Below are 55746 nucleotides of genomic sequence, written 5' to 3'. Positions count from 1 at the left end.
GTCTGCAGCGAGGAGTCCATGATCTGCGAGACATGCGCGCCGGAGTCGGAGAAAGTCACCACCGAGCGGGGATGCTTCATCAACTCGAGCGCCGCCGACTGATCCTCGTTGGCGATCGGCTGGATCATGAAGAACTTCATGTCGCCTTCGAGCGCCTTGTCGATCATCAGCTCGACCGGATGTGTGTTGCGCTGGCGCGCCAGTTCGGCCATCGATTTGTGCGGCCCCTCGATGGTGTCCATGGCGTAGATGTAGTCCCACTCCGGCGGCCGCGCCTCGGTGCCGAACACCTGCGGCCCTTCGTAGGGACGCGAGGCGATCTCGACCAGGCGGCGGCGCTTCTCGGGATCCTGCAGCGCCTTCTTCTGCTCCGACAGCGGCAGCGCGCGGATCTCGCGCCAGTAGTCCCACTTGTCGAACGGCAGCTGCGTCTCGAACGACAGCAGCACGTTGAGCGCGCGGCTGTGCACCTGCGCGAACAGGCGGCCGCCCATCTGCGCCGCCTTCTCGATGATGTCGAAGGTGCCGCGCCAGGCGCCGGGCTTCTTGCGGCGGCTGAACAGGCCGAAGGTGATCGGCCGGCCGCTCGCGGCCGAGAGCCTGGCGAGGTCGTTGTAGTACTTGATCGCCTTCTCGCTGTCGGCGCCCGAGGGCTCGCCCGCGACCTCGACCAGGCCGGTGCCGAGCTCGCCCATGGCATGCACCAGCGCCTCGAATTCGGCCCAGGTGGCGAGACGGGACGCCACCGGCTTGTCGTCGGAGGTCTGGTGATTGACGCTGCGCGTGGTCGAGAAGCCGTAGGCGCCGGCGCGCACCGCTTCCTTGACGTGGTGCACCATCGCCTTGAGATCGTCCTCGCCCGCCTCGTCGGTGAAGGCGCGCTGGCCCATCACATAGGTGCGCAGCGCGCAGTGGCCGATATAGCCGGCGTAGTTGATGCCCTTGGGCAGCGACTCCAGCACGTCGAGGAACTCGGGAAAAGTCTCCCAGCGCCACTTGATGCCGGCGAGCATCGCGGCGCGGCTGATGTCCTCGGCGCGCTCCAGGTTGCGGAAGACGAGGTCGGCCTCGCTCTCACGGCAGGGCGCCAGGGTGAAGCCGCAATTGCCCATCACGACAGAGGTGACGCCCTGGTAGCAGGAGCTGGTGCCGATCGGATCCCAGAAGATCTGGGCGTCCATATGGGTGTGGCCGTCGATGAAGCCCGGCGAGACAACATGGCCCTCGGCGTCGATGGTTTCGCCCGCACCATTCCCTGATATGCGTCCGATGGTGACGATGCGCCCATCCTTGACGCCGACATCGGCGCGATAGCGCGGCAGGCCGGATCCATCGATCACCATGCCGTTGCGGATCACCAGATCGTACGCCATCGGCCGTTCCTCCCGTTATTCGTGTGGCCCGATGGTACACCGAGCCGCGCTGCGGTGCGGAGCGGCCGGCGAAGGCCTGCCCTGCGGCGACGGCATGCCGAAACGCTGCTAGTATCGGCCCCAGGGAACCAGGAGACGGGCGATGAAGTACAATCGGATTTCGGCCGACTGCCATCTCGACATGCCCTGGATGCCGCCGGAGCTGTTCGTCAGCGAAGCACCGCGCGAGCTCAAGGATCGCATGCCCTTCGTCACCGACACGCCGGATGGCGCGAAATGGGTGACCAGGTCGGGCTCGAGCTTCGGCTTCAAGAACGGCGTCGGCCCGGCCGGCTCGAAGTACCAGCCGGGCAAGCACCACCGCGTCGACATCATGGCCGAGACCGGCCTGTACGCCGACGGCGCCAAGGACATCCGCCGCGTCTCCGACCCGCATCTGCGCATCAAGGATCTCGATCGCGACCACGTCGATGCCGAGGTGATCTACGGCATCCTCGGCGCCGCCAGCCGCCTCAACGATTCCGAGGCCGCCAACGAGATGATGCGCATCTACAACAACTGGCTGAAGGGCTTCTGCAGCCACTATCCCGACCGCCACATCGGGCTGGCCTGCCTGCCCTACGGCAATGTCGATGAGGCGGTGAAGGAGATCTACCGCGCCGCGAAGCTCGGCCTGCGCGGGCTGGAGCTGTCGTGCTCCTGGGACATGGAGCCGATGTGGCATCCGATGTGGGATCCGCTGTGGACGGCGGTCAACGACGTCGACCTGCCGCTGCACTTCCACACCTTCCCGACGATTCCGCCCGACACCATCGAGAAGCATGGCGGCCAGGTCGGACGACGCGTGTTCTTCACCGTGGTCTCCGGCTTCCAGATGAACCTGGTGAACATCCTGGCGGCGATGATGTCGGCCAACGTCTTCGAGCGCTTTCCCAACCTGCGCGTCGCCTTCGGCGAGAGCGGCTGCGGCTGGGTGCCCTATGCGCTCGACCGCATGGACTACGAGTGGGAAGACCGCTTCATGGATCTGGGCCTGAAGATGAAGCCCAGCGACTACTGGCGCCGCCAGTGCAAGGCGACGTTCCAGTTCGACCGTGTCGGGCTGAAGATCATCGAGGACATGGGCGCCGAGACGCTGATGTGGGGATCCGACTACCCGCACGGCGACGGCGTGTGGCCGCAATCCGACAAGTACATCGCCGAGCAGTTCGCGCATCTGCCGGCAGCGATCACCAGGCAGATCACCTGCGACAACGCCGCGAAGTTCTACCGGCTGTCGAACTGAACTGAGCAGGCGCGGGCGGGCGCCGATGGCGGCATCGCGTCGGTCCCGCGCCGCCCGCCTCGTGCGCGCCGCCACCGCGCCGCGCGCGGTGCCGCGCCTGCCGGCCGCCGCCGAGCTCAAGCCGGCCACCCTGCTGTCGCTGCAGGCCTTCGACGCCGCCGTGCGCCTGGGCAGCTTCAAGGCCGCCGCCGCGGCGCTGCGCCTGACGCCCTCGGCGATCAGCCATCGCATCGGCAATCTCGAACGCAGCCTGGGCAAGGGCCTGTTCACCCGCTCGCACCGCGCCATCGAGGTCACTGCCGCCGGCAAGGCCCTGGCGATCGCCACCGGCCGCGCTTTCGCCGAGCTGTCGCGCTCGGCGACGCCGGCCGAAGGTAAGGACTCGCGCCGCCGCCTGCGCCTCTCGGTGCTGCCCTTCTTCGCCTCCGACTGGCTGATCCCGCGCATCGGCCGCTTCATGGCGGCGCATCGCGACATCGAGCTGGTGATCGAGACCTCGAGCCGGCACGCCGATCTCGACGTCGAGGCTTTCGATGCCGCCATCCGCGTCGGGGATGGCGGCTGGCCGGATCTCGTCGCGACACCGCTGATGGAGCTGCGCGCAGTGCCGGTGGCGACGGCGGCGCTGCGGCGCAAGGCGAGGCTGCGCACGCCCGAGGACCTCGCCAACGTGCCGCAGATCCACGTCACGACCTTCCCGCTCGCCTGGCCGATCTGGCTCGAGGGCGCGGGCATCCGCGGCCTGGAGGCCCGCCAGGTCGTGTGGGTCGACAGTTTCGGCGCCGCCATGCAGCTGGCCGAGCAAAACGCCGGCGTGGCGCTTGGCCTGGAGCCGCTGTTCAGCGCCCGCGAACGCGCCGGCAGCAACCTCAAGCGCCTGTTCGAACAGAGCCAGCCCACCGGCGGCTACTGGCTGGTGCATCGGCGCAGCGACAACAACAATCCGGCGCTGCGTCTCTTCAAGCGCTGGCTGCTGACGGAGACCGCGCGCGACAGGTGAATGACATTCACCTGTCGGTCATGTGCTTTCGTTTGCAGGCCTGACGCAGCGGCGCGATCATCCGCGCCATGAGCGACAAGGCGACCGTCAACTACGAAGCCCGCGGACCCGTCGCGATCGTCACCATCGACCGCTTCGCGGCGCGCAACGCCGTCGGCCACGGGACCCGAATCGAGCTGGCCGACGCCTTCCGCCGCTTCGACGGCGATGACTCCGCGAGCGTTGCCATCCTGACCGGCGCCGGCGGCATCTTCTGCGCCGGCTTCGACCTGAAGGACACGGCCGCGGGACGCCGCGCCCATCGCCGGCCCGACGGCGACGGACCGATGGGCCCCACGCGCATGAAGCTCTCCAAGCCGGTGATCGCGGCGATCGAGGGTTACGCTGTGGCCGGCGGGCTCGAGCTCGCGCTGTGGTGCGATATGCGCGTGGCGGCACGCGATGCGATCCTGGGCGTGTTCTGCCGGCGCTTCGGCGTGCCGCTGCTCGATCTCGGCACCGTCCGCCTGCCGCGCCTGATCGGACATAGCCGGGCGATGGACCTGATCCTCACGGGACGCGGCGTATCGGGCGAGGAGGCCGAGCGCATCGGCCTGGTCAATCGCGTGGTCGAGCCGGGGCAGGCGCTTGGTGCGGCGATGTCGCTGGCCGAGGAATTGGCGCGGCTGCCGCAGACAGCGCTGCGCATGGACCGGCTGTCGGCGATCGAGCAGTGGGATCTCGGCTGGGAGGCCGCGACGCTCAACGAGTTCCGGCTCGGCATCATGGCGATCGAGTCGGGCGAGGCGGAAGCTGGCGCGCGCCGCTTCGCCTCGGGTGTCGGCCGGCACGGCACGAAAGCGAACTGAAGGAGGACGCCATGGACGGATTGATGGACGACCGTGCCGTCGCGCGTCGCGTGCTGGAGCACATCGACAGGGGCACCACCGACCTCGGTGACGAGGTGTGGTGCGAGCCGGTCGAGAACTACCGCTCGGAGCAACGCATGGCCGACGAGATCGAGCGCGTGATGCGCCGCTTCCCGGTGCCGTTCTGCCCCTCGAAGGCCCTGCCCGAGACCGGCTCCTACATCGCGCGCGAGGCGGCCGGCACGCCGCTGATCGTGCTGCGCGACGAGCAGGGCCAGGTACGCGCCTTCCGCAACGCCTGCCGCCATCGCGGCATGCAGGTCGCCTCGGGCAGCGGCTGCTCACGCGCCTTCGTCTGCCGCTACCACGGCTGGGTCTACCGGCTCGACGGCCGGCTGAGCCATCTGCCGGGCGAGGACGGCTTCCCCGGCCTCGACAAGGGCACGCACGGCCTGGTGCCGGTACACGCGGTCGAGCGCGGCGGCATCGTCTTCGTCACCCAGGACGATGGGCCGGCCGGCCATCTGCCGGCGAATGACCTGCCCGACCTGATCCCGAGCGACTGGACGATCTTCAACGTCGTCGAGCGCGAGATGGAGGCCAATTGGAAGCTGGTGATGGAAGGCTTCATCGAGGGCTATCACATCCGCGCCACGCACAAGGACACCTTCTACCCCTATGGCTTCGACAACCTGAACGTGATCGAGCGCTTCGGGCGCAACAGCCGCGTCACCTACCCGTTCCGCCGCATCCGCAAGCTGGCCGAGGTGCCGGATGAGCAGCGCCGCGTCGAGGGGCTGCTGACCTATGTCTATCAGCTGTTCCCCAACGCCATCGTCGCGGCGCTGTCGCAGCACATCAAGCTGGTGGTGCTCGAGCCGCTGTCGGTGGGTCGCACGAAGCTGATCACCTGGACCTTGGGCGATCCGTCCGTCGCCGAGGCGGTGACGCGCGACGCCGCCTTCGTCGACCAGACCGGCGGCGCGGAGGATCGCGAGGTGGTGCAGGCGATCCAGCGCGCGCTGGGCAGCGGCGCCAACGAACACTTCACCTTCGGCAGGTTCGAAAGCGCCATCGTCCACTTCCACCGCACCCTGGGCGCGGCGCTGGCGGTCCCCACTCCGTCATCCTGAGCATAGCGAAGGATCTTGCGGCGCTGCGGTCACACGCTGGGGCAGTGGTGGTTCGCACCACCGCGAGGTCCTTCGCTGCGCTCAGGACGACAGCCGTCAGCGCAGATGGCAGGCGACGAGCGTCTCGGGCGAGGCCTTGGCCGGCACCAGCTTCGGCTCCTCGACCCTGCAGCGATCGATGGCGTAGGGACAGCGGGTGTGGAAGTGGCAGCCGCTGGGCCGGTTCACCGGGCTGGGCACGTCGCCCTCGACCAGCCGCTTCTCGCGCTTGATCGCCGGATCGGGCACCGGCACCGCCGAGAGCAGCGCCTCGGTATAGGGATGCTGCGGCGAGGTGAAGATCGTCTTCTTCTCGGCGACCTCGACGATGCGGCCGAGATACATCACCGCCACGCGGTGGCTGATGTGCTCGACCACCGCGAGATTGTGCGAGATGAACAGGTAGGCGAGGTTCGAGCCGCGCTGCAGATCCATCAGCAGATTGATGACCTGCGCCTGAATCGAGACGTCGAGCGCCGAGACCGGCTCGTCGCCGACGATCACCTTCGGCCCGAGCGCCAGCGCGCGGGCGATGCAGATGCGCTGGCGCTGGCCGCCGGAGAACTCGTGCGGGAAGTTCCTCATCTGCGCCGGGCGCAGCCCGACGCGCTCGAACAGCGCGGCGACGCGCTCGGCGCGTTCCTTGCCGCGTGAGATGCCGTGCACCATCAGTGGCTCGCCGACGATGTCGCCGGCCGACATGCGCGGATTGAGCGAGGAGAACGGGTCCTGGAAGATGATCTGCATCTGCCGGCGAAAGGGCCGCATCTCCGCCTTGCTCATGCGGCTGACATCGGCGCCGTCGACCATGATGCTGCCGGCGCTGGGCTCGATCAGGCGCAACAGCAGGCGGCCCACCGTCGACTTGCCGCAGCCGCTCTCGCCGACCAGCCCGAGCGTCTCGCCCTCGTAGATCGCGAAGCTCACGCCGTCCACGGCATGCACATGGCCCGCCGCGCGCTGCAGCAGGCCTTTCCTGATGGGAAAATGCTTCTTGAGGTCGACGACCTCGACCGCGGGAATCCGCTGCTTCGTCGCCGCCTCAGCCACGCGACTCTCCTTTCGTCTTGCCGGCATGCCAGCAGGCAGCCCAGTGGCCGGGGACGTGCTCGAGATAGTTCGGGTATTCGGCGCGGCAGCGATCGTCGGCCAATTCGCAGCGCGGCGCGAAGTGGCAACCCGGCGGCAGGTCGTTGAGCGCCGGCACGGTGCCGACGATCTCCTGCAGGCGTTCGCCGGTTTCGGTCTCCTCGCCGCGCATCAGGCCCAGGCGCGGAATCGAGCCCATCAGGCCGCGCGTGTAGGGATGCAGCGGCCGCGCGAAGAGCCCGCCGACCTCGGCCTCCTCGACCTTGCGGCCGGCATACATCACCACTACGCGCCGCGCTGTCTCGGCGACGACGCCGAGATCGTGCGTGATCAGGATCACCGCGGCGCCGAGGTCGCGCTGCAACTCGACGATGAGCTGCAGGATCTGCGCCTGGATGGTGACGTCGAGCGCCGTGGTCGGCTCGTCGGCGATCAGCACCTCGGGATTGCAGGCCAGCGCCATGGCGATCATCACGCGCTGGCGCATGCCGCCGGAGAGCTGGTGCGGATACTCCTTGGCGCGCTGCTCGGCCTCGGGGATCTTGACCTTCTTCAGCATATCGATGGCACGCGCCATCGCGTCCTGCTTGGACAGCTTCTGATGCAGGCGCAGTGCCTCCGACACCTGCCGGCCCACGGTCATGACCGGGTTCAGCGAGGTCATCGGCTCCTGGAAGATCATCGAGATCTGGTTGCCGCGCACATCGCGCATCTGCGCTTCGTCGAGCTGGACCAGATCGACACCGTTGAGCTTGACGCTGCCGGACACGATGCGGCCCGGCGGCGTCGGGATCAGGCGGATCACCGAAAGCGCGGTGATGCTCTTGCCGCAACCCGACTCACCCACGATCGCCAGCGTCTCTCCCTTGCGCACGTGGAAGGAGACGTTGTCGACCGCCTTGACGATGCCGCGGCGGGTATAGAACCAGGTGGTGAGACCGTCGACCTCGAGCGCTACGTCGCTGTTGGTCCTCAGAATGGCGTCGGCGCGGTGATCCGGCATCCTTCGCTAGCTCCGCTGCCGTGGGTCGAGGATATCGCGCAGGGCATCGCCCAGCAGGTTGGTGCCGAAGACGATCAGGCTGATCGCCAGGCCGGGGAAGATCACCAGCCACGGCGCGCGGCGCACGTACTCCGCCGCCGATTCCGAGAGCATGCGGCCCCAGGACGGATGCGGCTCGGGCACGCCCAAGCCGAGGAAGGAGAGCGACGCCTCGGTGAGGATCGCCGAACCGAGCTGCGCCGTGGCCAGCACGATCAGCGGCGCCAGCGTGTTGGGCAGCACGTGGCGGATGGCGATGCGCCATTCGCTCATGCCCACGGCGCGCGCCGCCTCGACGAACGGCATCTCGCGCAGCGACAGCGCGCTGGAGCGCACGATACGCGCCACGTTGGGCGCCAGCGCGATGGCGATGGCGATGATGGTGTTGCGCAGCGACGGCCCGAGCGAGGCGGCCATCACCAGCGCCATCACCAGCAGCGGCAGCGCCTGCACGATGTCGGAGATGCGCTGCACGATGAGGTCGAACCAGCCGCCGACATAGCCGGATGCCAGGCCGAGGGCCCCGCCGATGGCGCAGCCCAGCACCGTCGCGCCGATGCCGACGGCGAGCGAGATCTGCGCGCCGTGCACGATGCGGCTGAACATGTCGCGGCCCATGAAGTCGGCGCCCAGCCAGTGGGTGGCGTTGGGCTCCGACAGCGAGGCGCGCGCGTTGGTGGCGAACGGGTCCATCGGCGCGATCCACGCCGCGAAGAGCGCGCAGACGACGAAGATGCCGAAGATCACCGCGCCGGCGGCCCCCAGCGGATAGCGCCGCGCGAAGAAGCGGATGCTGCCCCAGGTGCTGGAGATGTTGGCGCCGGCCCGGACGAGCTCGGCTTGATGGTCGATAGCGGCCATGATCGCCTCCCCTCAGTCCGAGTACCGGATACGTGGATCGAGGACCACGTACGCCATGTCGACCATGAAGTTCACTACGACGGTGACCAGCGCCATGAACAGCACGAGATTCTGCACGATCGGATAGTCGCGCCAGCGGATCGCCTCGACGAGGAAGCGCGCCACGCCGGGGATGTTGAACACCGTCTCGGTGACGATCAGGCCGCCGATCAGGAATGCGGCCTCGATGCCGATGATAGTCACCACCGGCAGCACGGCGTTGCGCAGCGCGTGCCGGTAGTTCACCGACTGCTCGCTGGCCCCCTTGGAGCGCGCCGTTCGGATGTAGTCCTGTCTCAGCACCTCCAGCATCGACGATCGCGTCAACCGCATGATCAGTGCCGAGGCCCGGAAGCCCACGGCGGCGGCCGGCACCGAGTAGAGCGCCAGCTCGGCCCACAGCGTCTCGGGCGGCGTCGTGTAGATCGGGATGTCGCCGAACCAGCGGACGGCGGCCATCAGGATCAGCAGGCCGAGCCAGAACGACGGCAGCGACAGGCCGCTCAGGCTGACGACGCGCAGGACGTAGTCGAGCGACGTGTTCTGGCGAACGGCGCTGATCACGCCCAGCGGCACGCCGATCGCCGCCGAGAACACCAGCGCCAGCCCGGCGAGCTTGGCGGTGATCGGGATGCGCGGTCCAATCTCCTCGATGGTCGGCTTTTCGGAGACGTAGGAGTAGCCGAGGTCACCCTGGAACAGGCCGATGATCCATTTCGCGTACTGCGTCCAAAGGGGCAGGTCCAGCCCGAGCTCCCTGGTGATCTTGGCCTTCTCCTCCGGGTCGACCATGCCGGCCGACTCGAAGAGGATGTCGGCGATGTCGCCGGGCACGATGCGCAGCAGCACGAAGATGACGATCGACATCCCGAACAGCGTCAACGCCATCAGCAACACACGCCGAACGATGTAAGAGCCCATGTGGTTGGCCTACGCGCTTTGGTTCCGGGAACGCGACGACGACTACTTGTCGAGCCAGACGTGCTCGAAGCGCCAACGATCGTGGATCGTGGTGGCCGCGGTGATCACTCCCTTGACCTGGGGATGCCGGGAGGCAGCACCTCGGCCATGGTGGATCACCGAGGCGCCCGGCGGCGTGTCGCGAAGCGCAATGCGCCGCGCGCCACCGAATTTCTCGGCGATCGCTATCCGCCCCAACGGACTGGACATCGTCGCTTCCTCCACGCGCCGACCCGGCGCCGTGATCGTTGTCGCGACCCGGCTCTTGCGGCCGGGGCGGATGCCGGCGCGCTCCATCGACGCGCTCCATCCGTGGCGGCGCAGTAGATCACAGCCGCCGCGATTGATGAAACGGTGAATCGTCGTTTCCCGGCGGGAAACAGCCATGTGCGGCGGCCACCAGCATCGATGACCACCGATCACCCTCCCCTCGGATTGCGATACAGCGTCGCGGAATGTGGCCGCTCCGGCCTCTCTGCGGCGACCACACGCGATACCCAGAGAATCGGACCATCGCCGGGATGGAAATCGCCGTCCGGCGCCGTCCGTGCCATGCAGGCGCCGTCAGCCCGGCTTGCGGCCTGTGATCCGGCTCAGCACGCCGGGCACAAATTCGTTGACCGTGATGCCGGTGAAGCCGGCGCGCGCGAAGAAGCCTTTGACGTCGGCTTCCGAATGCGCCTGCCCTGTGCTGTTGAACACCGCCTCGTTCAGGCCCCAGAGCGTGGGGTTGAGCGGCCCGTCGCGACTGTCGCGCATCGTCTCGCCGATCAGGTGCATCTCGCCGCCCGGCTCGAGCGCGGCGAAGGCCTTGCCGATGACGAGCTGGATGAGCTCGGGGCTGTACTGCGGCAGGTTGCTGGCCATGATCACGACGTCGGCGCCGGTCGGGAAGTCGTTGCTGGTGAAGTCGCCGGCCATGGCGGTGACTCGATCCGACACGCCGTGCTGGGCGATGAACTCGCGCGCCACGATTGCGACCGGCGGCAGGTCGAAGACGATGGCGCGCAGCTGCGGCCAGGTCTGCGCGGCGACGATGCTGTAGGCGCCCGAGCCGCCGCCGAGATCGAGGATCAGCCTGCGGCCCGACAGGTCGACCTGGCGCGCGAAGCGCCGGCCGGCGCCCATGCCGATGGAGTTGGTGGCGGTGTGGTAGCGCCGCGCATCCTCGACGGTGAAGTTCTCGTAGTCACCCAGTACCCGCTCGGTCTTCTGCCGCAGCGCTTCGGAAAGCTTCCCCCAGCGCTCCCAGCGCGGCTTGGTGAAGGTGATCCACGGACCGGCATAGCGCGGCGATCCCTTGACCAGGAAGCGCTCGACGTCGGGCGCGTTGGCGTAGGTCTCGCCGCTCTTGCGCAAGAGTTCCATCGCCGTCAGCGCCGTCAGCATGCGTTCGGCGTTGCGCCGGGTGATGTCGAGACGGCCGGCCACGGCGTCGATGGTGTTGGCGCCCTGCGAGACGGCGGTGAACAGGTCGATCTCGACCGCCGCCATCAGCGCGGCGCTCTGCTGGTAGGCCAGAGCCATCGCCTGCAGGCGCGTGGTATCAAGCCGCTCGGATGCCATGGCGTTCTCCCTCTTGCCGGGGCATCGTAACGCGCACATTCGACAAGGCCACCCCGACATGCCCCTGCACATCGGAATTGCCGCCTGCTCCGCCGAGGGCGCGGCGCTGTGCTACCGCACCATCTGCACCGAAGGCCCCGCCCTGATGGGCGGCCACGGCCATCCCGAGGTGTCGATGCACACGCCCTCGCTCGAGGACTACATGCAGCGCATCTACAAGGGCGACTGGCCGGGCGTCGGCGAGCTGATGCTGGCCTCGGCCGGGAAGCTGAAGCGCATGGGCGCCGACTTCGTGATCTGCCCCGACAACACCATCCACCAGGCGCTGCCCTTCGTCGAGGACCGCTCGCCGCTGCCCTGGCTGCACATCGCCGAGAGCGTGGCGCTGGAGGCCAAGGCGCGCGGATTCAGGCGCATCGCCATCACCGGCACGCGCTGGCTGGTCGACAGCGAAGTCTATCCGCAGAAGCTCAAGGCGCACGGGCTTGACTATCGGCGTCCCACCGTCGCGGAGCGCGACGAGGTCAACCACATCATCATGGAGGAGCTCGTGCGCGGCGTCGCCACGCCGACGGGACTCGCCGCCCTGCAGCGCGTCGTTGGTCGCCTCAGGACTGAAGGCTGCGACGCCGTGGTGCTGGGCTGCACCGAGCTGCCGATCGTCATGGACGATTCGAACTCGCCGCTGCCGACGCTGGATTCAACGCGCCTGCTGGCACGCGCGGCGCTGCGACGGTCGTTGGCCTGATGGCGACGCCGGGTGAGGTGCGCAGGCTGGAGACGCTGAGCCGCGTACGGTTGTCGGCCAACTTCTTCATGCGCGACTTCCTCTACAGCGAGACGGCGCAGATCTACGGCATCCGCAACGTGCCCGACGATCCCGAGCTCGCGATCGAAGCCGGTTCGCGGCTGTGCGAGGAGTTGCTCGAGCCGCTGCAGGCGACGTTCGGCCGGCTGGCGATCCGCTCGGCCTATCGCTCGCCCGAGATGAACGCGACCTGCAACCGGCTGAAGCTGGGCTGCGCGCGCAACGAGTACAATTTCGCGCGCCACATCTGGGACCGCCGCGATGCCAGGGGCCATATCGGCGCCTCGGCCTCGATCATCGTGCCGTGGGTCGCCGACCGATACGCGCAGGGCGGCTCGTGGCAGGCGATCGCCTGGTGGATCCACGATCACCTGCCCTACAGCGAGCTGCAGTTCTTTCCCAAGCTCGCCGCCTTCAACATCGGCTGGCACGAGAAGCCGCGGCGCACGATCTACAGCTACATCCCGCCACGCGGCTACCTGACCCGACCCGGCATTCCCGGCCACGACGACAATCACGCTGACGAATACGCCGGCTATCCTGTACTGTCGGCGAGACAACAAGCACCCGGGAGGACATCGCCATGACGCCGCTCGATGCCGACACCGATGCACAAGGTGTGACGCAGATCGAGATCGACCAGCGCATCTTCGATCTCTACGACGAGTACTGCCACGGCGGCATGGACCGCCGCGACTTCCTGCTGCGCGCCGCCGCCATCACGGTGGGCGGCCTCGCCATGGCGCAGGCGTTGCTGCCGCGCTACGTGCAGGCGCAGACCATCTCCTTCACCGACCAGCGCATCAAGGCGCGCTACGTCAACTACGCCTCGCCCGGCGGCTCGTCGGGCCAGATGCGCGGCTACCTCGTGCAGCCCACGGGGACCGGCAAGTTCCCGGCCGTGCTGGTGATCCACGAGAATCGCGGGCTCAACCCCTATATCGAGGACGTCGCGCGCCGCCTGGCCGCCGAGGGCTTCCTGGCGCTGGCGCCGGACGGATTGTTCCCGGTCGGCGGCTATCCCGGCAACGACGACGACGGCCGCGCGCTGCAGGGCAAGCTCGACCAGGCCAAGCTGCGCACCGACATGCTCAACGGCGCGCGCTACGTGAAGGCGCACGAGCTGTCTTCCGGCAAGCTCGGCGTTACCGGCTTCTGCTGGGGCGGCGGCACGACGAACTATCTCGCCGCGACACTGGGTGCCGACATGCAGGCCGGCGTGCCGTTCTACGGCGCCGCCGCCGACACCGCGTCGGTGCCGAACATCAAGGCGTCGCTGCTGATCCAGTACGCCGAGAACGACGAGCGCATCAACGGGATGTGGCCGGCCTACGAGACGGCGCTGAAGGCGGCGAAGGTATCGTACGAGATGCACAAGTACCCGGGCACGCAGCACGGGTTCCACAACAACTCGACGCCACGCTACAACGAGGCGCAGGCGAAGCTCGCGTGGGAGCGCACCATCGCCCACTTCAAGAAGCACCTCGCCTGAGGCGACGCGGCCTTCTGTCATTCCGAGCGCAGCGAGGGATCCAAGGATGGCCTGGATCCCTCGCTACGCTCGGGATGACAGGGATTGCAGCTCTTCGCGCGGAGCCCTACTTGTTGCAGGCACCGATCGACTGGGGCGCGCAGACCTTTCCGTCGATCCAGGTCGCGCCGGACAGGTTGATGCCGGCCAGATTGACGCCGTCCAGCCTGGCGTCCTTCAGGTTGGCTCTGGCGAGCTTGGCGCCCCTCACGAACGCGGCCTTGAGATTGGCGCCCTGCAGGTTGGCGCCGATCAGCGAGGCATCCGCGAGCCTTGCGCCTTCCAGATCGGCGCGCGGCAGGCTGACTTCGTCGAGCAGGGCCCCCTCCAGATTGGCGCCTCGCAGGTCGGCGGCGTCGAGCCTGGCGTAGGTCAGATCGACCTCCTTGAGATTCGCCCCGGACAGCGTGGCCTCGCGAAAATCGACGGTGGGCGACAGATCGGCACCGAGCAGGCTTGCCTTGTTCAGGTTGGCGCCGCGCAGGTTCGCCCGCCCCATCCTGGCGCCGGCCAGCAGCGCGCCTTGCAGGTTCGCGCCCTGCAGATCCTTGTCGCGCAGATCGGCGTCCCGCTTGTTGCAGCCCTGCCAGTTCACCTTCGGCCCCGGCGGATCCTGGCATCCGGCGAGAGCGATCCCCGGCGGCGCGACGAGCAGCACCCCCAGGAGGCCGGCACCGGCGGCCCATCGCGTCATGGCGCGGCCGCCACCGTGATGAACTTGTCGACGTGCGCGGGATCGGTGTCGAAGGCCGTCACCAGGCGGTAGGCCTGCTCGCCCGGGCGGTCGCTGGGCCATGGATAATACTTGAAGCCCGCGGCCTCGAGCGCCTTGTTGGCCGAGGCGGGCAGCGCGATGAAGATCTCGTTGGCCTCGACCGGGTAGAGCAGCCGCGTGCTGTTGAGTCGGCCCAGCCCTTCGGCCAGCCGCTTCGCCATGACATTGGCGTGGCGCGCATTGGCGAGCCAGAGATCGTCCGCGAGATAGGCGTCGAGCTGGGCCGAGAGCATGCGCATCTTCGAGAACAGATGTCCGGCGCGCTTGCGGCGGAACTCGAACTCGCTGGCCAGCTCGGGCTTGAAGAACACCACCGCTTCGGCGGCCAGCGCGCCGTTCTTGGTGGCGCCGAAGCTCAGCACGTCGACGCCGGCCCTCCACGTCACGTCGGCGGGCTTGCAGCCGAGATGGATCAGCGCATTGCCCAGCCGCGCGCCGTCCATGTGCAGCGACAGCTGGTGATTCCTGGCCTGCGCCGAGATCGCGCGCACTTCGTCCGGCGTGTAGCTGGCGCCGCACTCGGTCGCCTGGGTGATCGAGATCACCGCCGGCTGGGCATGGTGCACCACGCCCTTGACGTCGACGGCCAGGGCGCGCTCGAGGGTCGGCATGTCGAGCTTGCCGGCGGGCCCGTCGACGCACTGAAGCTTGGCGCCGCTGCTGAAGAACTCCGGCGCGTTGGCCTCGTCGACGTTGACGTGCGCGGCGGGGTGGCAGAACACCACGCCCCAGGGCGGCGTGAGGCAGGCCAGCGACAGCGCGTTGGCCGCCGTGCCGGTGGCGACCGGAAAGGCGACCAGCGTGTCGTGCTCGAAAGCCTGGCGCAGCCGCCGGGTGACTCGCCCGGTGATCTCGTCGGCGCCGTAGGACGACATCGGTCCGGCCCTGTACGCCGCGGCGAGCGCCTCGATGATCGCGGGGTGGGCCCCGACGGCATTGTCGCTGCGGAAATCCATGCTTATTCCTCGGAGCGCCGCGTCAGTGCCTCGATGCGATTGCCATCGGGAAGGAGCACGAAAGCGGCGTAGTAGTCGCGGCTGTAGATCTCGCGGATGCCCGGCGGGCCGTCGTCGCGGCCGCCGTTGGCCAACGCCGCGGCGTGGAACGCGCGCACAGCGGCGCGGCCGGGCGCGCGGAAGCACCAGTGCCGGTTGTCGGTCACCAGCGAGCCGCTGCTGAGATAGATCGAGATGTAGCAGAGTGGGCCGCCGCGCTCTCCATAACCTATGGCATGCTCGCGCCGATTGACCCGCGGATAGCCGAGGGTGCCGAGCACGGCGTCGTAGAAGGGCTGCGCGCGGTCGAGGTCGCTCACCGTGATCGACAGGTGATCGAGCATCAGCGCTTGCTCTCGGGGAAGCGCACCACGCCCAGCAACGCGCCAGAGGCCGGGTCGATGACGTAGAGCGCGGCGGCGCCGTCGCGCAGCCGCACCAGGGCCACGGTGCGGCCGTCGGCCGAGGTGACGCTTTCGACCTTGGCCCCCTCGGGGATCGCCACCGTCGCCTCGCCGAAGCTGCGTGACCTGGCGACCGCCAAACCAGGCGCCGTCGGCGCGCCGGCCTGTGGCGGATCGCTCGCGGGCGGTCTAACAATGCGCCGGCCAAGCTCGACGAACACGACGATGAACCCGACGGCGATCACGACGCCCATGAAGATCACGAGCGCCTTCAGCCAGCCGATGTTGCGTCCGCTCTGCTGCGCCATGCTTTCCCCGCGACCGCTCCCGACGTGACCCAGCCCGACGGGCCAGCGCCCGGCATCCATCGCCATGCAGCCAGCGAGGCCGACGCCGGCGACCGCCTCGACCGCGCAATCGCGTCCTGGCTGCCGGGCCTGTCGCGCAGCCGCGCCAAGGCGCTGATCGAGGCCGGCCGGGTGTCGCTGCTCGCCGCCGGCGAAGGGCGCGCGACCTTGGCCGACGCCTCCCGCAAGGTCAAGGCAGGCGAGTCGTTCGAGATCGACGTGCCGGAAAGCGCACCCGCCGTGCCACAAGCGCAGGAGATCGCGCTTTGCATCCTGCACGAGGATGCCGACCTGATCGTGCTCGACAAGCCGGCCGGGCTGGTCGTCCACCCCGCTCCCGGCAATCCCGACCGGACCCTGGTCAACGCGCTGCTCGCCCATTGCGGCAACAGCCTCAGCGGCATCGGCGGGGTGCGCCGGCCGGGCATCGTGCACCGCCTCGACAAGGACACCTCGGGCGTGATGGTCGTGGCCAAGAATGACCGCGCCCACCATGCGCTCAGCGAACAGTTCCAGGCCCACAGCATCGAGCGCGCCTACCGCGCGGTGGTCCATGGCGCGCCGACCCCCCCGGCCGGCACGATCGAAGGCAATATCGGCCGCCACAGGACCGACCGGAAGCGCATGGCCGTGGTCGTCAGCGGCGGCAAGCCGGCTACCACCCGCTATCGCGTGCTCGAGCGCTTTGGCGAGCCGGCGCGGCCAGTCGCCAGCCTGGTCGAAGCCGAGCTGCTCACCGGCCGCACCCACCAGGTGCGCGTCCACCTCGCCCATCGCGGCCACCCGCTGATCGGCGACCCGGTCTATGGCCGCGGCCGCGCCGCGCGCGGGGCCGGTGCGCCGGCCTTCGGGCGGCAGGCCCTGCACGCCTTCCGGCTGGGCTTTGTGCACCCGCGAAGCGGCACCGCACAAAGATTTGAGAGCCCGCTGCCGGCAGACATGGATAGGCTGCTCAAAATTCTTCGCACTTGAGCTTTAGCAATTCTCGTGTGCTAACTTAACGACGTTAGGTTAGGCTTCCAGTTGTCCCCAGAGGCGTCCCCGACCGCCTTGCTATCGTCACAATTCCTGAGCGCTATGGTCGGGTATTCTTGACGGGGAGGGTATATCCAAGGATAATTGGCACTCTAACCGGTGGAGTGCCAAGGAACTGGGCTCAAACCGGATGCTTAGGAACTCTATCGGGCTGTCGATGCCGCTTCGCGGGTCGCCGGCCAGAAGGAGGGAGATTATGGCTACCGCCGCTGCTTTGCCGGCCCTCGCCGGCACCCTGTCGCCTGAAGGCAACCTCACCCGGTACCTCCAGGAAATCCGCAAGTTCCCGATGCTGGAGCATGACGAGGAGTTCATGCTCGCCAAGCGTTGGCGCGAGCATGAGGATTCCGACGCGGCCCATCGCCTGGTCACCTCGCACCTGCGCCTCGTCGCCAAGATCGCCATGGGCTATCGCGGCTACGGCCTGCCGCTGGGCGAGCTGATCTCCGAGGGCAACCTCGGCATGATGCAGGCGGTCAAGCGTTTCGACCCGGACAAGGGCTTCCGCCTGGCGACCTACGCCATGTGGTGGATCCGCGCCTCGATCCAGGAATACATCCTGCACAGCTGGTCGCTGGTGAAGATGGGCACCACCGCGGCGCAGAAGAAGCTGTTCTTCAACCTGCGCCGGCTGAAGGGCCAGATGCAGGCGATCGAGGACGGCGACCTCAGGCCGGACCAGGTCAAGCAGATCGCCACCAAGCTCGGCGTCGCCGAGGACGAGGTGGTGAACATGAACCGCCGCCTGGTGCCCGACCAGTCGCTCAACGCGCCGATGCGCGCCGACGGCGAGTCGGAGTGGCAGGACTGGCTGGTCGACGACAGCGACAACCAGGAGGTCCGCTTCGCCGAGTCGCAGGAGCTCGAGCAGCGCCGCGCGCTCCTGTCGGGCGCCATGAAGAGCCTGTCGGAGCGCGAGCGCCACATCCTCACCGAGCGTCGCCTGGTCGACGAGCCCAAGACGCTCGAGGAGCTCAGCGACAAGTACGGCATCAGCCGCGAGCGCGTGCGCCAGATCGAGGTGCGTGCCTTCGAGAAGCTGCAGCGGGCGATGAAGAGCGCGGTGGCCGCCGCGGCCAACGCGCCGGCGCGCAACCCCGTGCACGCCTGATCGCGCATATCGGCTAGTATCGAAGGCCCCGCTGCGGCGGGGCCTTCGTCGTTTCGGGGCCGATCATGAGCCTTCTGTCGCTGCGCGCCGGCCGCCTTCGGCTCGACCTCGCCCCCGATTGCGGCGGCTCGATCGCGCGCTTCGCCGTCGCGGGCAAGGGGGACATCCTGCGGCCCGCGACCGCCCAGGCGCTCGCCTCGGGCAAGGGCAACGACACCGCCTGCTATCCACTGGTCCCCTACTCCAACCGCATCGCCGGGGGCCGGCTGACGGTCGCCGGCCAGACCATCACACTGGCGCCCAACTGGCCCGGGCAGCGCCACCCCATGCATGGCGATGGCTGGTCACATCCCTGGGAGGTCGCGGCCAGTGATGAATGCTCCGCCCGGTTGGTCTACGAACACGACGGCACCCACGGATGGCCGTACCGCTATGTCGCACATCAGAAATTCACCCTTCACGACGACACTCTTTGCGTCGCGATGAATCTGGCGAACCTCGAGCGTCACGCCGTCCCCGCCGGTATCGGCCTGCACCCGTTCTTCACGCGCGACGCCGATAGCGACCTCACCTGTCGCACGACTGACGTGTGGCTCACCGATGCCGAAGTGATTCCCACCGAGCGCATACCGGTGCCGGCGTCATGGGATTTCAGCCAGCCCTGCCGTATCGACGATGTGGCGCTCGACAATTGCTTCGATGGCTGGGATGGCCGCGCGCGCCTGCGCTGGCCATCGCGCGGGCTGGCGGTCGATCTGTCGGCGACGGACATCTTCCGCCACCTCGTGATCTTCACGCCGCCCGCGCGTCCCTTCTTCTGCATCGAGCCGGTCAGTCACGCCAACGGGGCAATCGGTTCAACCCGACTGATCGTCGATGACGAACTGCTTGGCGACATCACCTTCGCCGTGCGCGACCTTTAGGCCGCGGCGACGGCGCCGGCGCCCTCGCGCGTGGCCTTCACCGCCGCCTTGGCCGCCTGCGACAGCAGGCCGGCGTCGTTGGCGATGGTGACCAGGCGGAAGCCCATGCCGATCATGCGCGCGGCATAGGCCGGGCTGCCGTTGTGCAGGCCGGCGAACTGGCCGCGCTTGGACGTCGCCGCCAGCATCTTCTCGTAGATGCCGAGGATCTGCGGCTCCTCGCGGTCCAGCCGCGGCGCGAGGCCGAGCGACAGGCCGAGATCGCTGGGCCCGATATAGATGCCGCTGATGCCGGGCACGTCGAGGATGGCGTCGATGTTGTCGATCGCCTCCTGCGTCTCGATCATCGGGATGACCAGCACCTCGTCGTTGGCGGTCGCCTGGTAGGGCGTCGCCTCGCCGTAGGCGCCGGCGCGGATCGGGCCGTTGCTGCGCTTGCCCTTGGGCGGATAGAGGCAATAGGAGACCAGCGCCCTGGCTTCGGCGGCGTTGTTGACCATCGGGCAGATCACGCCCCAGGCGCCGCCGTCGAGCACCTTGCCGCAGATGCCCGGCTCGTTCCACGGCACGCGCACCAGCGGCGTGATCGGATGCCGGTCCATCGCCTGGAAGCAGCGCACCATGCTGTGGTAATCCTGCACGCCGTGCTGCATGTCGACGGTGACGCTGTCCCAGCCGCACTGCGCCATGGTCTCGGCCGCGAAGCCGTCGGGAATCGCCAGCCAGCCGTTGACGCAGGCCTTGCCGGCAGCGAGCCGGCGCTTGAGCATGTTGGGCATCCGTTTCTCTCCCCTACTCCACAATGCTCCGTTCAGTCCTTGAACGGATCGGTCATCAGGATCGTGTCCTCGCGCTCCGGCGATGTCGACAGCAGCGCCACCGGGCAGCCGATCAGCTCCTCGACGCGGCGCACGTACTTCACGGCATTGGCCGGCAGCTGCACCCAGGAGCGCGCGCCCTTGGTGCTCTCGTTCCAGCCCTCGAAGATCTCGTAGACCGGCTTGATGCGTGCCTGCGCGCCCATGGTGAAGGGGAAGCGCTCGATGCGCTTGCCGTCGAGCTCGTAGCCGACGCAGACCTTGAGCTCGCTCATGCCGTCGAGCACGTCGAGCTTGGTCAGCGCGATGCCGTCAATGCCGTTGAGCTTCACCGCCTGGCGCACCATCACCGCGTCGAACCAGCCGCAACGCCGCTTGCGCCCGGTATTGACGCCGAACTCCATGCCGCGCTGCTGCAGGCCGTCGCCAATCGCATCGAACAGCTCGGTCGGGAACGGCCCGTCGCCGACGCGCGTGGTGTAGGCCTTGGCGATGCCCAGCACGTAGCCGACCGCGCCGTTGCCCAGGCCGCTGCCGATCATCGCCTGCGCCGCCACGGTGTTCGACGAGGTGACGAACGGATAGGTGCCGTGGTCGATATCGAGCATGGTCGCCTGCGCGCCCTCGAACAGGATGCGCTTGCCGGCGCCGCGCAAGGCGTCGAGGCGCTCCCAGACATCCTCGGCGTAGGGCAGGATCTGCGGTGCCAGCGCACGCAACTCGGCGAGCAGCGCGGCCGGCTCGACCAGCGGCTTGCCGAGCCCGGTGCGCAGCGCGTTGTGGTGGGTCAGCAGGGTGTTGACCTTGCGCTCCAGGATGTCGTCTTCGGCGAGGTCGCCGACGCGAATCGCGCGGCGGCCGACCTTGTCCTCGTAGGCCGGGCCGATGCCGCGGCGCGTGGTGCCGATCCGGATCGTGCCCGGCACGTCCTCGCGCCAGCCATCGAGGTCGCGATGCAGCGGCAGGATCAGCACGGCGTGGTTGGCGATCTTCAGCGTCTTGGGGCTGACCTCGACGCCCTGGCCGTTCACCCGCTTCACCTCCTCGAGGAAGTGCCAGGGGTCGACGACCACGCCATTGCCGATCACCGACAGCTTGCCCGGGCGCACCACGCCCGACGGCAGCAGCGCCAGCTTGTAGGTCTGGTTGCCGATGACGAGCGTATGGCCGGCGTTATGGCCGCCCTGGAAGCGCACCACCACTTCGGCGCGCTCGCTGAGCCAGTCCACGATCTTGCCCTTGCCCTCGTCGCCCCACTGGGCGCCGACGACCGCCACGTTCGCCATGTCGATCCCCGCACACGAAAAACGCCCCTCCGGGCCGTTGACCTGAAGGGGCGTGGCCGTACCTAGCACGCGAGGGCGGGCGTGGGGAGTGGGATAACGCCGCAGATCAGAAATACGCGATCAGCCGGCCGCTGATCGCCACGCCGAACCAGAAGGCGATCGACAGCGCCGCCTGCGCCCGCCCCAGCGCCGGCGGCGCGCTGTCCCAGCCCTCCAGGGCATGGCGCCACAGGCCGCGGAAGGCGATGGCGTTGGCGATGCCCAGCGCGAAAAGGGCCGCCTTGATCAGGAACACGTTGTTGGCGACCAGCGCCGCGGCGTCGGCAATGAACAGCAGCAGGCCGCTGACGATCTGCAGCAGCAGGCCCGTGATGGCGATCGGGGTCAGCGTGCGCGACAGCCCCGCGACCGACACCGCGCGGCCGATGCCCAGCAGGCGCAGGTCGAGCGCGACGATCGGCCCGACCAGCAGCGCCAGCCCGACGATGTGGCCGAGATTGGCCAACGGATAGATCCACGTCGAATCACGCAGCATGAAGGAGAATCCGGACGCCTCGAGCGCGGCGGCCAGTGCCGCGAGCCAGCCCGCGTCCATGCCGATGTCCATGGCCGGCGCGCCTCAGCGCAGCTCGACCGTCTTGCCGCCCTCGGTGGTGATGCGCTCCGCGCGCATCTCGCCATCGTGCACCCGGCTGGCGTAGCCGACCAGGGTCACGACCTTGCCGACCGCGAGCTCCTCGCGCGGCAGGCCGCGCGACTGCATGCGCGACACCGGCGCCAGGATCGCGGTCCACTTCTTGCGCTCGACCTCGACGACGATCTCGCCGTGCGGGTTCTGATACTTCGATTCGAGGATGGCGCCCTTGAGCGTCAGCGTCTTGCCGGCGTCGTAGCTGCTCCAGCCGTGATGCGCGGCGGCCGGGCTGGCCAGCGCGGCGCCCGACAGGACGAGGAGCGATCGGCGGCGTAGAGTCATCGCGATCTCCATTTTGGGAGCGCCGGCGTCCCGCCGGCTCTTTTCATGATGCCGGCGGGACGCCGGCGCTCCCACAGAGTCTAGATGGCGACGGCCTCGCCGTCGATCAATGCATAGGCGCAGCCCAGGCGGACGGCCTCGGCCCTGGTATCGCCGACCTCGGCCAGACCGTGCACCGTGTGGAAGCCCTCGCCACGCCAGTGTGCCAGCTCGGCCCAGGCGATGTCGGCCGGCACGTAGAGCCGCCTGCCCGGCGGCTCGACCGTCGCGGCGCCCAGCACCGTGTCCATGTAGAGCGTGAAGCCGGTCGCCGGCTCGCTCGCGGTGCCCTCGTCCTCGCTGAAGCCGGCGCGGTAGCGGCCGCCGCGGCCCAGCTCGCCGCGCCCGACCTCGCCCAGCGCGCCGCGCGCGTAGAGCGTGAAGCTCACGCCGTCCTGGTATTCCAGGCCGCGGTACTCGACCGGATCGATGGTGAGGTGCAGCGTCGGCGCCGCCTGGTGCAGCAGCGCCACGACCGCGGCCAGCCGATCGGCCTCGGCGCGCGCCGCGTCGGGCAGGGCCAAGCTCTTCAGGCGGGCCACGCCCGCTTCCGCCGGGCCGACGGCGCGCAGCAGGCCGACGAAGATGTCGCGCACCGCGTCGCCGGCGGCGGCCACGCCCTTGGCGCGTTCGTCGGCGACGATGCGCGCCATCGCCGATTCCTCCTTGCGCTCCAGCGCGCGGCGCAGGCGGCGCACCATGCCGTCGGGCAGGCCGAGCGCGGCGCACAGCGCGGTGACGAGCGTCGGCAGGTTGAGATCGACCGACAGCGCCGGCACGCCGACCTCGAGCAGCGCGTCGGCCGCCAGCAGCACGGCCTCGGCATCGGCGCTGGCGGCGTCCGAGCCGATCAGCTCGACGCCGACCTGGGCGAACTGGCGCTGCGGGCGCAGCTGCGAGCCCTTCATGCGCAGCACGTTGCCGGCGTAGGACAGGCGCAGCGGCCGCGGCGCGTCCTTCAGGCGCGTGGTGGCAATGCGCGCGACCTGCAGGGTCATGTCGGCGCGCACGCCCATCATGCGCTGCGACACCGGATCCATCAGGCGGAAGCTGTGCGCCGCCATGGCGACGCCGGCGCCGCCGAACAGCGACTCCTCGAACTCCACCAGCGGCGGCTTGACGCGCTGATAGCCCTGGCCGGCGAAGCGCGCCATCAGGCGGCCCATGACATGCGCCTCGAGCTCGGCTTCCGGCGGCAGCATGTCGCCGAGACCGGGCGGCAGCAGGCCGCGATGGGAATTGTCGTTGGCGCTCAAGGCTGGGTCCTCATGGCGCCGACGATTTAGCCGGCGTAAGGTAGCCGCGCCAGCCCTGTTTGCGGAGCCAGCCATGGACACCAGCGCCTTCGAAGCCGAACTGCGCCGTGAGGGATAACAGGAGATCCTGACGCGCACCGGCAAGCCCGGCCTGACGCCGCTGCACACCCATCCCTTCGACGCCTACGCCATCATCCTCGCCGGCGAGATGACGGTGACCTGGGACGGCGGCAGCGTGACCTGCAGGCCGGGCGACACCTTCAGGCTCGACGCCGGCCGCGAGCACACCGAGACCTACGGCCCCGACGGCGCGACCTATCTCGTCGGCCGCCGCACGCGCGAGACCAAGGCTGCTTGAACTGTAGGGCTTACCTTCCCCCGGAGGGGGAAGGTGGGGCGCGCAGCGCGACGGATGGGGGATGTCGAAGACGAACGGAGGAGTCCGGCTTCGACATCCCCCATCCGCCCTTCGGGCACCTTCCCCCTCCGGGGGAAGGTAAACAGGCGTGTCAGCCGATCAAGCCGGGCAGCTCGCGCATGTGGTGGAAGGGTTCGCCGCCGGCGGCGATGAGGGCGTCGCCGTCATTGTGTTGCGCGCAATAGGCCAGCACGCGCATGCCGGCGGCGCGTCCGCCCAGGATGCCGGGCACCGAATCCTCGATCACCACGCAGCCGGGCGGCTTCGCGCCCATGCGCTCGGCGGCGAGCAGGAAGAGATCGGGCGCCGGCTTGCCATGCACCACCATGGCGGCGACGAACAGCCGCTCGACGCCGAAATGCGCCAGCAGGCCGGTATTCGCCAGATTGTCGCGCACGTCCTCGAACAGGCCCGACGAGGCCACGCATTTGGGCTGCGGCAGCGCCGCCAGCGCCGCGTCGATCCCGTCGGTCTTCTGCAGGCCCTCGCTGGCGAAGATGCGGTCGGTCTCGGCGAACACGCCGGGCAGGAAATCATCAGGCACGGTGCGGCCCAGCGCCTTGCCGACCAGATCGAGGCAATCCGGGATCGGCCGGCCCATCAGGCGGCGCGCGACATCCATCGGCGTCCAGTGCAGCCCGAGCAGCGCCAGGCGAGCGGCCCAGGCGCGATTGTAGAGACGCTCGCTGTCGATCAGCGTGCCGTCGCAGTCGAAGATCAGCAGCGCCGGGCTCATGCCGCGACCATGCCCAGCAAGCTCGGCAGCCGGCGCATGTCGTCGAAGAGCGTCGCGCCCGCCTCGACCAGCCCGGCGCGATCGGTGTGCGGCGCGCCGACATAGCCATAGGCGCGCATGCCGGCGGCGCGCGCCGCCTGGGCACCGGCCGCGGAGTCCTCGATCACGATGCTGTCGCCCGCCGGCATGCCCATGCGCCGGGCGGCGAACAGGAACAGGTCGGGCGCCGGCTTGCCGCGCGCCACCTGGGTCGCGCTGAAGATGCGCCCGTCGAAGCGATCCCACAGCCCGGCGCCGCCCAGCGTGATGCGCATCTTGCCGTGATCGCCCGACGAGGCGACGCAGGTCGCCGCGCCGGCGCGCTCCAGCGCGTCGAGCGCGGCGATCACCCCCGGCACCGCGTGCACGCCTTCGTCGCGGAAGCACGCGAAGGTGCGGTCCTGCAGGCGCTCGACGAAATCGCCGGGCACGGTGCGTCCCAGCTCGGCCTCGACGATCTCGATGCAGCTCCTCATCGAGCGGCCCATCAGCCGGCGCATGGTCTCGGCGACATCCCAGTCCAGGCCTTCGCGGTTGAGCGCCTCGGCGAAGCAGCGATTCGACAGCGGCTCGGTATCGACCAGCACGCCGTCGCAGTCGAAGATCACCAGCACGAGCTCATCTCTCCTCGCCCGCCAGCAGGCCGTAGACCATTACGCTGCGGTACTCCTCGCCGCGCCGCCAGCGATCGCGCAGCGGCCCGCCCTCGAGCTTGAAACCCACCGCCTCGGCGAGTCGGATCGACGCGGTGTTCTCGGGCATGATCATCGCCTCGATGCGATGCGTGCCGAGCACGTCGATGCAGTAGCGGATCACCGCCTGCGTCGCCTCGCGCGCGTAGCCCTTGCCCTCGTGCCTCGGCGCGAGGATCCAGCCCAGCTCGAGCCGGCGCGAGCCCTCGTTGCGTGCGTAGTAGTTGATCATGCCGAGGCAGGCATCGTCGCGCCGCCGCGCGATCGCCCAGCGCAGCCACTGATCCTGGACGTCGATCTTCATCATGCCGCGCACCCGCTTCGCCGTCTCGGCACGCGTCTTCAGAGGCAGCGTGGTCCAGTATCGCATCGCACGAGCGCTGCCGAAGGCGGCGTGCATGGCGTCGATGTCGCCCAGCCGGAAGCGGCGCAGGCGCAGGCGCTCGGTCTCGAGCATTGGGAATTTCGGCCGGCTCATGCGCCGCTGCCTCCCTGATGCGCGCGGATCGCCTCGAGGAAGGTCGCGCCGTGGCGTGCCATCTTGGCCTCGCCGACACCGTGACAGGCGAGCATCGCTTCCGGCGTCGCGGGCCTCAGGCGCGCGAAGTCCAGCAGGGTGCGATCGGGAAACACCATGTAGGCCGCCATGCCCATGCCGCGCGCGATGCGGTTGCGCAGGGCCTTGAGCTCGCTCAGCAGGTCCCCGTCGACATCGGCCATGGCTTGCTCGCCGATCGCGGCGCGCACCTTGCGGGCGGCCGCCTCCTTGCGCGCCTGGCGCGGCGTCATGCGCACGTCGCGCATCTCCACGCGCTCCTTGCCGCGCAGCACCGCCCAGCCGCGCTCGCCCACCACCCAGCGGCCGTACTCCGAGATGTCCATGGTCGCCAGCCCGAGCGCATTGATCTGGCGCAGCACGGCGCGCCATTCGCGCTTGTCGCGATCCTTGCCGACGCCGAAGGTCGGCAGCCGGTCGTGACGGAATCGCTGGATCGACTCGGTACCCTCGCCCACCAGCAGCGACACCAGGTGCTCGGTGCCGAAGCGCTCGCCGGTGCGCACCATGGCCGACAGCGCCTTCTGCGCCTCGACCGTGCCGTCGATCACGGCGATGCCCTCGAGGCAGAGATCGCAATTGCCGCAGGGCTCGACCGTCTCGCCGAAATAGGCCAGCAGGGTCTGCCGCCGGCAGCGCGGCGCCTCGCACAGCGAGACCAGCGCGTTGAGCCGCTGGCGCTGGGCGCGCTTCTGCTCCTCGGCCGCCTCGCTCTCGTCGATCTGCATCCGACGCACGCGCATGTCGTCGAGACCGTAGAGTGTCAGCGTGTTGGCCGGCAGCCCGTCGCGCCCGGCGCGGCCGATCTCCTGGTAGTAGCTCTCGATGTCCTTGGGCAGGTCGCCGTGGCAGACGAAGCGCACGTCGGGCTTGTCGATGCCCATGCCGAAGGCGATGGTGGCGACGACGATGACGCCGTCCTCGCGCTGGAACAGGTCCTGGTTGCGCGTGCGCTCGGCGGCCTCCATGCCGGCGTGATAGGGCACGGCGCGGAAGCCCTCCTGGTTCAGCATCGCCGCGGTGTCCTCGGTCTTCTTGCGCGAGGCGCGGTAGACGATGCCGCTCTCGCCGCGATGGCCGCGCAGGAACGACAGCAGCTGGCGGCCCGTGCTCTCCTTCGCCGCCATCGCCAGGCGCAGGTTGGGGCGGTCGAAGCCGTGCACGAAGACCTTCGGCTCACGCTTGAACAGGCGCTCGGCGATCTCCTGGCGCGTCGCGGCGTCGGCGGTGGCGGTGAAGGCCACGGTCTGCGGCTCGCCCAGCGCCGCGCGCGCCTCGCCCAGCGTGAGATAGTCGGCGCGAAAGTCGTGACCCCATTTCGAAACGCAATGCGCCTCGTCGACCGCCAGCAGGCCGACGCCGGCGGCGGCCAGCGCATTGCGTGTGTCGGCCAGCGCCAGGCGCTCGGGCGCGCAATAGACCAGCGACAGGCGCTGCTCGCGCAGCATCTCGAAGGTGCGCGCATTGCCCGCGGCGCCGTTGGCCGAGTTCAGCGCCGCCGCCCCGATTCCCAGCGCGCGCAGCGCCTCGACCTGGTCGCGCATCAGGGCGATCAGCGGCGAGACCACCACGGTGACGCCATCGCGCAGCAGGGCGGGCAGCTGGTAGCACAGCGACTTGCCGGCGCCGGTCGGCATCACCGCCAGCACGTCCTGGCCGCCGACGATGGCCTCGACGATCTCGCGCTGGCCGGGCCGGAAATCGGCGAAGCCGAAGACGCGATGGAGGGCTTCCTCGGCCCTTGCGAACTCAGGCAACTTTTCACTCACAATGGAACGCGTCGCTTCTCAACCGCAGCCCGGAACTCCGGGTCGAGTGTATCCCAATCGACGACATCGACGGTGATCGGCAGATCGCTGTCGGAAAACGCCTCCTTCAGCTCGCTCAGTCGTCGCCATGGGACACCACCCTCCATCTCCACGGCGATGTCGAGATCGCTGAAACGGCGGGCATCGCCGGTCGCGCGCGATCCGAAGCACCACGCACGAGCCCCGGGCAGATGCGCATCGAGCAGTCGACGCACTTCTTCGAGGTGATCCGCTTCAAGCTGAATCGTCATTGAGCTTCTCCAGCCTGGCAATCAGCGTTTCGACGGCGGGAAGAAAAGCCTCCGCCACCGCGACTACCTCCAGTGCGGTGACCTCGTTGTATGTATGGCTAACGAGGTTTCGCGCGCGCGTGAAGTCGAACCATGCCACCGGATCGTCGATCAAGCCTGCCTTTGCCGCCTCGCGAAAAAGATCCCGTCGAGTCAGCGTGTTCGTCTCGACGCCCTGGGCGAGCAGCCGACGTCGCATGAACTTCCACGCCAGCTCGTAGGTGTACTCGAAACGCTGCACAATGGCATCTCGCACAAACTCGTCGCGCGGATTGACAAGTATCGCCCGCCGCAGGGACGAAGCGGCGTTTGCAATGGGCGTGAGGATCAGTTCGTCTTCAGCCATGAACTCAGTCTAGCACGCAGTTGGCGACCCGGCATGGCGCTCCCGGCAACCAGTAGGGCGATCGCTTATAGCGAATCTCATACCTTCCCCCGCTGGCGGGGGAAGGTGCCCGAAGGGCGGATGGGGGTGGTTGTCAAAGACGAACGTGCTGTCGCAAGTCAGATCGCGTCTAGCCGCAAAAGCCACCCCCATCCGTCAGCGCTACGCGCTGCCACCTTCCCCCGCCAGCGGGGGAAGGTAGGAGTGGAAATGCGATATGCGATAGCCTCGGACGACATGGCGCGCGATTTGCCGCGCGTTGCTTCGGCGTGGCGGCTAGGGTGGCGGGGCAACCACAGGCGGGAATCGTGAGCGAAGACAGCAAGGCCCGGATCCAGCGCATCGCCCAGGCGGCGTTCGCGCAGCACAGGGAGCTCGACCGCGTGCCGGCGATGGCCGCGGGCGTCGTGATCGACGGCGCACTCGTGGCGTTCAGCGGCTTCGGCGCCGGCCCGGACTCGATCTTCCGCATCGCCTCGATGACCAAGAGCTTCACCGCTGCCGCGGCGCTGATCCTGCGCGACGAGGGAAAGCTCGATATCGACGCGCCGATCACGCGCTATGCACCCGAGTTCGCCACGCTGAAGGGACCGACTACGGACTCGCCCGCGATCACCACGCGGCACCTGCTGTCGATGCAGAGCGGCCTGGCGACCGACGATCCCTGGGGCGACCGCCATCTCGACATCGGCGATGGCGAGCTCGACGCCGCCGTGCGCGCCGGTCCGCTTTTCGCCTGCGTGCCCGGCACGGCCTTCGAATATTCCAATCTTGGCTACGCGCTGATCGGCCGCGTCATGCACCGCGCCTCGGGGATACGGCCGCAGGCCTTCATCAGCGAGCGGCTACTGAAGCCGCTGGGCATGAGCCGCACGGTCTGGGAGTCGAAGGACGCGCCGCCCGGCGCCGACATCGTCGTCGGCCTGCGCGCCGACAACGGGGCGCCCGAGCCGACACCGCCCGACGGCGGCCTGGCGCCGATGGGCGGGCTGTGGTCGACCGTCGCCGATCTGGCCAAATGGGTCGATTTCCTCGCCGATGCCTGGCCGCCGCGCGACGGCGCCGACGGCGCGCCGCTCAGCCGCGCCTCGCGCCGCGAGATGCAGCGCGTCGAGACGGCGATCGAGCCCTTCGACTCGCGCTCGGCCGACGGCACGGTGTGGCCCTTCAGCGGCGGCTATGGGCTGGGCCTGCAGATCGGCCACGACCGCGATCTCGGCGAGGTGGTCGAGCATTCCGGCGGCCTGCCGGGCTACGGCTCCAACATGCGCTGGGTGAAGAACACGCGCGTCGGCCTGATCGCGCTGGGCAATGCGACCTACGCACCGATGCGCTACGCGACGCGACGCGCGCTCGCGGCGCTGGCCGCCGCCGGCGTGGTTCGCCGCCCCGGACTTTCGGCGACGCCGACGCTCCTCGAGGCCGGCACGGCGCTGTTCGACCTGCTGACGAACTGGGACGACAAGCGCGCCGCCGCGATCTTCGCCGACAATGTCGCGCCCGACGATGCCTTGGCGCAGCGCCGGCGTGCCGCCGCTTCATTGGTGCAGCGCCATGGCACGCTGAAGCTGGCGCGGGTCGACCCGATGTCACGCACCACGGGCCGCATTGTCGCCCATTCCGCGACGGGCGAGATCACGATCAGCTTTCAGCTCGCGCCGGTCGGCGGCGTGCAGAAGTACGATCTGCCGACGTGAAGCCCCTGTCATCCCGAGCGCAGCGAGGGATCCAGGGAAGCGGCCTGGATCCCTCGCTGCGCTCGGGATGACACAAGGGTCTGATCGACCCCGGGGGGCCGCCTAGTTGCGGCCCTCGACCAGCCCGCGGCACACCACCTGCGCCTGGATCTCCGCCGCGCCCTCGAAGATGTTGAGGATGCGCGCGTCGCACAGCACGCGGCTGATCGGGTACTCCATGGCGTAGCCGTTGCCGCCGTGGATCTGCAGGGCGTTGTCGGCGTTGCTCCAGGCAACGCGCGCGGCCAGCAGCTTGGCCATGCCGGCCTCGATGTCGCAGCGTCGGTCGCCGTCCTTCTCGCGCGCCGCAAAGTAGGTGAGCTGGCGCGCGATCATGGTCTCGACCGCCATCCAGGCGATCTTGCCGGCGACGCGCGGGAAATTGACGATCGGCTTGGCGAACTGCACGCGGTCCCTGGCGTAGCGCAGTCCGAGCTCCATCGCGCATTGCGCCACGCCGATGGCGCGCGCCGCGGTCTGGATGCGCGCGCCCTCGAAGGTCGCCATCAACTGCTTGAAGCCGTTGCCCTCGGCCTCGCCCAGCAGGTTCGCCGCCGGCACCTCGAAGCCGTCGAAGCCCAGCTCGTATTCCTTCATGCCGCGATAGCCCAGCACCCTGATCTCGCCACCGGTCATGCCCCTGGCCGGGAACGGATCGCTCTCGCTGCCGCGCGGCTTCTCGGCCAGCAGCATCGACAGGCCCTGGTAGCCTGGCTTGTCGGGGTTGGTGCGCACCAGCATGGTCATGATGTCGGCGCGCGCGGCATGCGTGATCCAGGTCTTGTTGCCGTAGACCTTGTAGGTGTCGCCTTCGCGCACGGCGCGGGTGCGCAAGGACGCGAGGTCGGAGCCGGTGTTGGGCTCGGTGAAGACGGCGGTGGGCAGGATCTGCCCAGTGGCGATCGCCGCCAGGTACTTCTGCTTCTGCGCCTCGGTGCCGCCGGCGCGGATCAGCTCGCCGGCGATCTCCGAGCGCGTGCCCAGCGAGCCGACGCCGATGTAGCCGCGCGACAGCTCCTCGGTGACGACGCACATTGCCAGCTTGCCCATGCCCAGCCCGCCCCACTCCTCCGGGATGGTGAGGCCGAAGACGCCGAGCTCGGCCATCTTCTGCACCACGGGCAGCGGGATCAGCTCGTCCTTCAGGTGCCAGTCGTGCGCGAAGGGCAGCACCTCGTCGTTGACGAAGCGGCGGAACTGGTCGCGCACCATGGTGAGCGCCTCGTCGTCGAGGCCCAGCGCGCCGAAATCGCCGGTGTCGAGCGCATCGGCCAGCAACTCGGCGATGCGCGCGCGCACCGAAGCGGTGTTGCCCGCGGCGCGCAGGGTGCGCGCGGCGCCGGAGTCGAGCGCGCCGAGCGCCGCGTCGTCGATGCCGAGATCGCCGGGGCGCACCACCTCGACCTGGCTGATGGCGATGCCGCCTGAGAGCTGGTTGAGGTACTCGCCGAACGCGGACTGCAGGATCAATTGCTCGAGCTCGCCGAACGTGCCGTGCGCCTTCAGCGCCTCGGCCCAGCGCCGCATCTGGCGCAGGCCGGCGACGTAGGTGGCGATCCAGGCATAGCCGTGCGCGGCGAACTGCTCGCGTTCCAACAGCCTGGCGTCGACGCGGCCCGACGGCGCGATCAGCTTGCGCACCGCGTTCTTGGCGGCGATGTCGAAGGACTCGGCGATCGCTTCGGCCTCGGCGCACAGCGGCAGCAAACGGTCGAGCACCAGCGACGGCGTCGCAAGTTCTTCCGCGACAGACATCAAACGATTCCCTCCGTCGTCCTGAGCGAAGCGAAGGACCTCGCGAACGGACGATCACACGCAACTGATGGCAACACCGCCGGGTCCTTCGCTTCGCTCAGGACGACGGCCGCGGCTATTCTTCCAACGCGTCTTCCAGCGTGCGCAGGCCCGGGCGCCGGGCCGAGACCAGCACCGCCATGTTGCCGGGCTTGTGCTGGTTCTTCCACATCTTGGTGTGGGCGCGCGGGATGTCCTCCCAGGCGAAGACCTCGCTCATGCACGGATCGACGCGGCGCTCGATCACCAGCTGGTTGGCCTGGCTGGCCTGCAGCAGGTTGGCGAAGTGGCTGCCCTGGATGCGCTTCTGGCGCATCCACACGAAGCGCGCGTCCATGGTGAGGTTGTAGCCGGTGGTGCCGGCGCAGAACACCACCATGCCGCCGCGCTTCACGACGAAGCAGGACACCGGGAAGGTCTGCTCGCCGGGATGCTCGAAGACGAAGTCGACGTCGTTGCCCTTGCCGGTGTGCTGCCAGATCGCCGCGCCGAACTTGCGGCACTTCTTCATATACTCGGCGTAGCCCTTCTGGTCGTCGACGTCGGGCAGCTGGCCCCAGCAATCGAAATCGTTGCGGTTGATCACGCCCTTGGCGCCGAGCTGCATCACGAAGTCGGTCTTCGAGGCATCGGAGATCACGCCGATGGCGTTGGCGCCGGCGGCGGCGATCAGCTGCACGGCCATCGAGCCGATGCCGCCGGCGGCGCCCCAGACCAGCACGTTGTGGCCGGGCCGCAGGATATGCGGGCGGTGGCCGAACAGCATGCGGTAGGCGGTGGCGAGCGTCAGCGTGTAGGAGGCGCTCTCCTCCCAGGTCAGGTGCTGCGGGCGCTTCATCAGCTGGCGCGCCTGCACGCGGCAGAACTGGGCGAAGGAGCCGTCGGGCGTCTCGTAGCCCCAGATGCGCTGGCTGGGCGAGAACATCGGGTCGCCGCCGTTGCACTCCTCGTCGTCGCCGTCGTCCTGGTTGCAGTGGACGACGACCTCGTCGCCGACCTTCCAGCGCTTGACCTTGGCGCCGATCGCCCAGACCACGCCCGAGGCGTCGGAGCCGGCAATGTGGAACGGTGCCTTGTGCACGTCGAAGGGCGAGATCGGGATGCCCAGCCCGGCCCAGACGCCGTTGTAGTTGACGCCCGCGGCCATCACGAGCACCAGCACCTCGTCCTCGCCGATCGAGGGCGTCTCGACGACCTCGAGCCGCATGCTCTCTTCGGGTGGCCCGTGGCGCTCGCGGCGGATCGCCCAGGCGTACATCTTTGACGGCACGTGGCCCAGCGGCGGGATCTCGCCGACCTCGTAGAGATCCTTCACCGGCTGCGAGGCGGTGGGATGGGCCGGCGGGACGATCGCCAGTGCTGCGGTCATTCTCTGCTTCCCTCTTGATGCGCCGCACCATAACGGTTTGGCGACATTAGCGGTTGCAGCATAATGGTGCGACGCACAATGTCAATTCGACTAAAACCGCGCCGCGGCCGCGCAATAATATTGCGCAGCAAAAAGGGCGGGCCCGAGGGCTCGCCCTTTCTGTCGCAAGGATCAGGGCCGGCTATTCGACGATGCGCAACTTGGGATCGCTCGAGCCGATCACGCTCGAGGCGGCGATCTGCTCGAACGCCTCCAGCATCCCGGCCACCGTCGTCGTCGTGAAGGTGTAGGTCGTCGTCGAGTCGCTGGTGCTGGCGCAGTTGATGCGCCTGGTGTTGTCCGACGAGCTCGCGACGTTGTAGCCCACGGTATAGACCTTCACGCCCGAGTTCTTGATCTGCGTGCACAGCTGCTCGAACTGGTAGTTCGAGGTGCCGTTGGCGGATTCGTAGTACGAGTTGAAGTCGAAATCCGACATGAACACGATCGCCTTGTAGGTCTTGGTCGAGTCGTAGTCGTTGGGCGTATTGGTGCCGGTGAAGATCGTGCTCCATTTCGGCGACAGCATGTACCAGGCCCAGGCGATGCCGAGATGGCCGGCGGTGCTGCCGACGGGCGACATCGCATCGACCTGCGACTGGAGCGTCGATTTGTCCGACGACAGGGGCCGGATGATGTTGTTCGCGTTCGGCGTCTGCGACGACAGGTTCTTGAGGTAGGTCTGGTACGGCTCATAGGGCGACGAGTTCTTCTTCGTCCTGAATTCGCCGAACCAGCCATAGGTCGAGCTCGGCCGCTCGTCCTTGAACCGGTAGCTGCCGGTGCGCTCGACCACGCCGCTCCAGCTCCCCGACAGCGACTTGTTGGTCGCCGCCGTGAAGTAGGCGCTGCCGACGTTCACCGAATCGGAGAAGCCCACGAGGGCGACGCGCGAGCTGTAGGGCGTCTGGTTGCTCTGGATGATGATGTCGAGCAGGGCCTTGGCGGCGTTCTGCTGCGCCTTCATCTTGGTCGTGCCCCAGACCTCGGTGTTGCCCGCCATCGAGCCGGAGAGGTCGAGCACCAGCGAGACCTCGAGGTTGCGTGTCTGCACGTAGGGCGTATAGCCGACGGCACGGGCCGAGAGCGTGCGCGACGAGGCACCCAGGAGGAACGAGCTGAACAGCGACGGCAGCTGCTTGGTGATCCTCACCTCGACCGCCGTCGCCTTGTCGGTCCAGCCGCCGGAGGTCGGCGGCGAGTTGAACGTCATGGTCGACGTGCCGCTGGCGACGAAGCCGTTGCGTCCGGCGTCTCGCGTGGCGACGGCCAGGGCCGTCGTGTTGTTCTGGCCCGCGCCCTTGACGCGCGCGCCGCCGAGCGCGGCCGCATCCGCCTGCTGCTGGATCCTGCGCTTCTCGATGTACCAGGCGCTGGTGTCGACCCCGACGCCAAGGGCGCCGACGAATACCGGCGCGGCGAAAGCCACGAAGGTCGTCGTGCCAGCCGTCGTGTTGCGCAGCAGCGTGCGCCAGAAGACGGCTGCCCGCAGGACGCGGTTCTTCACTCCGACAGAGCGGATGAGCATGCTTGCCCCCAAATTCATGTCCCTGACGCCGGCCCTTCGGGCCAGATCGACCATCGCTCGTGACTCGCCTGTGACGCACTGCTGGCGACCTTTGGCGATCCGCTGTCGATGGGGATGGGCGGACAGGCCGCCCCGTGGGATATCCTCGTTGTGGAAATAGTGTTCTGTATAAATGACTTAAGCGAGAAATATAACGCGACTAGGCAGGGATCGTACAACCCTCAGCCACAACATCCTACACAAATGAAGAGATTAATTCAAGATACAGATATACTGAACTGAAAAATCAAAGATTCTATCCTCCATTCGCTGGCGCCGGCGACGCCTTGCGTGGCGATAGCCTGGCAGCACGACTGCAGGAGACGGCTTCAGTCGCACACCGCGCGCAGCGCCTGCCACTCGCGCGCGCTCATCGCCGGCGCGCCGGTCGCCGGCCGCGTCGTCATCTCGATGCGCTCATTGGTCGGCGGATGGGTCGAGAACACGCCCATCTGCTGCGCGCCGTCCTTGCCGCCCTGCTCGTCGAGGATCTTGCCGAAGAAGCGCGCCAGTCCGTCGGCGCGCATGCCGGTGGCGTCGAGCAGCTGCAGCGCCGTGCGGTCGGCCTCGCGCTCGGCCTCGCGGCTGTGGCGCAGCGCCAGCAGCAGGCCGCCGGCATCGGCGACCGTGCCGACGTCGGACGAGAAGCCGCCGATCACCAGCTTGGTGACCAGGCCGAAGCCATAGGCACGCAAAAGCGCCTTGACCGAGTGGCGGTGCACAATGTGGCCCATCTCGTGCGCCATGACGCCGGCGAGCTCCTCCGGTCCGTCGGCGCGCTCGATCAGGCCGGACATCACCACCATGTGCCCGCCCGGCGCCGCGAAGGCGTTGACCACGCGCCGCTTGCGCTCGCGGCCGCCGACCAGCGTCGTGTCGTACATGTCGATGATGCGCACGGTGACCTTCTGCTGGTAACCCGACGCCACCTGGAAGCGGTCGACCAGGCGCTGCAGCGCGGCGACGCCGTCGGCTTTCGTGCAGGTTTCCGAGTCGCCCTGCATGGCGGTGACGACGGCGGCGCCGATGCGCCTCTCCATGGCGTGCGGCACATAGGGTGCCACCACGTCCGGCGCCTTCTCGATCAGCACAGCCATGACGCCGATCGTCACGACCAGCGCCGCCACCAGCGCGCCGAGCACCGGGGTGACGCGCGAGCGGCGCGGCGCGGCGCGGCGCATGTTGTCGCCCAGCGCGGCCAGCGCCTCGCGGTAGCCGGGATCCTCGACCGCCAGCCGCGCGCCGGGCTGGCGCGGGCAGACCATCAGCGCATGCGGCTCGTGCCAGGGATCCGACACGACCTCGATCTCCGGCACCGGCCAGCGCGCCGCGATGCGGCCGTCGGCCAGCACCGCCACCACTTCCGAAGCCGACGCCCGCAGCGCCACCTCGTGCGCGGTGGGATGCAGACCGTCGTAGAAGCGTGCCCCTGCCATGCCAGCCTCACACGCTGCCGACGTCGAACACGTCGAGCAGCCCTTCGCCGACTCCCGCGTCGCCGCCCAGCGCCTGCGCCACCGCGGCCGGATCGATCTCGCCATAGATCCAGAGCTGCCGCGAGATCAGCCGCGCCGTGCGGTGCATCACCCACGGTCCGCCCAGCCCCAGCGTGAACAGCAGGATCATGTAGTTCACCACCAGGAAGCCCCAGATCTGCCGGGTCGTGACGCCGGTGACGAACTGCAGCCGGTCGAACCAGGCGCGCGAAACCATGTAGCGGACCGAGTAGGCCATCCACCAGCAGCGCACCGGCAGGATCATCAGGCCGACCAGGGTGTAGAAGCCGAGCACGATGAGGAAGAGGACGAGCAGCACCATCGGCGTGGGATGCGCCAGCTTCTCCATCATCTGCTCGAACGAGAGCGAGCCGATGCTCGACGACACGCCGCGGATGATCATGAAGACGACGATCGCCAGCACGATCCAGGCGGCGATGTTGAGGAAATAGAAGCCGATGAACCGGCCATAGATGTCGGCGGCTCGCCCGGCGAAGCCGAAGTTGAGGTTGCCGAAGGTCATGTGGCGCGTGCGATAGCCGTTGAGCGACACGTCGCGCACCGGCGTGACCAGCTGCATGCACATCGCGTTCACCAGGCCCCAGCCGATCGCCATGAAGCCATAGGTCCACGACGAGCCCTTCAGGCCGGCGCGGATGCCGCGCCAGGCGCTACGGGTGAAGCGATATCGCCAGCCGGCGTACTGCGCCACCGGCAGGAGTGGCAGGCCGACGATGATCAGCGTCCAGGTCATGATGTCGGTCATGCCGATCTCGGCCGGCAGCTCGTCGCCCCAGGCCCACCACACCAGGCCGAGCACCGCACCCTCGAGCACCAGGAGCGAGCCGATGGCGATCAGGAAGCCGAGGAAGAGCTCGACACCCAGGCCGCGATACTCGAAGCGGTCGCCGAAGGCGGAGAAGTGGGACCACAGATAGCGCCGAACGCTGGTGCGCCCCCAGAATCGGTACCAGCCCAGGGTCAGCAGGGTCAGCAGCAGCGCTCGCAGATAGATGACGTAGAGCTCGCCCAGCTTGCCGTCATAGATCAGCTGCACTGGCGGCTTGGGCGGTGGCATCGGCGCCGGCGCGGCGGGCGGTTCGGGTGTGGCCGACCAGGCGGGCGGCAGGGCGGCGGATGCGGTCGACACGTCACTCATGGCCGGCGCAATGATGCCCGAACCATGCCGCGAAGACCATCAGCTCGTCGGGAACGAACCGCCGCAGCGCACGACGACCTGTTCGCGCCCGTCCTTCATCACCCGGATCAGCATGCGCTCGGCCTCGACCTCGTACTCGTAGCGCTCGCCGACGCGGTGGGGCGGTTCGACGATGACGGTCGCGACACGATCGCCGGCGACCGAGATCACCTGCTCCAGCACCCGCTCGCGTCCCGGCCACTGGAACTGCACCTTGTCGCCCAGCACGTTGATCGGCGCCGAGCCGCCGCAATTCGGCGGCAGGCCCCAGATGCCGTCCATGCGCTTCACTGCCGGCGCATCAGCCTGCGCCCAGCCGGTCGCTATGTTGCAAAGAGCGAGGCCAACGGATAACAAAAGAACATTCATGTTGCGATGCAGCATGAAATCCCCTAGATCGACAGGATGAGCACTGCCACCCCGACACCGTCGCGCCCTGCCGCACCTGCGAAGGAGCGGCCCTGGCTGATCCGCACCTACTCTGGCCATTCGACGGCGAAGAAGTCCAACGAACTCTATCGCACGAACCTCTCGCGCGGGCAGACCGGGCTCTCCATCGCCTTCGATCTGCCGACCCAGACCGGTTACGACAGCGACCATGTGCTGGCCAAGGGCGAGGTCGGCAAGGTCGGCGTGCCGGTGTCGCATCTGGGCGACATGCTGACCCTGCTCGACGGCATCCCGCTCGATCGCATGAACACTTCGATGACGATCAACGCGCCGGCCGCCTGGCTGCTGTCGCTCTACATCGCGGCGGCCGAGAAGCAAGGCGTGGCGCGCGGCCAATTGCAGGGCACGACGCAGAACGACATCGTCAAGGAGTACCTCTCGCGCGGCACCTACATCTTCCCGCCGCAGCCCTCGCTGAAGCTCACCGCCGACACCATCGCCTTCACCTATCGCGAGGTGCCGAAGTGGAACCCGATGAATGTCTGCAGCTATCACCTGCAGGAAGCCGGTGCCACGCCGGTGCAGGAGCTCGCCTTCTCGCTTGCCAACGCCGTGGCGGTGCTCGACACCGTGAGGGCGCAGGGCCAGGTGCCTGATGCGGATTTCCCGCAGGTCTTCGGCCGCATCAGCTTCTTCGTCAACGCCGGCGTCCGCTTCGTCACCGAGATGTGCAAGATGCGCGCCTTCGTCGAGCTGTGGGACGAGCTGGCCGACCGCTACGGCGTGACGGATCCCAAGCAGCGCCTGTTCCGCTACGGCGTGCAGGTCAACTCGCTCGGCCTGACCGAGCAGCAGCCCGAGAACAACGTCTATCGCATCCTGCTGGAGATGCTGGCGGTGGTGCTGTCGAAGAACGCCCGCGCGCGCTCCGTCCAGCTGCCGGCGTGGAATGAGGCGCTGGGCCTGCCGCGCCCCTGGGATCAGCAATGGTCGCTGCGCCTGCAGCAGATCGTGGCGCACGAGACCGATCTCCTGGAGTTCGGCGACCTGTTCGACGGCAGCACCGAGGTAGCCCGCAAGGTCGCCGAGCTGAAGGACGAAGCGCGCGCCGAGCTGGCGAGGATCGAGGCGATGGGCGGCGCCGTCGCCGCCGTCGAGGCCAGCTACATGAAGCAGCGCCTGGTCGAATCGAACCTTCGCCGCATCGCCGCCATCGAGGCCGGCGAGCAGATGGTGGTCGGCGTCAACGCCTTCACCGACGCCGAGCCCTCGCCGCTCTCGACCGGCGCCGGCGCGATCCTCACCGTCGACGCCTCGGTCGAGCGCGAGCAGATCGAGGCGTTGCAGGCCTGGCGCGCCAGCCGCAACAATGCCGCCGCCGCGTCGGCGCTCGACGCGCTGAAGAGCGCAGCAAAGGAAGGCCGCAATATCATGGAGCCGTCGATCGCCTGCGCCCATGCCGGCGTGACGACGGGCGAATGGGGCCAGGCGCTGCGCGAGATCTACGGCGAGTACCGCGCGCCGACCGGCGTGGCGCGCGCCGCCGGCGTCTCGGCCGAGCGCCTCGACGGCGTGCGCCGCGAGGTCGAGGCGGTGTCGCGTCGTCTCGGCCGCCGCCTGAAGATCCTCGTCGGCAAGCCCGGCCTCGACGGCCACAGCAACGGCGCCGAGCAGATCGCCGTGCGCGCGCGCGATTGCGGCATGGAGGTCGTCTACGAGGGCATAAGGCTGACCCCGGCGCAGATCGTCAACGCCGCGCTCGAGGAAGGCGTGCACGTCGTCGGCCTGTCGATCCTCTCCGGCAGCCACGTCACCCTGGTCGCCGAGGTGATGGACGGCCTGCGCGCCGCCGGCATCGCCGACGTGCCGGTCGTGGTCGGCGGCATCATCCCGGCCGAGGACGCCGAGGCGCTGACCAGGGCCGGCGTCGCGCGCGTCTACACGCCCAAGGACTTCGACATCACCGCCATCATGCGCGACATCGTCGCCGTGGTGGACGCGAGCTGGAAGGAAGCGGCTTGATCGTCGTCCTGAGCGCAGCGAAGGACCTTGCGATATCGCGGCCACACGCCAGCAATGCGTCTGCGCTCGCTACCGCTGGATCCTTCGCTCCGCTCAGGATGGCGGGCCTGATCGGGATCGCCAGCGTCTCGCCGACATCATGAGAAGAGCCGGCGGGTCGCCGGCGCTCCCAAAGAAATCAATGCGCCGGCAGCACCGGCAGCTTCAGCGGGAACGCCGTCTGGAAGTGGTGCGCGGCGCGCAGCACCAGCGCGTCGCGGTAGTGGCCGGACACGATCATCAGCCCGACCGGCAGGCCGGCGCGCGTCAGGCCGCAGGGCACCGAGGCCGCCGGATGGCGTGACAGGTTGAAGTGCGCCGTATAGGGCGACCACTGCATGTTGGGCTTGCCGTCGCCGTCCATCGGCGCGCCGCGGCCGGTCTCGAAGGCCGGCACGGCCAAGGTCGGGCAAAGCAGCAGGTCGTACCTGTCGAAGAACCGCGTCCAGCCGATCGACAGCGCGCGGCGGTCGGCCATCGCCGCCACCAGATCGGCCGAGGTGTATTTCTGGCCCTCGCGCGCCATCACCAGCAGGCTGGGATCGAAATCGTTGTGGCGGTCGGCGGGATACATCTTCAGGAGGTGCTGCGCGTAGCACAGCCAGTGGATGCCGAAGGTCCGGCGGCCGTCGACGCCGCCGAGATCGGGCGCCGCCTCCTCGACGTGGCAGCCCAGCTCCTCGAAATGCCGCGCCGCCGCCGGCACGATGTCGGCGACCTCGGGGTCCAGCGGATGATCGCCGAACCTCAGCATCAGCCCGACCCGCAGCTTGCGCAGCCGGTTCTTCAGCTTCTTCGGGTAATCGATGTCGTGCTCGGGCAGCGACCAGGGATCGCGCCGATCGGGCCGCGCGATGACGTTCATCATCAGCGCCGCGTCCTCGGCGGTGCGCGCCATCGGCCCGGTGTTGGAGAGATCGCCGTTGAGGCTGGGCGGCCAGGCGGCGACGCGGCCGTAGGTCGCCTTCAGCCCGAAGATGCCGCAGAACGAGGCCGGCAGGCGCACCGAGCCGCCGCCATCGGTGCCCAGCGCAAGTGGCCCGAGACCGGCCGCCACCGCCGCCGCCGCGCCGCCCGAGGAGCCGCCCGGGGTCATCGACGTGTTCCAGGGATTGCGCGTCACGCCATGCAGCGGGCTGTCGGTGACACCCTTGTGGCCATACTCCGACGATGTCGTCTGGCCGAGCAGGATGGCGCCGCACTCGCGCAGGCGCGCCACTGCCGGCGCGTCCTCGTCCCAGCGCTGGTCGGGATCGACCAGCTTCGAGCCCATCAGGGTGGGCCAGCCGGCGACGCGGATCAGCTCCTTCACCGTGACCGGCACGCCGTCGAGCGGGCCCAGCGGCTCGTCCTTGCGCCAGCGCTTCTCCGAGGCGCGCGCCTGCTTTATCGCATTGTCGGCGTCGACCAGGCAGAGCGCGTTGATGCGCGGGTTGACGTCCTGGGCGCGCGACAGCACCGCCTTCACCACGTCGACCGGCGAGGCCTTGTCCTTGCGATAGAGCGCCAGCAGCTCGCTCGCCGTGGCCTGCGTGAGATCGCTCTTCATTGCCTGTCCCCCCGGTCGCGGCCGTCGGCCGGTCAGTGCGTCTGGTATCGCCGCGCCAGGCGTTCGGCCTGCAGCCGCGCGCCCTCGGCGTCTTCGGCCCGGCCCAGGCGTCCGTAGATCGCCGCCAGATCGCGCTTGAGATGGGCGATGCCGCCGCGCGCGCGGTCGGCCGCCTGCAGGTGCGAGAGCGCGCGGTCGTTCCAGCCGGCGCGGATCAGCGCGTCGACATGGATCGCCTCGAACAGCGCGCGCTGCGCGTGGCTGCCGCCGACCGATTGCAGGTGCGGCAGCGCCTCGCCCAGCCGGCGCGCCGCCTCGGCGTGGTGGCCCTCGGCGTAGGCCACCAGGCCGTGTGCCGCCGGCACCGCCGCGTCGCGCCAGGCCTTGCGCTCGAAGGCTCGCGCGCGCTCGGCGCGTTCCTCCAGGCTCGCCAGCATCTCGGTGACCGCCTCGCGTTCGCCGGCGCGCGCCAGGCCGTGGACGTAGTGCAGGTCGAGGAACGGCGCGCAATGCTCGTGGATGCGCGGCACCAGGTACGGCGCGATGTCCTTCCAGCGATCGCCGACATCGAGCCAGCGCAGCTCCAGCCGCGCCAGCAGCGAGATCGCGTTGGCCTGATCGTGGCCGAACTCCTTCCAACGATCCCAGATGCGGGTGTCGTAGAGCTTCAGCGCGTGGCCCGGCCGTTCGCTGTCGATGTAGAACAAGGCCGTGTGCCACCAGTTGTGGCCGTAGATGAAGGCGTTGCAGCTCTCCCAGGTGTCGGCGAGGCCCTCCATCCAGGCGATGCCCTCCTCCAGCCGGCCGCGCGTCTCCATGACGTGGGCGACGGCGTGATGCGCCCAGGGATCGTTGCGCCGCATCTCGACGGCGCGGCGCGCGTCGGCCTCGGCCTCGTCCAGCCGGTTGAGCTGCTCCAGCGCGAAGGCGCGCATGCCGTAGACGTAGCCGATCTCCGCGTTGGCCGGCACGAAGTCCTCGGCGATCCGCAGCATGCCTTCGAAGTCGCCGCGCGCGAGGCACAGCAGCTGCGCCGTCTTGCCGGCGAAGAGGTCGCGCGGCCAGCGTCGGACGATGCTCGCGAAGATGTCGCTCGCCTGGTCCTGCGCGCCGTCGGCCCAGGTACGGACCGCCTGCAGCCAGAGCGTCTCGCGCTCGCTCATGTCGCGTTCGCGCAGCCGTGCCGCGTCGATGAAGGCGCGCGCGCCGGCGAAGCCCTCCGGCGACTCCAGCGACAGGTTCAGAACGGCGGTCTGCAACTGCACCAGCGGCACGTCGCGCGCCTGCCGCGCGAAGGCGACGTAGCGGTCGAGCTCATCGCCGTAGCCAAGCCATTGCTCCAGCGCGTGATCGATCGCGCGGATCGCGGCATCGTCGGCGTTGGCGATGTCGAGTCCCTGGGCGTCCTTGAGCATGGGCGCGATGTTCGAGCGAACCCGTCGAGGTGGTTGACACCGCGACCTTGTCACGCGGACCGGTCGAAGTCGAGCCAAGCGCCGGCCACGGTTCTGTTACGGTTTCGTGACTCTGGGACGCCGCACCGCCAGCCCGGCCAGCACGTGATCGAGCAGCGCTTCCGTGAAGGCCGCATCGAGCCGGGCGTGGCCGGCGAGCAGCCGGTAGAACAGCGGGCCATAGATCATGTCGAGCGCGACTTCGATGTCGAAATCGGTCCGCAGCGTTCCATCGGCGATCGCCGCCGCCAGCAGCGCCTTGCCGTCGGTGCGCCGCGCCAGGATGAAGTGGTTGCGGAAGGCCTTGCTGAGCTCGGTGTCCTGGTCGGCGGCCGCGAGCATCATGGTGACGCTGCGGCCCATCGGCGTGGCGAACATCGTGGCGATCTGCCGGAGCTGGCGACGCAGGGCCGGCAGCGCACCGCGCGAGGGCCGCGTCCCGGCTTCCGCCGGCGCATCCTCGAGTAGCGCGGCCATGGCGACGGCCTGCGCATTGGGCCAGTGGCGATAGACCGTGGGCTTGCCGACGCCGGCGCGCTGGGCGACGCCCTCCATGGTCACCGCCGCGACGCCGCCGCCCTCCAGCATCTCGCGCGCCGCGCGCAGGATGGCCAGGCGCGCGCCTTCGTCGCGCGGCCGGCCGCGCGGGCGTGGTTTTCCAGCGGGAGCCGGCTTGACAGGAGGGGTGCGAGGCATGATATATGTTACGCAACGTAACGTAATTAATCAACCAGCATAGGAGACCACGCCATGGCCGCCGTCAAGTCCGTGCCCGAGGGCTATCACAGCGCCACGCCGTACATGACCGTGCGCGACGCCGCCGCCGCGCTCGCCTTCTACAAGAAGGCGTTCGGCGCCGAGGAGCAGTTCCGCCTCACCGAGCCGGGCGGCCGCATCGGCCACGCCGAGTTCAGGATCGGCGATTCGCCGATCATGATCTCCGACGAGTATCCCGATTTCGGCGCGCTCAGCCCGGCGTCGCTGGGCGGCTCGCCGATCAAGATGATGCTTTACGTGCCCGACTGCGACGCCGCGGTGAAGCGCGCGGTCGATGCCGGCGCCACGGTGCTGCGCCAGCCGGCCGACCAGTTCTACGGTGATCGCACGGCGATGGTGTCGGACCCGTTCGGCCACAGCTGGTACCTGCAGACCCGCATCGAGGAAGTCTCGCCGCAGGAGATGCAGAAGCGCTACACCAAGGCGATGGGTGGCTAGGAGGAGATGACATGACAATGCAGCGGTCGCTGGAGCGGTTTCCGCTCCATCTCGGGCTTGGCGCCAAGGCGGTGCCGCAGCCCGAGTTCACCGGCATGGAATGGTATACCGCTTACGGCGAACGCAACGCCGCCGACGGCAGCGAAGGCCGGCTGGTTTCGCAGTACAGCTTCAGCGAAAGCTGGACGAGCTGGGAGCGACATCCCGCGGGCGACGAGGCGGTGATCTGCCTCGAGGGCGAGATCACGCTGATCCAGGAGCTGCCCGACGGACCGCGCACCGTCGCCTTGCGAGCCGGCGACTACGCGGTCAATCCACGAGGCGTCTGGCACACGGCGGATGTTGCCCGCCACGCCAAGGCGCTGTTCATCACCGCGGGTGCAGGCACCGAGCACCGCCCGCGCTAACGCAGCGAGCGCAATCTTGAAGTCACCTGTCGTCCCGAGCGCAGCGAGGGATCCAGGCTCAACCCTAGATCCCTCGCTGCGCTCGGGATGACAGGTGCGTTTGACTTATCGCTCGTCGCGCTAACGCAGCTACTGGGCGAGCGTCGCACGCAGGCCAGTGACGATCGCGAGATAGTCCGGATCGTCGGGCTCGATCAGCCCGTGGCGCACGAAGAAGTCGATCAGCACGAGGTTGCAATCGTACTTGAAGTCGAAGGTGTCGCGCACGCGCTCCATCACGCGCGACACCGGCCACAGCTCGAACGAGTCGACCTCGCCGTCCACCAGCGCCGGCGTGAAGTCGTCGGGCAGCTCGAGATCGAAGACGTACTGCACGTCGGGCTCCAGCTGCACGCCTGACTGATAGCAGTAGGTGATGCAGCCGACGCTCCGGGCATGACGCGCGATCGCTTCGGGGATGCCGGCCTCCTCGGCGCATTCCTTGATCACGTTCTCCATCAGCCCGAGCCCGGTGGGCTGACCGCCGGCGACGGTGTTGTCGAGCATGCCGGGATAGGTCGGCTTGTCGTAGGCGCGGCGCGGCACCCAGATGTGCAGCCCGTCGGCGCGGCGCACATAGCCGGTCAGGTGCACGCCGTAGGCGCGCACGCCGAAGTTGGCCACCGCAGCGCGCTCCATGTCCATCAGCGGCGGCCGCTTGAGGTCGAGCGTCACCGGATAGCGCTCGTCGCGCCAGTCGCCGAACAGGCCCTCGGCGCGCAGCTCGCGCAGCCAGGCTTCGACGGCGATCGTGCGCTCCGCCGCGTCGCCCAGCCGATCCGTCAGTCGCCAGCCGCCGGCGATGCGCGCGAACAGGTCAGGCCGCGCGGCCAGGCGCGGCGCGAAGTCGTGGTGGATCCAGCCGACGCGCTGCGGACCGATGTTCCAGGGCTCGAACTGCGAGAGATCGTGGGCGTTGCAGGCGCGGATGTGATCGAGGAAGGACATGGGACCCATGAGATGCTAAGCGGTTGATAGCCGCGCCGGCCGGAGCCCGCCAGTCTTGACCACCGCCGAACTCGCCCGCCTGCTCGCCGACCGCCTGCCCGCGCTCGACCTTCACGGCGTGATCGTCGAGGAGGCCGAGGACCAGGACATCCGCCTGCGCTTTCCCTTCCGCGACGCGCTGCTGGGGCCCAACGACATCTTCTCGGGCCCGAGCCTGCTGGGCTTCGCCGACACCGCGATCTATGCCGCCGGCCAGGCCGCGCTGGGCGCCCACTCGGTGCCGCTGGTTTCGACCATGAGCACGACCTTCGTGCGCCCGGCGCAGGCAGCCGACGTGGTGAGCATCTCGCGCGTCATCCGCCGCGGCAGGCGGCTGCTCAACGCCGAGGCCTGGCTGTTCAGCCACGTACCGATCGACCCGATCCTGCACGCCACCGCGACCTGCGTCGTCAGGGCGTGGCGTTAGAAAATGTCTGTCATTCCGAGCGAAGCGAGGAATCCAGTGAGGTACCTGGATCCCTCGCTGCGCTCGGGATGACAGGGTGTTTCCGCCGTTCCCTCGTCAGCGCACGCCCAGCTTCGCCATCGCCTCGGCGATGTCGGCCCTGATCGCGACCGCCGCGGCGATGTCGGGCGCCGCGCCGGCCGCGTCGCCCTTCAGCCGGCGCGCGACGCCGCGGCCGTAGAGTGCGTAGGCGCTCCTCGGGCTGAGGCGCAGCGCGGCGTCGTAGTCGGCGATCGCCGGGTCGAGCCGGCCGGCCTTCAGATGCACGAAGCCGCGCCTGTCGAGGGCGATCGCCGCGCCTGGCCGCAGGCGCAGCGACTCCTCGCAATCCTTCAGCGCTTGGTCCAATCGGCCGAGAATGGCGCCGACCCAGCAACGGCCGTGCCACGTCGCCGCGTGCGACGGCTCCAGCCGGATTGCCTGGTCATAGTCCTCCATCGCCCGTTCGTACTGAGCCGTCCGCTCGCGGGCGGCCGCGCGGTCGCGGAAGGCGAACGCCGTGTCCGGCTTCAGGCGGATCACCTCGTCGTAGTCCCGGATCGCCCGGTCGTACTGCCCCTTCTTCATGTGGACGTCGCCGCGATAGCTGAAGGCGAAGGCGTTCGCCGGCTCGAGGCGCAGCGCCTGATCGTAGTCCTCGATTGCCCGATCGAGCTGGCCCTTGCGCTCGTAGGCGCTGCCGCGGGACGTGAAGGCGTAGGCATCGTCCGGCTTCAGGCGGATGGCCTGATCGTAGTCCTGGATCGCCCGGTCGTGCTGGCCTTTGCTGCGGTAGGAGTTGCCGCGGTAGATCAGGGCGACAGCGTTCGACGGGTCGAGGCGGATCGCCTGGTCGTAGTCCTGGATCGCCTGGTCGTATTGCCGGTTGTCGTGCTGCGCGGAGCCGCGCCAGAAATATGCCCGCGCGAGCTCCTGCCCGGTCGCGCGACCGGACTGAATGATCGCCGTGCAGCTGCTGATCTTCACGTCCGGGGCGACACCACCGCCGCCCCTGCAGGCCTTCACCTGCTGATCGATGTCCTGCGCCAGCGCCGGCGCCACGGCGAGCGCGAGCGCCAGCAACATCGTGACGCCCGTCGTGATCGTTCTCATGGCCGCCCCCGGGACTCGAGCCGGCCAGCACCTGTCCGGCGCCAGCCAACGGGAGGCACCCTACAGGGCGTAGCCGCCGTCGACCATCAGCGTCTGGCCGGTGATCCACCTGGCGCGCGACGAGGCGAGGAACAGCACCGCCTCGGCGATATCCTCGGCCGTGCCCAGTCGCCTGAGCGCGAGGTTGCGTCGCGCCGCCTCGAGGTATTTCTCGTCGAAGTCGCCGCTCTCCATCAGCCGATGGAACATGCCGTCGGTCAGCAGGCCGACGCCCACCATGTTGGCGCGGATGCCGAAGCGTCCCTCCTCCGCCGCGACGCCCCTGATCACGCCCTCGACGGCGGCCTTGGGCGCCACCGAGAGGATGTCGCGCGCGGCGTAGCGGCGGATCGCCGGCGTGCCGACGACGACGATCGCGCCCCTGGTCTCGCGCAGCCTGGGCAAGGCGGCGTGGACCAGGCCGTAGCAGCCGACCGCGTCCTGGTTCATCACGGCGCGGAACTTCTCGGGCGTCACCTGGCTGATGTAGCGCATGTCGATATAGGGGCCGGCGGCATAGACCAGCGTGTGCAGCGGGCCGAGCGCGCCCACCGCATGGCCGATCGCCTCGGCCACCGCCTTGTCGTCCTCCAGCGTCGCCTGGACGGCATAGCCCGCCTGGCCGCGCGCCGAGACCTCGCGCAGCGCCTCGTCGGCCGAATCCTTGTTGCCGCGATAGGTGAAGGCGACGTCGCAGCCCGACTCGGCCAGGCGCCGGATGACGGCGCGGCCGATGCCGCCGCTGCCGCCGGCCACCAGGGCGCAGCCATTGGTCGGAAAATCCATGATCCTCTCCCCTAACCCAGGCGGCGCGACAGCTCGGCGATGCGCGCGAAGGGCGACACGCCGGGCCGCAACGACAGATCGCCGGCGCGCGCCAGGCCATGGCGGCCGAAGCGCTCGCGGATCGCCTCGACCAGCCATAGCTCGGCCTGCGCATGGCGCGCCAGCGCGAGACGACCGCCTTCGGCGAGATGCGCGCGATGCGCGTCGATCGCCGCAAGCAGCTCGGCCACGCCGGTGCGCTCGCGCGACGATACCAGCAGGGTGCGCGCTTGCCACGACGAGGTGTCGGGCTCCGCGAGGCTCAGCGCGCCGGCGACGTCGCTCGCCGCCCGCTCGGCCAGGACGCCGAGATCGGCCTTGGTCACCGCCACGAGATGCGGGATCTCGACGATGCCCGCCTTCATGAACTGCAGCGAGTCGCCGGAGCCGGGCTGCACGCAGAACACGACGGTGTCGGCGACGCCCGCGACGTCGGTTTCCGACTGGCCGACGCCCACGGTCTCGATCAGCACGATGTCGAAGATCGCCCGCATGATCACCATGGCGCCCAATGTCAGCTCGGCAAGCCCGCCGAGCCGATCACGCGCAGCCATCGAGCGGACGAAGACGCCGTCGTCCGACGGATCGGTCGCCAGCCGTGCGCGATCGCCGAGCAACGCGCCGCCGGTGCGCCGCGACGAGGGGTCGACCGCGATCACGCCGACCGTCCTGCCCTCGGCGCGCCATGCGGCGATCAACGCCGACAGCAGCGTCGACTTGCCGACTCCCGGCGGACCGGTGACGCCCACGACATGCGCGCGTGGCGCGCGATGGGACTCGTCGAGCAGCGCACGCACGTCGTCGGCGTCCGGCTGGCGTTCCAGCCGCGCCAACGCCGCCGCGAGCGCGGGCTTGTCCATTCTCACCACGACCTTCCCCCGGAGGGGGAAGGTGCCCGAAGGGCGGAAGGGGGATATCGAAGACGAATATCGGAGTCCGTCTTCGACATCCCCCATCCGTCAGCGCTTCGCGCTGCCACCTTCCCCCTCCGGGGGAAGGTAAGGGTAGTGGGCGGCGGTGGCGCGGCGATGAGAGTCAGTCCGTCTTCAGCGCCGCGCCGAGCGCGGCCTGGGCGGCGGCGAGGCGGGCGATGGGAACGCGGTAGGGCGAGCAGCTGACGTAGTCGAGGCCGACCTCGTGGCAGAAGAACACCGAGGCCGGGTCGCCGCCATGCTCGCCGCAGATGCCCAGCTTCAGATCGTTGCGCGCCTTGCGGCCGCGCTCGAAGGCGATTCGAATCAGCTCGCCGACGCCGTCGATGTCGAGCGTGGCGAACGGGTCCTGCTCGAAGATGCCGCGCTTCTGGTAGCGCTCGAGGAAGGACGAGGAGTCGTCGCGCGACAGGCCGAAGGTGGTTTGCGTCAGGTCGTTGGTGCCGAAGCTGAAGAACTCCGCCGTCTCGGCGATCTCGCCGGCGCGCAGCGCGGCACGCGGCAGCTCGATCATGGTGCCGACCTTGTAGTCGAGCTTCTGGCCGGAGAGCTGCGCGACCTCGCGGGCGACGCGGTCGACGACCTCCTTCATCAGGTCGAGCTCCTTCCGCGTCGCGACCAGCGGGATCATGATCTCCGGCTCGACCGTCTTGCCGCGGCTCTTCTGCACCTCGGCGACGGCCTCGAAGATGGCGCGCGCCTGCATCTCGTAGATCTCGGGGAAGGAGATGCCCAGCCGCACGCCGCGATGGCCCAGCATGGGGTTGAACTCGTGCAGCTTGGCGGCCCGCTGCTCGATCTCCGACACGTCGAGCTTGAGCTCCTTCGCCACCTCCTCGATCTCGGCCGGCTTGTGCGGCAGGAACTCGTGCAGCGGCGGGTCGAGCAGGCGGATGGTCACCGGCAGGCCGGCCATGATGTCGAACAGCTCGACGAAGTCCTGGCGCTGCATCGGCTCGATCTTGGCCAGCGCGGCACGCCTGCCCTTCTCGTCGTCGGCCAGGATCATCTGGCGCACGGCGACGATGCGGTCGCCCTCGAAGAACATGTGCTCGGTGCGGCAGAGCCCGATGCCCTCGGCGCCGAACTTGCGCGCCTGGGCGGCGTCGGCCGGGGTCTCGGCATTGGTACGCACCTTCAGCACGCGCACCGCGTCGGCCCACTGCATCAGCTCGGCGAACTCGCCGGACAATTCAGGTTGGATGGTCGGCACCACGCCCAGCATGATCTGGCCGGTGCCGCCGTCGAGCGTGATCGCATCGCCGGCCTTCAAGATCATGCCACCCGCGCTCATCGTGCCCTTGGCCGCGTCGATGCGCACGCCGCCGGCGCCGGCGACGCAGGGCTTGCCCATGCCGCGCGCCACCACGGCGGCGTGGCTGGTCATGCCGCCGGTCGAGGTGAGAATCCCCTCGGCGGCGTGCATGCCGTGGATGTCCTCGGGGCTGGTCTCGCGCCGCACGAGGATCACCTTCTGGCCATCGCGCGCGCGCTTTTCCGCCTCGTCGGCGGTGAAGACGATGGTGCCCGACGCGGCGCCCGGCGAGGCCGGCAGGCCGCGATCGAGCACCTTGCGCTCGGCCTTGGGATCGAGCGTGGGATGAAGCAGCTGGTCGAGCGAGGCCGGCGCGACGCGCGCCACCGCCTCCTTCGAATCGATCAGCCCCTCGCGCACCATGTCGACGGCGATCTTCAGCGCCGCCTTGGCCGTGCGCTTGCCGTTGCGGGTCTGCAGCATGTAGAGCTTGCCGCCCTGCACGGTGAACTCGATGTCCTGCATGTCGCGGTAGTGCCGCTCCAGGGTCGCGCGGATCTCGGCGAGCTGGCGGAAGACGTCGGGCATCGCCTCTTCCATCGCCGGCTTGTCGGATTTCTGCGCCAGCTTGCCGGCGATGGTCAGGTGCTGCGGCGTGCGGATGCCGGCGACGACATCCTCGCCCTGCGCGTTCACCAGGTACTCGCCATAGAAGACGTTGTCGCCGGTCGAGGGATCGCGCGTGAAGGCGACGCCGGTGGCGCAGTCCTCGCCCATGTTGCCGAACACCATGGCCTGCACGTTGACCGCGGTGCCCCAGTCAGCCGGGATCGAATGCAGGCGACGATAGGTGATCGCCCGCTGGTTCATCCACGAGCCGAACACGGCGCCGATGGCGCCCCAGAGCTGCTCGTGCGGGTCCTGCGGGAAGGGCCTGCCCAGCTCGCGCTCGACCGCGCGCTTGTATCTGGCGATGACGTCCTTCCAGTCCTGCGCCTTCAGGTCGGTGTCGAGCTGCACACCGAGATCTTCCTTCTTCAGCTCGAGGATCTCCTCGAAGTGATGGTGGTCGACCTCGAGCACGACGTCGGAATACATCTGGATGAAGCGGCGATAGGAGTCGTAGGCGAAGCGCTCGTCGCCCGACGACTTCGCCAGGCCGAGCACGGTGTCGTCGTTGAGCCCGAGGTTCAGCACCGTGTCCATCATGCCCGGCATCGAGGCACGCGCGCCCGAGCGCACCGACACGAGCAGCGGGTTGGCGGCGTCGCCGAACTTGCGGCCGACGATCTTCTCGACGGCGGCGAGCGCCGTCTCGACCTCGCCCTTCAGCTCCCCGGGGTAGGACTTCTCGTTGTCGTAGTAGTGCGTGCACAGCTCGGTCGTGATGGTGAAGCCCGGCGGCACCGGCAGGCCGATGCTCGACATCTCCGCCAGGTTGGCACCCTTGCCGCCCAGGAGATTGCGCATGTCGGCGCGTCCCTCGGCGGTGCCGTTGCCAAAGCCATACACCCACTTGGTCATCGCGAGCTCACTAGCCCTCAATTTCAGAGAAGTCTGCGACATGGTCGATGGTCCCACTGATCTGCCGCAGCAATCGGAGGCGATTCAGGCGCAAATCGGGACGGTCGGCGACATTGACTGTGACCTTTTCGAAGAAAGAATCGAGTGGCGCACGAAGCGCCGCCAGCGCCGACATCGCCGCGGTGTAATCCTCGCGCAACAAGGCCGGCCCCGCCGTCGCATCGGCGCTGCGCAGCGCGGCGGCGACCGCCTTCTCCTCGTCCTGCTCGAACAGCGCGGCATCGGGCGGGTTCCTGACCTGGGCCGCCAGCGCCTTGTCCTTGCGCTCCTCGGCCTTCACGATGTTGGCGGCGCGGTTGTAGGCGACCAGCAGATTCCTGCCGTCGTCGGAGCCTACGAAATCCTGCAGCGCCTTCACGCGCGCCAGCAGGCGCACGAGATCGTCCTCGTTGCCCAGCGCGAAGACGGCGTTGACCAGATCGTGGCGCACGCCCTGCTCGCGCACCTGCACCTTCAGGCGATCGGCGAAGAAGTCCAGCAGCTCGGCGCTGTTGATCGCACGGCCCGCGGCCGCGGCCTTGAACAATTCGGTCAGCTTCAGGCGCAGGCCGTTCTCGGTGATCAGGCGGATCGAGCCCAGCGCCGCGCGGCGCAGCGCGTAGGGATCCTTCGAGCCCGTCGGCTTCTCGTCGATCGCCCAGAAGCCGACCAGCGTGTCGAGCTTGTCGGCCAGCGCCACCGCCACCGATACCGGCGATTTGGGGCAGCGCGAGTCGGGGCCCGTCGGTCCGTAGTGATCGGCGATCGCGATCGAGACCTCGAGCGGCAGGCCCTCGATCTGCGCGTAGTAGCCGCCCATCACGCCCTGCAGTTCGGGGAACTCGCCCACCATGCCCGACGTGAGATCGGCCTTGGCGAGCCGCGCTGCGGTCTCGACATGCGCCGGATCGGTCATGTGGAAGAAGCCGCAGGTCTCGGCCTGCACGATCGCCTGCGCCAGCTTGACGATGCGCTCGACGCGCTCGGCCTGGGTGCCGAGCTTGGCATGAAAGACGATATCCTTCAGCGCCGGCAGCCGGTCGGCGAGCCTGGCCTTGCGGTCCTGGTCCCAGAAGAAGCGCGCATCGGAAAGCCGCGCGCGCAGGACGCGCTCGTTGCCGGCGACGATCTCCCGGCCGCCATCGGGCGCCACGGTGTTGGCGACGACGACGAAGCGGTTGGCCAGCTCGCCGCCGCGGGTATGGCAGGCGAAGTAGCGCTGGTGCGTCTTCATCGAGGTGATCAGCACCTCGGCCGGCACGTCCATGAATTCGCGGTCGATGGTGCCCATCATCGGCACCGGCCATTCGACCAGGCCGGCGACCTCGGCGAGCAGGCCGTCGTCCTTCACCAGGGTGACGCCGGCCTCGCGGCAGGCGGTCTCGGCCTTGGTGCGGATCACCGCCTTGCGTTCCTCGGCATCGACCATGACGTAGGCCTGCTTCAGCTTGCGCACATAGTCGGTATAGCCCTCGACGCGGATCTCGCCGGGCGCCATGAAGCGATGGCCGCGCGTGGTCTCGCGCGCCGGCACGATGATGTCGCTTTCACGGGGGCTTTCCACGAATACGAAGCGTGAGCCGGTGCCGCCCTGGGCCGCGGCGTCGAAGTAGAAATCCGGCGAATCGGCGCGGTTCTCGACGATGCCGCCCTTCAGCGGCACGCCGTTGAAGACGCAGAGGATCTGCTGCAGCGGGCGCACCCAGCTGAGCGGCCGCGCGCCCCAGCGCATCGATTTGGGCCACGGGAAGCCGCTCAGCACCCGGCCGACGACCTCGCGCAGCACCTCGGTGGCGTTGCGGCCCTTCTTCTCGCTCACCGCGAAGTAGAACTCGCCCTTGCCGGTGTCTCTCTTTTCACATTGGTCCAGCGAGGTCAGCCCGGCGCCCCTGAGGAAGCCCTCGATGGCGCGCGCCGGCGCGTCGGTGCGCGGGCCGCGCTTCTCCTCGCGCACGTCGGCGGAGCGCAGCGGGATGCCGTCCATCGCCAGCACCAGCCGGCGCGGCGTGGCGAAGGCGGCGGCGAAGGCGAAGTCGAGCCCGGCCTGCGTCAGCCCCTCGCCGAACAGCCGCTTGAGATCCTCGGCCGCGCGCGCCTGCATGCGCGCGGGGATCTCCTCGGACAGCAGTTCGAGGACTAGCTTGGCCATGGTCTACCTGCCTTCCCCCGGAGGGGGAAGGTGGCCGCAGGGCGGAAGGGGGATGTCGAAGACGAACACCGCGCGCGTTGAGACATCCCCCATCCGTCGCTTCGCGCCATCTTCCCCCTCCGGGGGAAGGTAATAGCTGGGCAAGCGAGTCCGTCTGCGCATGGGTTCAGGCCTTGGTCAGCCAGGCTTCGCAGCACGCCTTGGCCAGCGCGCGCACGCGGCCGATATAGGCCTGCCGCTCGGTGACGCTGATCACGCCGCGCGCGTCGAGCAGGTTGAAGGCGTGGCTCGCCTTGATGCATTGCTCGTAGGCCGGCAGCGCCAGCTTTGCATTGCTATGGTTCAGCAGGGCGCCGCATTCCTTCTCGGCGTCGGCGAAGTGGCGGAACAGCATCGCGGTGTCGGCGCGCTCGAAATTGTAGGCCGACTGCTCGCGCTCGTTGCGCAGGAAGACCTCGCCGTAGGTCAGCGGCACCTCGGAGCCCGGCTGGTTATAGGGCAGCTCGTAGACGCTCTTCTTGTCGAACAGGTACATCGCCAGCCGCTCGAGCCCGTAGGTGATCTCGCCCGAGGTCACCTCGCATTCGATGCCGCCGACCTGCTGGAAGTAGGTGAACTGCGTCACCTCCATGCCGTCGCACCAGACCTCCCAGCCCAGGCCCCAGGCGCCCAAGGTCGGGCTCTCCCAGTCGTCCTCGACCAGGCGCAGATCGTGCAGGTCGGGGTCGATGCCGATGGCGCGCAGCGAGCCGAAATAGCGGTCGAGGATGTCGTTGGGCGACGGCTTCAGGATCACCTGGAACTGGTAGTAGTGCTGCAGCCGGTTGGGGTTCTCGCCGTAGCGGCCGTCCTTGGGCCGGCGCGAGGGCTGCACATAGGCGGCGTACCACGGCTCGGAGCCGAGCGCGCGCAGCGTGGTGGCGGTGTGGAAGGTGCCGGCGCCCATCTCCATGTCGTAAGGCTGCAGGATGGCGCAGCCCTGCCGCGCCCAATAGCGCTGCAGGGTCAGGATCAGCTCCTGGAAACAGGTCGGCTTTCCAGCCTCGGCGGCGAGGGCCACGATCTTGAATTCCCGATGGATTTCCGCCCGGTTAGGCGGGATTTCGGCGGTGCACCATATAGGTGCCGCTTCCCCGGGCGGTCAAGCCAGCGCCCTACGCCGCCCGCCTGTCGCAGTGGACCGTTCCGGCCGGCACCCAGGCGCCGCAGACGCGGCAGGCGACGAGGTCGACCGCCGGCTTGCCGGCTCGCGGCGCCGGCTCGGCGGCGGGCGGCGGCGGCGCCGGCTGCGGCGGGCGCGGCCGGGCGGTCACCTTCTCGATCTGCCGCTGCCACCAGCGCCAGCCGAACCAGGCGATGACGATCACCGCCGCGATCGTCAGCAGCTTGCCGAGGAACCCGCTCATGCGGTCCTTGTAAGCCGCTGCCGCCGTTATTTGAAGTAGCTGTTGGTGGTGATGTACCAGAGGAAGCCGCTGGTGCCGGCCTTGTTCTCGGCGATGGAGTGGCCCTGCTGGCGGTCCCGGGGCGTCGGGCCCGGCGAGACGCCGCCGGTCCTGAGCCCGTTCAGCACCGGCTCGAGCTCGCCGACCAGCCGTATATAGTTGTTAATCAGCGGGCCCGGATAGATGGTGATGAACTTGCCGGCCTGCACGCCCTGG

The 55746-nt window shown here is 68.8% G+C and carries 55 protein-coding genes and 1 pseudogene (2 of these 56 only partly in view); 16 read left to right on the top strand and 40 right to left on the bottom strand.

What is annotated here, in order from left to right; translation table 11 throughout:
* A protein-coding gene (locus KF889_22260; GenBank protein ID MBX3502174.1) for an amidohydrolase family protein crosses the window boundary here: on the bottom strand, positions 1-1373 show its 5' portion. Its footprint begins 334 nt before the window's first position; only the first 1373 of its 1707 coding nucleotides appear in the window; it begins with the start codon at positions 1371-1373; its stop codon lies off the left edge, out of view.
* A 142-nt stretch (positions 1374-1515) separates the two neighbouring features.
* Between KF889_22260 and KF889_22255 the strand changes: the two genes are divergently transcribed.
* From KF889_22255 to KF889_22240, 4 genes are all read left to right on the top strand, one after another.
* Positions 1516-2658, top strand: a complete 1143-nt coding sequence (locus KF889_22255; GenBank protein ID MBX3502173.1) for an amidohydrolase — start codon at positions 1516-1518, stop codon at positions 2656-2658.
* 139 nt (positions 2659-2797) lie between these two features.
* A complete protein-coding gene (locus tag KF889_22250) occupies positions 2798-3658 on the top strand; it encodes a LysR family transcriptional regulator (GenBank protein MBX3502172.1) in 861 nt (286 codons plus the stop codon).
* Between the two features lie 68 nt (positions 3659-3726).
* Entirely contained in the window at positions 3727-4506 is a 780-nt protein-coding gene (locus tag KF889_22245) for a crotonase/enoyl-CoA hydratase family protein (protein MBX3502171.1), read from the top strand.
* Positions 4507-4517: 11 nt separating this feature from the next.
* Complete coding sequence (locus KF889_22240; GenBank protein ID MBX3502170.1) at positions 4518-5639, top strand: Rieske 2Fe-2S domain-containing protein; 1122 nt, start codon at positions 4518-4520, stop codon at positions 5637-5639.
* A gap of 96 nt (positions 5640-5735) precedes the next feature.
* On the opposite strand, the gene KF889_22235 is transcribed toward KF889_22240, so the two are convergent.
* From KF889_22235 to KF889_22210, 6 genes are all read right to left on the bottom strand, one after another.
* Positions 5736-6755 (bottom strand): dipeptide ABC transporter ATP-binding protein, encoded by a 1020-nt coding sequence (locus KF889_22235; GenBank protein MBX3502169.1) that lies wholly within the window; start codon positions 6753-6755, stop codon positions 5736-5738.
* The gene (locus KF889_22230; GenBank protein ID MBX3502168.1) at positions 6721-7743 is read right to left on the bottom strand and encodes an ABC transporter ATP-binding protein; all 1023 of its coding nucleotides are present in this window, start codon (positions 7741-7743) and stop codon (positions 6721-6723) included. The genes KF889_22235 and KF889_22230 overlap by 35 nt, the downstream gene beginning before the upstream one ends.
* Positions 7744-7776: 33 nt before the next feature.
* The gene (locus tag KF889_22225; GenBank protein ID MBX3502167.1) at positions 7777-8670 is read right to left on the bottom strand and encodes an ABC transporter permease; all 894 of its coding nucleotides are present in this window, start codon (positions 8668-8670) and stop codon (positions 7777-7779) included.
* 12 nt (positions 8671-8682) lie between these two features.
* On the bottom strand, positions 8683-9630 hold the full coding sequence (locus KF889_22220; GenBank protein MBX3502166.1) for an ABC transporter permease: 948 nt from the start codon (positions 9628-9630) through the stop codon (positions 8683-8685).
* Between the two features lie 42 nt (positions 9631-9672).
* Positions 9673-10056 (bottom strand): hypothetical protein, encoded by a 384-nt coding sequence (locus tag KF889_22215; protein ID MBX3502165.1) that lies wholly within the window; start codon positions 10054-10056, stop codon positions 9673-9675.
* 177 nt (positions 10057-10233) lie between these two features.
* Entirely contained in the window at positions 10234-11235 is a 1002-nt protein-coding gene (locus tag KF889_22210) for a methyltransferase domain-containing protein (GenBank protein ID MBX3502164.1), read from the bottom strand.
* Positions 11236-11293: 58 nt separating this feature from the next.
* Here KF889_22210 and KF889_22205 point away from each other — a divergent pair, with 58 nt between their 5' ends.
* From KF889_22205 to KF889_22195, 3 genes are read left to right on the top strand one after another with little or no spacing between them, the layout of a single operon-like run.
* Positions 11294-11983, top strand: coding sequence for an amino acid racemase (locus KF889_22205; GenBank protein ID MBX3502163.1), 690 nt, complete (start codon positions 11294-11296; stop codon positions 11981-11983).
* Positions 11983-12630: a hypothetical protein gene (locus KF889_22200; protein ID MBX3502162.1), complete on the top strand. Its 648-nt coding sequence runs from the start codon at positions 11983-11985 to the stop codon at positions 12628-12630. The genes KF889_22205 and KF889_22200 overlap by 1 nt, the downstream gene beginning before the upstream one ends.
* Complete coding sequence (locus KF889_22195; GenBank protein MBX3502161.1) at positions 12627-13535, top strand: dienelactone hydrolase family protein; 909 nt, start codon at positions 12627-12629, stop codon at positions 13533-13535. Before KF889_22200 ends, KF889_22195 begins: the two co-directional genes overlap by 4 nt.
* 106 nt (positions 13536-13641) lie before the next feature.
* Here KF889_22195 and KF889_22190 read toward each other — a convergent pair whose 3' ends face one another.
* From KF889_22190 to KF889_22175, 4 genes are read right to left on the bottom strand one after another with little or no spacing between them, the layout of a single operon-like run.
* Positions 13642-14268: a pentapeptide repeat-containing protein gene (locus tag KF889_22190; protein MBX3502160.1), complete on the bottom strand. Its 627-nt coding sequence runs from the start codon at positions 14266-14268 to the stop codon at positions 13642-13644.
* Positions 14265-15305: a low specificity L-threonine aldolase gene (locus KF889_22185; GenBank protein ID MBX3502159.1), complete on the bottom strand. Its 1041-nt coding sequence runs from the start codon at positions 15303-15305 to the stop codon at positions 14265-14267. The genes KF889_22190 and KF889_22185 overlap by 4 nt, the downstream gene beginning before the upstream one ends.
* A gap of 2 nt (positions 15306-15307) precedes the next feature.
* Entirely contained in the window at positions 15308-15688 is a 381-nt protein-coding gene (locus KF889_22180; GenBank protein ID MBX3502158.1) for a VOC family protein, read from the bottom strand.
* Positions 15688-16056: a hypothetical protein gene (locus tag KF889_22175; protein MBX3502157.1), complete on the bottom strand. Its 369-nt coding sequence runs from the start codon at positions 16054-16056 to the stop codon at positions 15688-15690. The genes KF889_22180 and KF889_22175 overlap by 1 nt, the downstream gene beginning before the upstream one ends.
* On the opposite strand from KF889_22175, the gene KF889_22170 reads away from it, so the two are divergent.
* The 3 genes from KF889_22170 (at position 16045) to KF889_22160 (ending at position 19164) form a co-directional block, all read left to right on the top strand.
* Entirely contained in the window at positions 16045-17067 is a 1023-nt protein-coding gene (locus KF889_22170) for an RluA family pseudouridine synthase (protein ID MBX3502156.1), read from the top strand. The genes KF889_22175 and KF889_22170 overlap by 12 nt on opposite strands.
* 259 nt (positions 17068-17326) lie before the next feature.
* On the top strand, positions 17327-18241 hold the full coding sequence (gene rpoH / locus KF889_22165; GenBank protein MBX3502155.1) for an RNA polymerase sigma factor RpoH: 915 nt from the start codon (positions 17327-17329) through the stop codon (positions 18239-18241).
* Between the two features lie 65 nt (positions 18242-18306).
* Entirely contained in the window at positions 18307-19164 is an 858-nt protein-coding gene (locus KF889_22160; protein MBX3502154.1) for an aldose 1-epimerase, read from the top strand.
* On the opposite strand, the gene KF889_22155 is transcribed toward KF889_22160, so the two are convergent.
* The 5 genes from KF889_22155 to KF889_22135 all read right to left on the bottom strand — a co-directional run bounded on the left by KF889_22155 (position 19161) and on the right by KF889_22135 (position 23614).
* A complete protein-coding gene (locus KF889_22155; protein MBX3502153.1) occupies positions 19161-19943 on the bottom strand; it encodes a 2,4-dihydroxyhept-2-ene-1,7-dioic acid aldolase in 783 nt (260 codons plus the stop codon). The two genes, KF889_22160 and KF889_22155, sit on opposite strands and share 4 nt — an antisense overlap.
* 32 nt (positions 19944-19975) lie before the next feature.
* Positions 19976-21268 carry an adenylosuccinate synthase gene (locus KF889_22150; GenBank protein MBX3502152.1) on the bottom strand — a complete coding sequence of 431 codons (1293 nt, stop codon included), beginning with the start codon at positions 21266-21268 and terminating at the stop codon, positions 19976-19978.
* Positions 21269-21374: 106 nt separating this feature from the next.
* Positions 21375-21800: a hypothetical protein gene (locus KF889_22145; GenBank protein ID MBX3502151.1), complete on the bottom strand. Its 426-nt coding sequence runs from the start codon at positions 21798-21800 to the stop codon at positions 21375-21377.
* Between the two features lie 87 nt (positions 21801-21887).
* Positions 21888-22244 carry a hypothetical protein gene (locus KF889_22140; GenBank protein MBX3502150.1) on the bottom strand — a complete coding sequence of 119 codons (357 nt, stop codon included), beginning with the start codon at positions 22242-22244 and terminating at the stop codon, positions 21888-21890.
* 80 nt (positions 22245-22324) lie between these two features.
* Complete coding sequence (locus tag KF889_22135) at positions 22325-23614, bottom strand: ATP phosphoribosyltransferase regulatory subunit (protein ID MBX3502149.1); 1290 nt, start codon at positions 23612-23614, stop codon at positions 22325-22327.
* Here KF889_22135 and KF889_22130 point away from each other — a divergent pair.
* Positions 23613-23897, top strand: a pseudogene (locus tag KF889_22130) (cupin domain-containing protein). The gene KF889_22135 and the pseudogene KF889_22130 overlap by 2 nt on opposite strands.
* 151 nt (positions 23898-24048) lie before the next feature.
* Here KF889_22130 and KF889_22125 read toward each other — a convergent pair.
* From KF889_22125 to KF889_22100, 6 genes are read right to left on the bottom strand one after another with little or no spacing between them, the layout of a single operon-like run.
* On the bottom strand, positions 24049-24693 hold the full coding sequence (locus tag KF889_22125) for an HAD-IA family hydrolase (GenBank protein MBX3502148.1): 645 nt from the start codon (positions 24691-24693) through the stop codon (positions 24049-24051).
* Complete coding sequence (locus KF889_22120) at positions 24690-25346, bottom strand: HAD-IA family hydrolase (GenBank protein MBX3502147.1); 657 nt, start codon at positions 25344-25346, stop codon at positions 24690-24692. The genes KF889_22125 and KF889_22120 overlap by 4 nt, the downstream gene beginning before the upstream one ends.
* A 4-nt stretch (positions 25347-25350) precedes the next feature.
* Positions 25351-25902, bottom strand: coding sequence for a GNAT family N-acetyltransferase (locus tag KF889_22115; GenBank protein MBX3502146.1), 552 nt, complete (start codon positions 25900-25902; stop codon positions 25351-25353).
* The gene (gene recQ / locus KF889_22110; GenBank protein ID MBX3502145.1) at positions 25899-27749 is read right to left on the bottom strand and encodes a DNA helicase RecQ; all 1851 of its coding nucleotides are present in this window, start codon (positions 27747-27749) and stop codon (positions 25899-25901) included. The genes KF889_22115 and recQ overlap by 4 nt, the downstream gene beginning before the upstream one ends.
* A complete protein-coding gene (locus KF889_22105) occupies positions 27746-28039 on the bottom strand; it encodes a nucleotidyltransferase domain-containing protein (GenBank protein MBX3502144.1) in 294 nt (97 codons plus the stop codon). The genes recQ and KF889_22105 overlap by 4 nt, the downstream gene beginning before the upstream one ends.
* A complete protein-coding gene (locus KF889_22100) occupies positions 28023-28424 on the bottom strand; it encodes a nucleotidyltransferase substrate binding protein (protein MBX3502143.1) in 402 nt (133 codons plus the stop codon). Before KF889_22100 ends, KF889_22105 begins: the two co-directional genes overlap by 17 nt.
* A gap of 347 nt (positions 28425-28771) precedes the next feature.
* On the opposite strand from KF889_22100, the gene KF889_22095 reads away from it, so the two are divergent.
* Positions 28772-30160, top strand: a complete 1389-nt coding sequence (locus KF889_22095; GenBank protein MBX3502142.1) for a beta-lactamase family protein — start codon at positions 28772-28774, stop codon at positions 30158-30160.
* 102 nt (positions 30161-30262) lie between these two features.
* Here KF889_22095 and KF889_22090 read toward each other — a convergent pair whose 3' ends face one another.
* From KF889_22090 to KF889_22065, 6 genes are all read right to left on the bottom strand, one after another.
* Positions 30263-31954: an acyl-CoA dehydrogenase family protein gene (locus KF889_22090; GenBank protein ID MBX3502141.1), complete on the bottom strand. Its 1692-nt coding sequence runs from the start codon at positions 31952-31954 to the stop codon at positions 30263-30265.
* Between the two features lie 115 nt (positions 31955-32069).
* A complete protein-coding gene (gene ccrA / locus KF889_22085) occupies positions 32070-33362 on the bottom strand; it encodes a crotonyl-CoA carboxylase/reductase (GenBank protein ID MBX3502140.1) in 1293 nt (430 codons plus the stop codon).
* Positions 33363-33543: 181 nt separating this feature from the next.
* Complete coding sequence (locus KF889_22080) at positions 33544-34929, bottom strand: hypothetical protein (GenBank protein ID MBX3502139.1); 1386 nt, start codon at positions 34927-34929, stop codon at positions 33544-33546.
* A 368-nt stretch (positions 34930-35297) separates the two neighbouring features.
* Positions 35298-36404: a M48 family metallopeptidase gene (locus tag KF889_22075; GenBank protein ID MBX3502138.1), complete on the bottom strand. Its 1107-nt coding sequence runs from the start codon at positions 36402-36404 to the stop codon at positions 35298-35300.
* A 7-nt stretch (positions 36405-36411) separates the two neighbouring features.
* The gene (locus KF889_22070; protein MBX3502137.1) at positions 36412-37623 is read right to left on the bottom strand and encodes a DUF898 family protein; all 1212 of its coding nucleotides are present in this window, start codon (positions 37621-37623) and stop codon (positions 36412-36414) included.
* A gap of 39 nt (positions 37624-37662) precedes the next feature.
* On the bottom strand, positions 37663-37944 hold the full coding sequence (locus KF889_22065) for a hypothetical protein (protein ID MBX3502136.1): 282 nt from the start codon (positions 37942-37944) through the stop codon (positions 37663-37665).
* A gap of 123 nt (positions 37945-38067) precedes the next feature.
* Here KF889_22065 and KF889_22060 point away from each other — a divergent pair, with 123 nt between their 5' ends.
* Positions 38068-40074, top strand: coding sequence for a protein meaA (locus tag KF889_22060; protein MBX3502135.1), 2007 nt, complete (start codon positions 38068-38070; stop codon positions 40072-40074).
* Positions 40075-40252: 178 nt separating this feature from the next.
* Here KF889_22060 and KF889_22055 read toward each other — a convergent pair whose 3' ends face one another.
* The 3 genes from KF889_22055 to KF889_22045 form a co-directional block, all read right to left on the bottom strand.
* Complete coding sequence (locus KF889_22055; protein MBX3502134.1) at positions 40253-41662, bottom strand: amidase; 1410 nt, start codon at positions 41660-41662, stop codon at positions 40253-40255.
* Positions 41663-41694: 32 nt separating this feature from the next.
* Positions 41695-43077, bottom strand: coding sequence for a tetratricopeptide repeat protein (locus tag KF889_22050; protein MBX3502133.1), 1383 nt, complete (start codon positions 43075-43077; stop codon positions 41695-41697).
* Between the two features lie 96 nt (positions 43078-43173).
* Positions 43174-43812 carry a TetR/AcrR family transcriptional regulator gene (locus tag KF889_22045; GenBank protein MBX3502132.1) on the bottom strand — a complete coding sequence of 213 codons (639 nt, stop codon included), beginning with the start codon at positions 43810-43812 and terminating at the stop codon, positions 43174-43176.
* A gap of 54 nt (positions 43813-43866) precedes the next feature.
* Here KF889_22045 and KF889_22040 point away from each other — a divergent pair, with 54 nt between their 5' ends.
* Positions 43867-44331, top strand: coding sequence for a VOC family protein (locus tag KF889_22040; protein MBX3502131.1), 465 nt, complete (start codon positions 43867-43869; stop codon positions 44329-44331).
* 11 nt (positions 44332-44342) lie between these two features.
* On the top strand, positions 44343-44738 hold the full coding sequence (locus KF889_22035; protein ID MBX3502130.1) for a cupin domain-containing protein: 396 nt from the start codon (positions 44343-44345) through the stop codon (positions 44736-44738).
* Positions 44739-44867: 129 nt separating this feature from the next.
* Here the strand turns inward: KF889_22035 and KF889_22030 are convergent, their stop codons facing one another.
* Positions 44868-45725 (bottom strand): DUF4743 domain-containing protein, encoded by an 858-nt coding sequence (locus KF889_22030; protein ID MBX3502129.1) that lies wholly within the window; start codon positions 45723-45725, stop codon positions 44868-44870.
* A 55-nt stretch (positions 45726-45780) separates the two neighbouring features.
* Between KF889_22030 and KF889_22025 the strand changes: the two genes are divergently transcribed.
* A complete protein-coding gene (locus KF889_22025; GenBank protein ID MBX3502128.1) occupies positions 45781-46191 on the top strand; it encodes a PaaI family thioesterase in 411 nt (136 codons plus the stop codon).
* A 96-nt stretch (positions 46192-46287) separates the two neighbouring features.
* Here KF889_22025 and KF889_22020 read toward each other — a convergent pair whose 3' ends face one another.
* From KF889_22020 to KF889_21985, 8 genes are all read right to left on the bottom strand, one after another.
* Positions 46288-47322 carry a tetratricopeptide repeat protein gene (locus KF889_22020; GenBank protein ID MBX3502127.1) on the bottom strand — a complete coding sequence of 345 codons (1035 nt, stop codon included), beginning with the start codon at positions 47320-47322 and terminating at the stop codon, positions 46288-46290.
* 60 nt (positions 47323-47382) lie between these two features.
* Positions 47383-48147 carry an SDR family oxidoreductase gene (locus KF889_22015; protein ID MBX3502126.1) on the bottom strand — a complete coding sequence of 255 codons (765 nt, stop codon included), beginning with the start codon at positions 48145-48147 and terminating at the stop codon, positions 47383-47385.
* An 11-nt stretch (positions 48148-48158) separates the two neighbouring features.
* Positions 48159-49046, bottom strand: a complete 888-nt coding sequence (locus tag KF889_22010) for an ATP/GTP-binding protein (protein MBX3502125.1) — start codon at positions 49044-49046, stop codon at positions 48159-48161.
* Positions 49047-49221: 175 nt separating this feature from the next.
* Positions 49222-51897 (bottom strand): pyruvate, phosphate dikinase, encoded by a 2676-nt coding sequence (ppdK, locus tag KF889_22005; GenBank protein MBX3502124.1) that lies wholly within the window; start codon positions 51895-51897, stop codon positions 49222-49224.
* A gap of 10 nt (positions 51898-51907) precedes the next feature.
* The gene (gene glyS, locus KF889_22000; protein ID MBX3502123.1) at positions 51908-54085 is read right to left on the bottom strand and encodes a glycine--tRNA ligase subunit beta; all 2178 of its coding nucleotides are present in this window, start codon (positions 54083-54085) and stop codon (positions 51908-51910) included.
* Positions 54086-54251: 166 nt separating this feature from the next.
* A complete protein-coding gene (locus tag KF889_21995; GenBank protein MBX3502122.1) occupies positions 54252-55145 on the bottom strand; it encodes a glycine--tRNA ligase subunit alpha in 894 nt (297 codons plus the stop codon).
* Positions 55146-55239: 94 nt separating this feature from the next.
* Complete coding sequence (locus KF889_21990) at positions 55240-55491, bottom strand: hypothetical protein (protein ID MBX3502121.1); 252 nt, start codon at positions 55489-55491, stop codon at positions 55240-55242.
* Positions 55492-55517: 26 nt separating this feature from the next.
* Positions 55518-55746: the 3' portion of a hypothetical protein gene (locus tag KF889_21985; protein MBX3502120.1), read on the bottom strand. Its footprint extends 260 nt past the window's final position; only the last 229 of its 489 coding nucleotides appear in the window; its start codon lies off the right edge, out of view; it ends in the stop codon at positions 55518-55520.

The sequence above is a fragment of the Alphaproteobacteria bacterium genome (assembly GCA_019635875.1).
GTDB lineage: Bacteria > Pseudomonadota > Alphaproteobacteria > Reyranellales > Reyranellaceae > JAFAZJ01.
The sequence above is the reverse complement of the archived record's forward strand: the minus strand, read 5'-3'. Positions and strand labels throughout refer to the sequence as shown.

What these genes read in the sequence shown, in the direction of transcription:
- KF889_22255 (MBX3502173.1), top strand. Translation starts at nt 1,516, where the DNA reads ATGAAGTACAATCGGATTTCGGCCGACTGCCATCTCGACATGCCCTGG.
- KF889_22245 (MBX3502171.1), top strand. Translation starts at nt 3,727, where the DNA reads ATGAGCGACAAGGCGACCGTCAACTACGAAGCCCGCGGACCCGTCGCG.
- KF889_22240 (MBX3502170.1), top strand. Translation starts at nt 4,518, where the DNA reads ATGGACGGATTGATGGACGACCGTGCCGTCGCGCGTCGCGTGCTGGAG.
- KF889_22235 (MBX3502169.1), bottom strand. Translation starts at nt 6,755, where the DNA reads ATGCCGGCAAGACGAAAGGAGAGTCGCGTGGCTGAGGCGGCGACGAAG.
- KF889_22225 (MBX3502167.1), bottom strand. Translation starts at nt 8,670, where the DNA reads ATGGCCGCTATCGACCATCAAGCCGAGCTCGTCCGGGCCGGCGCCAAC.
- KF889_22220 (MBX3502166.1), bottom strand. Translation starts at nt 9,630, where the DNA reads ATGGGCTCTTACATCGTTCGGCGTGTGTTGCTGATGGCGTTGACGCTG.
- KF889_22215 (MBX3502165.1), bottom strand. Translation starts at nt 10,056, where the DNA reads ATGGCTGTTTCCCGCCGGGAAACGACGATTCACCGTTTCATCAATCGC.
- KF889_22210 (MBX3502164.1), bottom strand. Translation starts at nt 11,235, where the DNA reads ATGGCATCCGAGCGGCTTGATACCACGCGCCTGCAGGCGATGGCTCTG.
- KF889_22205 (MBX3502163.1), top strand. Translation starts at nt 11,294, where the DNA reads ATGCCCCTGCACATCGGAATTGCCGCCTGCTCCGCCGAGGGCGCGGCG.
- KF889_22200 (MBX3502162.1), top strand. Translation starts at nt 11,983, where the DNA reads ATGGCGACGCCGGGTGAGGTGCGCAGGCTGGAGACGCTGAGCCGCGTA.
- KF889_22195 (MBX3502161.1), top strand. Translation starts at nt 12,627, where the DNA reads ATGACGCCGCTCGATGCCGACACCGATGCACAAGGTGTGACGCAGATC.
- KF889_22190 (MBX3502160.1), bottom strand. Translation starts at nt 14,268, where the DNA reads ATGACGCGATGGGCCGCCGGTGCCGGCCTCCTGGGGGTGCTGCTCGTC.
- KF889_22185 (MBX3502159.1), bottom strand. Translation starts at nt 15,305, where the DNA reads ATGGATTTCCGCAGCGACAATGCCGTCGGGGCCCACCCCGCGATCATC.
- KF889_22180 (MBX3502158.1), bottom strand. Translation starts at nt 15,688, where the DNA reads ATGCTCGATCACCTGTCGATCACGGTGAGCGACCTCGACCGCGCGCAG.
- KF889_22175 (MBX3502157.1), bottom strand. Translation starts at nt 16,056, where the DNA reads ATGGCGCAGCAGAGCGGACGCAACATCGGCTGGCTGAAGGCGCTCGTG.
- rpoH (MBX3502155.1), top strand. Translation starts at nt 17,327, where the DNA reads ATGGCTACCGCCGCTGCTTTGCCGGCCCTCGCCGGCACCCTGTCGCCT.
- KF889_22160 (MBX3502154.1), top strand. Translation starts at nt 18,307, where the DNA reads ATGAGCCTTCTGTCGCTGCGCGCCGGCCGCCTTCGGCTCGACCTCGCC.
- KF889_22155 (MBX3502153.1), bottom strand. Translation starts at nt 19,943, where the DNA reads ATGCCCAACATGCTCAAGCGCCGGCTCGCTGCCGGCAAGGCCTGCGTC.
- KF889_22150 (MBX3502152.1), bottom strand. Translation starts at nt 21,268, where the DNA reads ATGGCGAACGTGGCGGTCGTCGGCGCCCAGTGGGGCGACGAGGGCAAG.
- KF889_22140 (MBX3502150.1), bottom strand. Translation starts at nt 22,244, where the DNA reads ATGACTCTACGCCGCCGATCGCTCCTCGTCCTGTCGGGCGCCGCGCTG.
- KF889_22135 (MBX3502149.1), bottom strand. Translation starts at nt 23,614, where the DNA reads ATGGCTGGCTCCGCAAACAGGGCTGGCGCGGCTACCTTACGCCGGCTA.
- KF889_22125 (MBX3502148.1), bottom strand. Translation starts at nt 24,693, where the DNA reads ATGAGCCCGGCGCTGCTGATCTTCGACTGCGACGGCACGCTGATCGAC.
- KF889_22115 (MBX3502146.1), bottom strand. Translation starts at nt 25,902, where the DNA reads ATGAGCCGGCCGAAATTCCCAATGCTCGAGACCGAGCGCCTGCGCCTG.
- KF889_22105 (MBX3502144.1), bottom strand. Translation starts at nt 28,039, where the DNA reads ATGACGATTCAGCTTGAAGCGGATCACCTCGAAGAAGTGCGTCGACTG.
- KF889_22100 (MBX3502143.1), bottom strand. Translation starts at nt 28,424, where the DNA reads ATGGCTGAAGACGAACTGATCCTCACGCCCATTGCAAACGCCGCTTCG.
- KF889_22090 (MBX3502141.1), bottom strand. Translation starts at nt 31,954, where the DNA reads ATGTCTGTCGCGGAAGAACTTGCGACGCCGTCGCTGGTGCTCGACCGT.
- ccrA (MBX3502140.1), bottom strand. Translation starts at nt 33,362, where the DNA reads ATGACCGCAGCACTGGCGATCGTCCCGCCGGCCCATCCCACCGCCTCG.
- KF889_22080 (MBX3502139.1), bottom strand. Translation starts at nt 34,929, where the DNA reads ATGCTCATCCGCTCTGTCGGAGTGAAGAACCGCGTCCTGCGGGCAGCC.
- KF889_22075 (MBX3502138.1), bottom strand. Translation starts at nt 36,404, where the DNA reads ATGGCAGGGGCACGCTTCTACGACGGTCTGCATCCCACCGCGCACGAG.
- KF889_22070 (MBX3502137.1), bottom strand. Translation starts at nt 37,623, where the DNA reads ATGAGTGACGTGTCGACCGCATCCGCCGCCCTGCCGCCCGCCTGGTCG.
- KF889_22065 (MBX3502136.1), bottom strand. Translation starts at nt 37,944, where the DNA reads ATGGACGGCATCTGGGGCCTGCCGCCGAATTGCGGCGGCTCGGCGCCG.
- KF889_22060 (MBX3502135.1), top strand. Translation starts at nt 38,068, where the DNA reads ATGAGCACTGCCACCCCGACACCGTCGCGCCCTGCCGCACCTGCGAAG.
- KF889_22055 (MBX3502134.1), bottom strand. Translation starts at nt 41,662, where the DNA reads ATGAAGAGCGATCTCACGCAGGCCACGGCGAGCGAGCTGCTGGCGCTC.
- KF889_22050 (MBX3502133.1), bottom strand. Translation starts at nt 43,077, where the DNA reads ATGCTCAAGGACGCCCAGGGACTCGACATCGCCAACGCCGACGATGCC.
- KF889_22045 (MBX3502132.1), bottom strand. Translation starts at nt 43,812, where the DNA reads ATGCCTCGCACCCCTCCTGTCAAGCCGGCTCCCGCTGGAAAACCACGC.
- KF889_22040 (MBX3502131.1), top strand. Translation starts at nt 43,867, where the DNA reads ATGGCCGCCGTCAAGTCCGTGCCCGAGGGCTATCACAGCGCCACGCCG.
- KF889_22035 (MBX3502130.1), top strand. Translation starts at nt 44,343, where the DNA reads ATGACAATGCAGCGGTCGCTGGAGCGGTTTCCGCTCCATCTCGGGCTT.
- KF889_22030 (MBX3502129.1), bottom strand. Translation starts at nt 45,725, where the DNA reads ATGTCCTTCCTCGATCACATCCGCGCCTGCAACGCCCACGATCTCTCG.
- KF889_22020 (MBX3502127.1), bottom strand. Translation starts at nt 47,322, where the DNA reads ATGAGAACGATCACGACGGGCGTCACGATGTTGCTGGCGCTCGCGCTC.
- KF889_22015 (MBX3502126.1), bottom strand. Translation starts at nt 48,147, where the DNA reads ATGGATTTTCCGACCAATGGCTGCGCCCTGGTGGCCGGCGGCAGCGGC.
- KF889_22010 (MBX3502125.1), bottom strand. Translation starts at nt 49,046, where the DNA reads ATGGACAAGCCCGCGCTCGCGGCGGCGTTGGCGCGGCTGGAACGCCAG.
- ppdK (MBX3502124.1), bottom strand. Translation starts at nt 51,897, where the DNA reads ATGACCAAGTGGGTGTATGGCTTTGGCAACGGCACCGCCGAGGGACGC.
- glyS (MBX3502123.1), bottom strand. Translation starts at nt 54,085, where the DNA reads ATGGCCAAGCTAGTCCTCGAACTGCTGTCCGAGGAGATCCCCGCGCGC.
- KF889_21990 (MBX3502121.1), bottom strand. Translation starts at nt 55,491, where the DNA reads ATGAGCGGGTTCCTCGGCAAGCTGCTGACGATCGCGGCGGTGATCGTC.